Origin of the sequence: Microbacterium trichothecenolyticum, from assembly GCF_030818955.1 — a bacterium.
GTDB classification, from domain to species: Bacteria; Actinomycetota; Actinomycetes; order Actinomycetales; family Microbacteriaceae; genus Microbacterium; species Microbacterium trichothecenolyticum_B.
Map to the genome: position 1 here is coordinate 970726 of NZ_JAUTBF010000001.1, position 57206 is coordinate 1027931.

Annotated in this window: 55 protein-coding genes and 2 pseudogenes (2 of these 57 only partly in view); 28 read left to right on the forward strand and 29 right to left on the reverse strand. The window is 69.7% G+C overall.

Annotated elements, in window-relative coordinates; translation table 11 throughout:
* Positions 1 to 455, reverse strand: partial view of an EamA family transporter gene (locus tag QE412_RS04645; RefSeq protein ID WP_307480732.1) — the 5' portion only. 538 nt of this gene lie to the left of the window's left edge; only the first 455 of its 993 coding nucleotides appear in the window; it begins with the start codon at positions 453 to 455; its stop codon lies off the left edge, out of view.
* A gap of 71 nt (positions 456 to 526) precedes the next feature.
* Here QE412_RS04645 and QE412_RS04650 point away from each other — a divergent pair, with 71 nt between their 5' ends.
* Complete coding sequence (locus tag QE412_RS04650) at positions 527 to 1084, forward strand: CGNR zinc finger domain-containing protein (protein WP_307487022.1); 558 nt, start codon at positions 527 to 529, stop codon at positions 1082 to 1084.
* Between the two features lie 123 nt (positions 1085 to 1207).
* Here QE412_RS04650 and QE412_RS04655 read toward each other — a convergent pair whose 3' ends face one another.
* Complete coding sequence (locus QE412_RS04655) at positions 1208 to 2083, reverse strand: alpha/beta fold hydrolase (RefSeq protein WP_307480735.1); 876 nt, start codon at positions 2081 to 2083, stop codon at positions 1208 to 1210.
* 150 nt (positions 2084 to 2233) lie between these two features.
* Between QE412_RS04655 and QE412_RS04660 the strand changes: the two genes are divergently transcribed.
* Together QE412_RS04660 and QE412_RS04665 are read left to right on the forward strand one after the other, a co-directional pair.
* Positions 2234 to 2968 carry an exonuclease domain-containing protein gene (locus QE412_RS04660; RefSeq protein WP_307480738.1) on the forward strand — a complete coding sequence of 245 codons (735 nt, stop codon included), beginning with the start codon at positions 2234 to 2236 and terminating at the stop codon, positions 2966 to 2968.
* Positions 2969 to 3349: 381 nt separating this feature from the next.
* A pseudogene (locus QE412_RS04665) lies at positions 3350 to 3868 on the forward strand (DUF222 domain-containing protein); the annotation flags it as partial.
* 974 nt (positions 3869 to 4842) lie between these two features.
* Here the strand turns inward: QE412_RS04665 and QE412_RS04670 are convergent.
* Entirely contained in the window at positions 4843 to 5391 is a 549-nt protein-coding gene (locus QE412_RS04670) for an RBBP9/YdeN family alpha/beta hydrolase (protein ID WP_307480740.1), read from the reverse strand.
* A 123-nt stretch (positions 5392 to 5514) separates the two neighbouring features.
* Here QE412_RS04670 and QE412_RS04675 point away from each other — a divergent pair, with 123 nt between their 5' ends.
* The gene (locus tag QE412_RS04675) at positions 5515 to 5964 is read left to right on the forward strand and encodes an Lrp/AsnC family transcriptional regulator (RefSeq protein ID WP_307480742.1); all 450 of its coding nucleotides are present in this window, start codon (positions 5515 to 5517) and stop codon (positions 5962 to 5964) included.
* Positions 5961 to 6812, forward strand: coding sequence for a carbon-nitrogen hydrolase family protein (locus QE412_RS04680; protein WP_307480745.1), 852 nt, complete (start codon positions 5961 to 5963; stop codon positions 6810 to 6812). Before QE412_RS04675 ends, QE412_RS04680 begins: the two co-directional genes overlap by 4 nt.
* A gap of 103 nt (positions 6813 to 6915) precedes the next feature.
* Here the strand turns inward: QE412_RS04680 and QE412_RS04685 are convergent, their stop codons facing one another.
* From QE412_RS04685 to glgA, 3 genes are all read right to left on the reverse strand, one after another.
* Positions 6916 to 7167, reverse strand: coding sequence for a type B 50S ribosomal protein L31 (locus tag QE412_RS04685; protein WP_013586710.1), 252 nt, complete (start codon positions 7165 to 7167; stop codon positions 6916 to 6918).
* A 113-nt stretch (positions 7168 to 7280) separates the two neighbouring features.
* The gene (locus QE412_RS04690) at positions 7281 to 8063 is read right to left on the reverse strand and encodes an ABC transporter ATP-binding protein (protein ID WP_307480748.1); all 783 of its coding nucleotides are present in this window, start codon (positions 8061 to 8063) and stop codon (positions 7281 to 7283) included.
* Positions 8064 to 8155: 92 nt separating this feature from the next.
* Positions 8156 to 9346 carry a glycogen synthase gene (glgA, locus tag QE412_RS04695; protein WP_307480750.1) on the reverse strand — a complete coding sequence of 397 codons (1191 nt, stop codon included), beginning with the start codon at positions 9344 to 9346 and terminating at the stop codon, positions 8156 to 8158.
* A gap of 76 nt (positions 9347 to 9422) precedes the next feature.
* On the opposite strand from glgA, the gene glgC reads away from it, so the two are divergent.
* On the forward strand, positions 9423 to 10667 hold the full coding sequence (glgC, locus tag QE412_RS04700) for a glucose-1-phosphate adenylyltransferase (RefSeq protein ID WP_307480753.1): 1245 nt from the start codon (positions 9423 to 9425) through the stop codon (positions 10665 to 10667).
* Between the two features lie 58 nt (positions 10668 to 10725).
* Here glgC and QE412_RS04705 read toward each other — a convergent pair whose 3' ends face one another.
* On the reverse strand, positions 10726 to 11202 hold the full coding sequence (locus tag QE412_RS04705; RefSeq protein WP_307480755.1) for an S-ribosylhomocysteine lyase: 477 nt from the start codon (positions 11200 to 11202) through the stop codon (positions 10726 to 10728).
* Between the two features lie 124 nt (positions 11203 to 11326).
* On the opposite strand from QE412_RS04705, the gene serB reads away from it, so the two are divergent.
* Entirely contained in the window at positions 11327 to 11968 is a 642-nt protein-coding gene (gene serB, locus QE412_RS04710) for a phosphoserine phosphatase SerB (protein ID WP_307480756.1), read from the forward strand.
* Positions 11969 to 12025: 57 nt separating this feature from the next.
* Here the strand turns inward: serB and fabG are convergent, their stop codons facing one another.
* The gene (gene fabG / locus QE412_RS04715) at positions 12026 to 12736 is read right to left on the reverse strand and encodes a 3-oxoacyl-ACP reductase FabG (protein WP_307480757.1); all 711 of its coding nucleotides are present in this window, start codon (positions 12734 to 12736) and stop codon (positions 12026 to 12028) included.
* A 133-nt stretch (positions 12737 to 12869) separates the two neighbouring features.
* Here fabG and QE412_RS04720 point away from each other — a divergent pair, with 133 nt between their 5' ends.
* From QE412_RS04720 to QE412_RS04735, 4 genes are all read left to right on the forward strand, one after another.
* Positions 12870 to 13391 (forward strand): DUF4190 domain-containing protein, encoded by a 522-nt coding sequence (locus tag QE412_RS04720; RefSeq protein ID WP_307480759.1) that lies wholly within the window; start codon positions 12870 to 12872, stop codon positions 13389 to 13391.
* Between the two features lie 90 nt (positions 13392 to 13481).
* Positions 13482 to 13859: a DUF3099 domain-containing protein gene (locus tag QE412_RS04725; protein ID WP_307480762.1), complete on the forward strand. Its 378-nt coding sequence runs from the start codon at positions 13482 to 13484 to the stop codon at positions 13857 to 13859.
* On the forward strand, positions 13856 to 14062 hold the full coding sequence (locus tag QE412_RS04730) for a hypothetical protein (RefSeq protein WP_307480765.1): 207 nt from the start codon (positions 13856 to 13858) through the stop codon (positions 14060 to 14062). Before QE412_RS04725 ends, QE412_RS04730 begins: the two co-directional genes overlap by 4 nt.
* 121 nt (positions 14063 to 14183) lie before the next feature.
* Positions 14184 to 15092 carry an SURF1 family cytochrome oxidase biogenesis protein gene (locus tag QE412_RS04735; protein WP_307480768.1) on the forward strand — a complete coding sequence of 303 codons (909 nt, stop codon included), beginning with the start codon at positions 14184 to 14186 and terminating at the stop codon, positions 15090 to 15092.
* Between the two features lie 49 nt (positions 15093 to 15141).
* On the opposite strand, the gene QE412_RS04740 is transcribed toward QE412_RS04735, so the two are convergent.
* Positions 15142 to 16740, reverse strand: a complete 1599-nt coding sequence (locus QE412_RS04740) for a PucR family transcriptional regulator (protein WP_307480771.1) — start codon at positions 16738 to 16740, stop codon at positions 15142 to 15144.
* 52 nt (positions 16741 to 16792) lie between these two features.
* On the opposite strand from QE412_RS04740, the gene QE412_RS04745 reads away from it, so the two are divergent.
* Genes QE412_RS04745 through menC form a run of 5 tightly spaced genes read left to right on the forward strand, consistent with a single transcriptional unit; the run spans position 16793 to position 21578 of the window.
* Positions 16793 to 17734, forward strand: a complete 942-nt coding sequence (locus QE412_RS04745; protein ID WP_307480774.1) for an ABC transporter substrate-binding protein — start codon at positions 16793 to 16795, stop codon at positions 17732 to 17734.
* Entirely contained in the window at positions 17731 to 18822 is a 1092-nt protein-coding gene (locus QE412_RS04750) for an amino acid ABC transporter permease (protein WP_307480776.1), read from the forward strand. The genes QE412_RS04745 and QE412_RS04750 overlap by 4 nt, the downstream gene beginning before the upstream one ends.
* Positions 18819 to 19589, forward strand: coding sequence for an amino acid ABC transporter ATP-binding protein (locus QE412_RS04755; RefSeq protein ID WP_307480779.1), 771 nt, complete (start codon positions 18819 to 18821; stop codon positions 19587 to 19589). The genes QE412_RS04750 and QE412_RS04755 overlap by 4 nt, the downstream gene beginning before the upstream one ends.
* On the forward strand, positions 19586 to 20401 hold the full coding sequence (locus QE412_RS04760) for a hypothetical protein (protein ID WP_307480781.1): 816 nt from the start codon (positions 19586 to 19588) through the stop codon (positions 20399 to 20401). Before QE412_RS04755 ends, QE412_RS04760 begins: the two co-directional genes overlap by 4 nt.
* A gap of 43 nt (positions 20402 to 20444) precedes the next feature.
* Positions 20445 to 21578: an o-succinylbenzoate synthase gene (menC, locus tag QE412_RS04765; RefSeq protein WP_307480783.1), complete on the forward strand. Its 1134-nt coding sequence runs from the start codon at positions 20445 to 20447 to the stop codon at positions 21576 to 21578.
* Positions 21579 to 21590: 12 nt separating this feature from the next.
* Here the strand turns inward: menC and QE412_RS04770 are convergent, their stop codons facing one another.
* Entirely contained in the window at positions 21591 to 23189 is a 1599-nt protein-coding gene (locus tag QE412_RS04770; RefSeq protein WP_307480785.1) for an ABC-F family ATP-binding cassette domain-containing protein, read from the reverse strand.
* 224 nt (positions 23190 to 23413) lie between these two features.
* Between QE412_RS04770 and QE412_RS04775 the strand changes: the two genes are divergently transcribed.
* Genes QE412_RS04775 through QE412_RS04790 form a run of 4 tightly spaced genes read left to right on the forward strand, consistent with a single transcriptional unit; the run spans position 23414 to position 27411 of the window.
* Positions 23414 to 24451 (forward strand): iron-siderophore ABC transporter substrate-binding protein, encoded by a 1038-nt coding sequence (locus tag QE412_RS04775; RefSeq protein ID WP_307480788.1) that lies wholly within the window; start codon positions 23414 to 23416, stop codon positions 24449 to 24451.
* A gap of 25 nt (positions 24452 to 24476) precedes the next feature.
* Positions 24477 to 25526 carry a FecCD family ABC transporter permease gene (locus QE412_RS04780; RefSeq protein WP_307480791.1) on the forward strand — a complete coding sequence of 350 codons (1050 nt, stop codon included), beginning with the start codon at positions 24477 to 24479 and terminating at the stop codon, positions 25524 to 25526.
* Positions 25523 to 26581, forward strand: coding sequence for a FecCD family ABC transporter permease (locus tag QE412_RS04785; protein ID WP_307480794.1), 1059 nt, complete (start codon positions 25523 to 25525; stop codon positions 26579 to 26581). Before QE412_RS04780 ends, QE412_RS04785 begins: the two co-directional genes overlap by 4 nt.
* Entirely contained in the window at positions 26578 to 27411 is an 834-nt protein-coding gene (locus tag QE412_RS04790; RefSeq protein WP_307480797.1) for an ABC transporter ATP-binding protein, read from the forward strand. Before QE412_RS04785 ends, QE412_RS04790 begins: the two co-directional genes overlap by 4 nt.
* 46 nt (positions 27412 to 27457) lie before the next feature.
* Here QE412_RS04790 and QE412_RS04795 read toward each other — a convergent pair whose 3' ends face one another.
* The 7 genes from QE412_RS04795 to sufB form a co-directional block, all read right to left on the reverse strand.
* Positions 27458 to 28390: a siderophore-interacting protein gene (locus QE412_RS04795; RefSeq protein ID WP_307480800.1), complete on the reverse strand. Its 933-nt coding sequence runs from the start codon at positions 28388 to 28390 to the stop codon at positions 27458 to 27460.
* Between the two features lie 99 nt (positions 28391 to 28489).
* On the reverse strand, positions 28490 to 29653 hold the full coding sequence (locus QE412_RS04800) for a MalY/PatB family protein (protein WP_307480804.1): 1164 nt from the start codon (positions 29651 to 29653) through the stop codon (positions 28490 to 28492).
* Between the two features lie 159 nt (positions 29654 to 29812).
* The gene (locus QE412_RS04805) at positions 29813 to 30142 is read right to left on the reverse strand and encodes a metal-sulfur cluster assembly factor (protein WP_013586729.1); all 330 of its coding nucleotides are present in this window, start codon (positions 30140 to 30142) and stop codon (positions 29813 to 29815) included.
* A gap of 9 nt (positions 30143 to 30151) precedes the next feature.
* Positions 30152 to 30922, reverse strand: coding sequence for a Fe-S cluster assembly ATPase SufC (gene sufC / locus QE412_RS04810; RefSeq protein ID WP_307480807.1), 771 nt, complete (start codon positions 30920 to 30922; stop codon positions 30152 to 30154).
* Positions 30923 to 30963: 41 nt separating this feature from the next.
* On the reverse strand, positions 30964 to 31293 hold the full coding sequence (locus QE412_RS04815; RefSeq protein ID WP_307480809.1) for a non-heme iron oxygenase ferredoxin subunit: 330 nt from the start codon (positions 31291 to 31293) through the stop codon (positions 30964 to 30966).
* A complete protein-coding gene (gene sufD, locus QE412_RS04820; protein WP_307480811.1) occupies positions 31290 to 32483 on the reverse strand; it encodes a Fe-S cluster assembly protein SufD in 1194 nt (397 codons plus the stop codon). The genes QE412_RS04815 and sufD overlap by 4 nt, the downstream gene beginning before the upstream one ends.
* Positions 32484 to 33902 (reverse strand): Fe-S cluster assembly protein SufB, encoded by a 1419-nt coding sequence (gene sufB, locus QE412_RS04825; RefSeq protein WP_058233263.1) that lies wholly within the window; start codon positions 33900 to 33902, stop codon positions 32484 to 32486.
* Positions 33903 to 34150: 248 nt separating this feature from the next.
* Here sufB and QE412_RS04830 point away from each other — a divergent pair, with 248 nt between their 5' ends.
* The gene (locus QE412_RS04830; protein ID WP_307480814.1) at positions 34151 to 35140 is read left to right on the forward strand and encodes a COX15/CtaA family protein; all 990 of its coding nucleotides are present in this window, start codon (positions 34151 to 34153) and stop codon (positions 35138 to 35140) included.
* A 187-nt stretch (positions 35141 to 35327) separates the two neighbouring features.
* Entirely contained in the window at positions 35328 to 35810 is a 483-nt protein-coding gene (locus QE412_RS04835) for a dinucleotide-utilizing enzyme (RefSeq protein WP_307480817.1), read from the forward strand.
* 189 nt (positions 35811 to 35999) lie between these two features.
* Here QE412_RS04835 and QE412_RS04840 read toward each other — a convergent pair whose 3' ends face one another.
* Positions 36000 to 36926 (reverse strand): heme o synthase, encoded by a 927-nt coding sequence (locus QE412_RS04840; RefSeq protein ID WP_307480820.1) that lies wholly within the window; start codon positions 36924 to 36926, stop codon positions 36000 to 36002.
* A 227-nt stretch (positions 36927 to 37153) separates the two neighbouring features.
* Between QE412_RS04840 and tkt the strand changes: the two genes are divergently transcribed.
* The 6 genes and pseudogenes from tkt (at position 37154) to pgl (ending at position 45299) form a co-directional block, all read left to right on the forward strand.
* Positions 37154 to 39253 (forward strand): transketolase, encoded by a 2100-nt coding sequence (gene tkt / locus QE412_RS04845; protein WP_307487024.1) that lies wholly within the window; start codon positions 37154 to 37156, stop codon positions 39251 to 39253.
* An 18-nt stretch (positions 39254 to 39271) separates the two neighbouring features.
* Entirely contained in the window at positions 39272 to 40393 is a 1122-nt protein-coding gene (gene tal, locus QE412_RS04850) for a transaldolase (protein WP_307480824.1), read from the forward strand.
* Positions 40390 to 42017: pseudogene (locus tag QE412_RS04855) on the forward strand (glucose-6-phosphate isomerase). Before tal ends, QE412_RS04855 begins: the two are co-directional and overlap by 4 nt.
* 2 nt (positions 42018 to 42019) lie before the next feature.
* A complete protein-coding gene (zwf, locus tag QE412_RS04860; protein ID WP_307480826.1) occupies positions 42020 to 43570 on the forward strand; it encodes a glucose-6-phosphate dehydrogenase in 1551 nt (516 codons plus the stop codon).
* Positions 43567 to 44514, forward strand: coding sequence for a glucose-6-phosphate dehydrogenase assembly protein OpcA (locus QE412_RS04865; RefSeq protein ID WP_307480828.1), 948 nt, complete (start codon positions 43567 to 43569; stop codon positions 44512 to 44514). Before zwf ends, QE412_RS04865 begins: the two co-directional genes overlap by 4 nt.
* Entirely contained in the window at positions 44511 to 45299 is a 789-nt protein-coding gene (gene pgl, locus QE412_RS04870) for a 6-phosphogluconolactonase (RefSeq protein WP_307480830.1), read from the forward strand. The genes QE412_RS04865 and pgl overlap by 4 nt, the downstream gene beginning before the upstream one ends.
* A gap of 73 nt (positions 45300 to 45372) precedes the next feature.
* On the opposite strand, the gene QE412_RS04875 is transcribed toward pgl, so the two are convergent.
* From QE412_RS04875 to QE412_RS04925, 11 genes are all read right to left on the reverse strand, one after another.
* A complete protein-coding gene (locus QE412_RS04875) occupies positions 45373 to 45726 on the reverse strand; it encodes an RNA polymerase-binding protein RbpA (protein ID WP_307480831.1) in 354 nt (117 codons plus the stop codon).
* Between the two features lies 1 nt (position 45727).
* Positions 45728 to 45976, reverse strand: coding sequence for a preprotein translocase subunit SecG (gene secG / locus QE412_RS04880; protein WP_307480833.1), 249 nt, complete (start codon positions 45974 to 45976; stop codon positions 45728 to 45730).
* Between the two features lie 111 nt (positions 45977 to 46087).
* Positions 46088 to 46876, reverse strand: a complete 789-nt coding sequence (gene tpiA / locus QE412_RS04885; protein ID WP_307480835.1) for a triose-phosphate isomerase — start codon at positions 46874 to 46876, stop codon at positions 46088 to 46090.
* Positions 46867 to 48081 carry a phosphoglycerate kinase gene (locus QE412_RS04890; RefSeq protein ID WP_307480836.1) on the reverse strand — a complete coding sequence of 405 codons (1215 nt, stop codon included), beginning with the start codon at positions 48079 to 48081 and terminating at the stop codon, positions 46867 to 46869. The genes tpiA and QE412_RS04890 overlap by 10 nt, the downstream gene beginning before the upstream one ends.
* A 6-nt stretch (positions 48082 to 48087) precedes the next feature.
* Positions 48088 to 49098: a type I glyceraldehyde-3-phosphate dehydrogenase gene (gene gap, locus QE412_RS04895; protein WP_307480838.1), complete on the reverse strand. Its 1011-nt coding sequence runs from the start codon at positions 49096 to 49098 to the stop codon at positions 48088 to 48090.
* A 103-nt stretch (positions 49099 to 49201) separates the two neighbouring features.
* Positions 49202 to 49828: a superoxide dismutase gene (locus tag QE412_RS04900; protein WP_307480840.1), complete on the reverse strand. Its 627-nt coding sequence runs from the start codon at positions 49826 to 49828 to the stop codon at positions 49202 to 49204.
* Between the two features lie 279 nt (positions 49829 to 50107).
* Complete coding sequence (whiA, locus tag QE412_RS04905; protein WP_307480841.1) at positions 50108 to 51085, reverse strand: DNA-binding protein WhiA; 978 nt, start codon at positions 51083 to 51085, stop codon at positions 50108 to 50110.
* A 50-nt stretch (positions 51086 to 51135) separates the two neighbouring features.
* Complete coding sequence (gene rapZ, locus QE412_RS04910; protein WP_307480843.1) at positions 51136 to 52014, reverse strand: RNase adapter RapZ; 879 nt, start codon at positions 52012 to 52014, stop codon at positions 51136 to 51138.
* 29 nt (positions 52015 to 52043) lie between these two features.
* Entirely contained in the window at positions 52044 to 53969 is a 1926-nt protein-coding gene (gene uvrC / locus QE412_RS04915) for an excinuclease ABC subunit UvrC (protein WP_307480845.1), read from the reverse strand.
* A 21-nt stretch (positions 53970 to 53990) separates the two neighbouring features.
* Positions 53991 to 56960, reverse strand: coding sequence for an excinuclease ABC subunit UvrA (gene uvrA, locus QE412_RS04920; RefSeq protein ID WP_307480847.1), 2970 nt, complete (start codon positions 56958 to 56960; stop codon positions 53991 to 53993).
* Between the two features lie 113 nt (positions 56961 to 57073).
* Positions 57074 to 57206 carry the end of a MarR family winged helix-turn-helix transcriptional regulator gene (locus tag QE412_RS04925; protein ID WP_307480848.1) on the reverse strand. 293 nt of this gene lie beyond the right edge of the window, so only the last 133 of its 426 coding nucleotides appear in the window; its start codon lies off the right edge, out of view; the stop codon is at positions 57074 to 57076.

Here is a 57206-nt window from a genome sequence, read left to right on the forward strand (position 1 = left end):
ACGAGCCCGGTCATCGCCACGACCGAGCCGATGAGTACGGCTCGCGACGGCGCCGTGCGGGTGCGCGCCCACACGGCGATGACGATCAGCACCGGTGCGATGTACTGGATGAGCAGGGCGACGGCGACCGGCATGCGCTGCAGGGCGGAGAAGTAGAACAGCTGGCATCCGGCGACCGCGGTGAGGCCGAACGCCGCGATGAGAAGACCGTGTCGGCGGAGGAACCCTCGCTGACGGCGGATGGCGATCACCAACGCGGGCGAGAGCACGAGGGCGGCGGTGCCCATGCGCACGAGCAGGACCGCGCCGAGCGACCAGCCGCCGTCGAGCAGCGGCTTGACGAACGGTCCGCTGCTCGAGAACGCGAGGGCCGAGGCGACCGCGATGAGAAGGCCGGTGAGGGCGCTGGATCCGCGGCGGGTGGGCTGCGGAAGGATGACGGACGAGGTGGTCATGCGAGCCTGCTGTCAGGAGTGAAGTACGTTTACACTCGTGACAGTACGGCCTCGACATGTCAGGAGTCAACGTGGTCTTCATCCGTGACACCGAGTTGGTGCTCCGGGCCGCCGTCGAGCTGGTCAACTCCCTCCCGCAGACCGGCACGAGCGGCGCCGACACGCTGCTCGATGTCGCGGCGCTCGACGCGTTCACCTCCCGTCACGGCTACACCGGCTCCCACCGCCGCGACGCCCGGGAACTCGCGGAAGTACGCGGCATCCGCACCCGTTTGCTCGGGCTGTGGGGGGTCGATCGCGACGGTGCGGTGCCGCTGGTGAACGACATGCTCGCCGATGGCCGGGCCCTCCCCCAGCTCGTGCGGCATGACGACATGGACTGGCACATCCACGCGAGCGACCCCGAAGAGCCCCTGGCGATGCGCATCCTCGTCGAGACGGCGATGGCGTTCGTCGACGTCATCCGCGCCGACGAGTACGGCCGCGTGCGCGTGTGCGCTGCCGACGACTGCGCCGGCGTGTACGTCGACTTCTCGAAGAACGGCTCCAAGCGCTACTGCGATGCGGGCAATTGCGGCAACCGCATGAACGTCAACGCGTACCGCAAGCGCAAGGCACGCGCGGTCTGAAGCGGGTTGCCGGGCGCCGTGGGCCTGGGCCTGGGCCTGGGCCTGCGCCTGGGCCTGGGCCTGGGCCGGGGGACGATGCGGGGGCCGGGGCCGGGGCCGGGCGCCGAGGCCCGCGGCACCCGATCACGCTCCCAGGAACTCCCGGATCGCGGATGCCGCCGCCCGCGGCGTCTCGTAATGGATGAGGTGCCCGACGTCGGGGATCTCGACCAGCTCGGCATCCGGGAACAGCGTCGCGAGGTGCCGTTCGGCCTCGATGGGCGTGATGTCGTCTCTCTCGGCGGCGATGAGAAGGGTCGGCTGCGCGATGCGCGGGGCGAACTCGCGCACGTCGTGCGAGACGCTGGTGACGAACGCCTCGTGCAGTACGTCGCGGTCGGCGAAGCGCGAGAAATAGGTGTCGTGCTGTTCGTGCACGAAGCGGCGCAACTCGGGATCGCGGGTCTTCGCCATGGCGTTGCTCATGACCCGCACGATGAGGCCGTTGCGCAGCAGGGAGTCGCCGACGGCGCGCGGCAGTCTCGCCCCCGCGAGGTAGTAGAACACCGCGAGTCGGGTGAGGATGCCGCGCGGTCCTTCGAGGGCGGGGGCGCCGATCGGGTTGACGAGGATGAGCTTCGGCGTCGGCAGCCCGGAGGCGACTGCGGCCGACGCCACGATCGACCCGAACGAGTGCCCCAGTACCACGGCATCCGGAGCCACCGACTCGACGAACGCACGCAGCCATGCCGCGTAGCCCTCGAGATCGTGGGCGCGGCCGGCCAGCGTCGCGGTCTCGCCGAAACCGGGCAGGTCGGGCGAGACGACCCGGATGCCGGGCAGGTGCGCGACCACGGGTTCGAGGCCGTGGTGCTCGCCGCGGAACCCGTGCACAGCCACGATCGTCGTCACCGCGTCGTCGTCGCCGTACACCCAGTACGCCGTCGTCGCCCCGAGCACCTCGACCTCGCGGCGCTCGACGGGGATCGTCGCGAGCAGATCGGCGTAGGGGTTCGGCATGGGATCGAGTCTAGGAGGGGCTTGCGACATCGACGGCGTGCACGTCGGCGCGGGGCGTCGGGGCGACGCGGGACGCGCGGCGGCGGCGTCATCGCGACTCCTCCTGCGAGCCGCCGAGGCGATGTCGGAGCCCCGTTCTACGGTGACCCCATGACCCTGTGGCAGGCCGAGCCGCTCCCGCTCTTCCAGATTCCCGAATGGACGCGCCTCGTCGGCGTCTTCGACCTCGAGACGACCGGCGTCGACGTCGAGAACGACCGCATCGTGACCGCCCACGTGGGCGTGCTCGACGCCGACGGGCACGTGGTCGACGCCCGCGACTGGCTGGCCGATCCGGGTGTCGATATTCCCGCCGGCGCGGCGGCGATCCACGGCGTCACCACCGAGCGAGCGCGGGCCGAGGGCGCTCCGGCTCGCCGGGTCGTCGCCGAGGTGGTCGAGGCGCTCGCCGCGCTGTTCGACGCCGGCATCCCGGTCGTGGCCTACAACGCGCCATTCGATTTCTCGATGCTGAAGCACGAGGCCGTGCGGCACGGAATCACGCCGATCCACGCGCCCGCGCCGGTGATCGACCCCCTCGTGGTCGACAAGACGTACGACCGCTACCGTCGTGGAAAGCGCACGCTGTCGGTGGTGGCCGAGCACTATGCCGTTCCGCTCGAGTCGGCGCATGAAGCATGCGCAGACGCCGTCGCGGCCGGACGCCTCGCCCTGGCCCTCGCCGAGCGCTTCGGCCCCTGGATGCCGTCGACCCTCGACGAACTGCACACCCGCCAGATCTCCTGGGCGCGGGCGCAGGCCGCGAGCCTCACCGAGTACTTCGTCAAGGTGGGGCGCCTGGATGCCACGGCTCCTCCGCTCGACGGAGCCTGGCCGATCCGCTGAGGAAGCGGAAGCGCACTGGCAGGCACGCAGGCACGAAGTGGCGGGCACGCAGGCACGAAGACCGAGTGCCAAGTCCCGGCCCCTCACCCCGCCACCAAAGCCCCCCTCCCCGCCCCGAAGCGGAAGCCCCCGAACCCCGAGCCAGAACGTCACGTCGGTGACCCCACCCCGCCCCCGCGGCAATGTCGGAGGTCCCCGATAGCGTTTCGTCATGGACCTTCCCACCCCTTTCGCAGACCGGCTGTCGCCGACGCTGAGGGTGTGCGACGCAGTCCCGTGGCCGTCCGACGACGAGCTCGACGCCGAGGCCGCGTGGGCGCACGAGATGTCCTCCGGCGCGCCGCTTTCGACCGTGGCATCCGATCCCGACGCCCTGCTCGAATGTCTCGACATGATCGCCGCCGAGCGTCACCGACTGGCCGCCGAAGAGGGGCGCCTCATCGCTACGGTGCTGCACGATGCGGCGGTAGACCCGACGCCCTGGGTCGGCCCCGACCCCACCCTCGATCTGGCCTGGCACGATCCCCGCGCCCGCACGGTCGCCGCCGTGCGCCGCGACCGCATCGACCTGCCGCAGCCGAGATCGCCGTGCGCCTGCGCCTCTCCGAACAGACCGTCCGCACGCGTGCCGCCCGTGTCGAGGTGCTCCACGCCGGCGCGGCCGAAGCGGCCACCCGGCTCGTGCCCACGAAGTTCGCCGTCGCCGCTCGCGCCCTGCGCGAGCGCGTCGACGCCGAGTCGCTCGAGACGCGCCATCGGCGCGCGGCGCGTGACCGCGGGGTATGGATGACCGTCGAGCTCGACGGCATGGCGTCCCTCTCCGCACTGATGCCGGCGGATCGAGCGCGCGGCGTCATGACCTGCCTCGACCGAGCGGCCCGTCACCTGCACGCCGCATCCGGCGAGGACCGAACGCTCGCCCAGCTACGCGCCGACGTGCTCGCAGACCTCGTGACGACACCCCCACCGACCACCCGAACGGAGTCCGCTCCCGCGGCGGCCACGACACGCGCGGATGCGACGCCCGCGACCGCCCCGCTGTCAACCGAACCTCTGTCAACCGCCCCACTTCCGACCACCCGACCGACGATCGCTCCACCGACGATCGCGAGCACGCGCTCTTGGCGCATCGCCCCTCCGGCACTTCCCCCACAGGCAGAGGCGTCGTCAGCGTCCTCACCACCACCAACATCCGCACCCGCACCCGCACCCGCGGAACCGACGTCACCGCCACCATCAGCGTCTCCAGAGCCGGCACCACCACCGTCGCCGCCCTCCCCACGGCGCCGCCCACCGCTCGCACCCACCGGCACGACGGTCGTCGTCACCGTGCCCGCGTTGACGTTGCTCGGCGCCGATGACGCTCCGCCCACCCTGGACGGATACGGCCCCATCGACATCGACACCGCCCGACGCCTCGCCGGTGGCGCGCGTTCGTGGGTGCGCCTGCTCACCCACCCGGTCACGGGAGCGCCGCTCCTTCTCGACCGCCAGACCTACCGTGTTCCGGCGGCACTCCGCCGTTGGCTCGGCGTCACCTCGCCCACGTGCGTCTTCCCCGGCTGCAACCGCGCCGCGCGCGACTGCGACCTGGATCACCTCGCGGCCTGGGCCGACGGCGGCACGACCGATGCCGACAATCTCGAACCCGAGTGCCGGCACCACCATCGCCTTCGCCACGAGACGCGCTGGACCCCGACGCGCGACTCCGAAACCGGCGACCTGCGCTGGACGTCGCCTCTGGGCATCTCCTCCGACACGGATGATCCTCAGCCGCTCTCACGGCCGAAACAGCACGCCATCCCCCTCCTCCCCACCAGAGAACCCCGCTCCCCCTCCCCGAAGAACGCACCACCCCGACCACCCCACTCCCTTCACTCCCGCACGAGCCCCGCCAGCACCTCCCGACCCTCGGCCCATTCACCGAGCCCACTCGCACTGTTGAGGTGGCCTCGGGCGCCGACGACGCGCAGTGGACTCCCCCACCCGGCGGCGAGCCCCTGCGCCACGTCAACCCGGCAATGCGGATCGTCCGTACTGGCGACCACGACGCTCCGGCAGGAGAGCGTGCGGGGCTCGAGGTCGACGAACGAGGCGGCCGCGGTCGCGGGAAACCCCTCGTCCCTCAGATCCGGCGGCGCGACCAGCATCACGGCGGCGACGCGGTGCTCGGCGTCTCCGCGCACCCACACCGTCGTCGCCCAGCACCCGAGGCTGTGGGCGACGACGACGACCTGATCAGCGCGGCCACGGGCGTCGCGAACCGCTCGGTCCACGGCATCCACCCAGTCGTCCAGATCCGGCGCATCCCACGACGAGGGGGTGATCCGTACCGCGTCGGCGCCCCACCCGTGTTCCCATCGCGACTGCCAGTGCTGCCCGTCCGATCCCCCGATGCCGGGGACGACTACGTACGCGACCACTCTCGACCACCATTCCACTCGTATGCCGGGCCATCCCGCGGCTATCCTTGCTCCGAGCATGACGGACTCACTTGCATCATGCGACCGATGCAAGCGGTCCATAAACGAAAGAGGCGAACGACGTTGGAACCATTCGACAAGACCGACCGCCTCATCCTCGAGCTCCTTCAACACGACGGGCGCCTCACCGGAGCAGAGGTCGGACGCCGCGTCGGGCTCTCGCAACCCGCCGCGAGTGCGCGCATCCTGCGCCTCGAGAGATCCGGTGTCATCGCGGGCTATCGCGCCGTCGTCGATCCCGCCGCCGTGGGTCTCGCCATCCACGCGGTCATCCGGCTGCGCACCACGCACGCGCAGCTCGCGCCCGCCCGCGAACTCGCCGGCCGCTCACCCGAGATCACCTCGGTCCTGCGCGTCACCGGCGAAGACTGCCTGATCTTCGACGTGCACTGCGCCGATGCCGCGCGCCTCGAGAAGGTCGTCGACACCGTCGCACGCTTCGGCCCGGTGACGACGTCGCTCGTCCTGAGCAGCTACCCGCCCCGCCCCCTGCTGCCCGAGGCCGCCGAGTGAACAGGCAACAGACACCGGATGCCACGAGCTCACCCGCGTCGTTGCGCCTCGCCGTCGTCCAGACCGCGGCCGTTCCCGGCGATGTCGCCGGCAACGTCGCCCGTGCGACCCTCCTCGTCGAGCAGGCCGCCGCCGGCGGCGCCGACCTCGTCCTGTTTCCCGAGGCCGTCGTCACCGGATACGACAACGCCGTGTTCGCGGGGCCCCTCCCCGGGCTGGACGACACCGACTGGCTGGCACCCGTGCGCGAGGCCGTCGACCGCACCGGCGTCATCGCCATCGTCAACAGCGCCCTCCAGCGGGAGAGCCGCCGCACCCTGACCGATCTGCTCCTCGTCCCCGGCCGCGCTCCGCTGGCCGCGTACGACAAGCAGCACCTGTACGACAGCGAGCGGTCGGTGTTCACTCCCGGCACGCGGGGGTTCTCGTTCACGGTGAACGACCTCGAGGTCGCCGTCTCGGTCTGCTACGACGCGAACTTCCCCGAGCACGCGGCCGCAGCGGCCGCCGCCGGAGCGGACGTCTACCTGAACAGCGGCGCCTACTTCCCCGGCGGCGAACACCGCCGCGACCTGCACTACGCGGCGCGCGCCCTCGACAACGGCCTCTACGTCGCCTTCAGCGGTCTCATCGGCGCGCCGCACGACTTCATCGGCGGCTCGACCGTGTTCGACCCGCTCGGCCGGCGCATCACTGCCGTCCGCGACGGGGAGCAGGTCGCGTTCGCCGACATCGATCCCTCGGTGATCGCCGCCGCACGCGACGCACAGCGCATGTGGGCGCACCGCCGCGGCGACGTGGGCGCACACCATCACCTCGGCGACGTGGCGGTCCGCAACGGCGAGTGAGCCCGAGACCGACGAGCGAGCACCCCCACGACGAGCGACCTCCGAGAACCACGAAGCCCCCCGTCTCGAAAGACGAGGGGCTTGTCCGCGAAATCGCTGAGGATCAACGACCGCCGAAGTTCTTGAAGCGCTGGTTGAACTTCTCGACGCGACCGGCCGAGTCCATGATGCGCTGCTTGCCCGTGTAGAAGGGGTGCGAAGCCGACGAGATCTCCACGTCGATGACGGGGTACTCCACGCCGTCGAGCTCGATCGTCTTGTCGCTGGAGACGGTCGAACGGGTGAGGAACGTGTCGCCCGAGCCGAGGTCGCGGAACACGACGGCCTTGTACGTGGGGTGGATGTCAGTCTTCATGGGAGGTCCTTTGAGAAGTGGTGCCCTGGATTCTGCCAGGACGTCAAAGTCTGCGGCACCGGAGGCACCAACGAAGGAGTCTATCAGCCTTGCGCCAACATTCGCGCGCGTCGTCAGACAGCGCGTGCCGCGTAGCGGCCGGCGTCGCGGGTGAGCGCGATCTCGAGACCGAACGTCGCCGAGAGGTTCTCGGCGGTGAGGGCCTCGTCGAGAGGACCGGATGCCACGATCTCCCCGTCGCGCAACAGCAGGACGTGCGTGAAGCCCACGGGAATCTCCTCGACGTGGTGCGTGACCATGACCATCGCGGGCGTGGTGGGGGCCTGCGCGTATCCCGAGAGCAGGGCGAGCAGCTCTTCGCGCGCGCCCAGGTCGAGGCTGGCCGTGGGCTCGTCGAGCATCAGCAGCTCGGGGTCGGTCATGACCGCGCGAGCGATCTGCACGCGCTTCTGCTCGCCGTCGCTGAGGGTGCCGAACGTGCGATCGGCGAGGTGGTCGAGACGCCACTCCGCGAGCACGCGCAGCGCACGCCGCTCGTCGATGTCGTCGTAGTCCTCGCGCCAACGCCCCATCACCGAGAAAGCGGCGGTCAGCACGACGTCGAGCACGCTCTCCTCCGGGGGCATCCGGCGGGCCATCGCCGACGACGCGAAGCCGATGCGGGGGCGCAGCTCGAACACATCCGTCCGGCCGAGGCGCTCACCCAGGATCGTCACCGCACCCGAGGTGGGGTGCAGCAGCGTGTCGGCGAGCTGCAGCACGGTGGTCTTGCCGGCGCCGTTCGGGCCGAGCACGACCCACCGCTCGTCGTCCGAGACGGTCCAATCGAGGTGGGACACGATGTCCCGCCCGTTCCGGCGGACGACGACGTCGGAGAATTCGAGCACCTGGGGCATGCGACTAGCCTACTGATCCCGGCAGCGAGCTCCGGATGCCACGCGGCCGACGGCGGAGGGCTCGCACGCCCGCGCGAAGCCCGGCGAACCCCTTACTTCGCGGCCACCTCGGCGTACAGCGCGACGGTCTCCTTCGCGATCGCCGCCCAACTGAAATCGTCGACGGCACGCTGACGGCCGGCTTCTCCGTACGCGCGCGCCGTCTCGCCATCCGTCACCACCTCGGTGAGCACGCGGGCGAGATCGTCGACGAAGCGCTCCGGGTCGACCGGCGTCCCCGTCCCGTCCTGCACCTGCTCGATGGGCACGAGACGCCCCGTGACGCCGTCGACGACGACCTCGGGGATCCCGCCGGTCGCGGTTCCGACGACCGCTGCCCCGCACGCCATGGCCTCGAGATTGACGATGCCCAAGGGCTCGTACACCGACGGGCACACGAACGTCGTCGCGGCGGTGAGGATCGCGCACAGCTCACCCCGCGGCAGCAGCCGGTCGATCCACACGACGCCGTCGCGGGTGGCCTGGAGTCCGCGCACGAGCTCTTCGACCTCCGCCATGATCTGCGGGGTGTCGGGGGCTCCCGCGCACAGGATCAGCTGCACCTCGGGCGGCAGCTGCTCCGCCGCGCGCAACAGGTAGGGCAGGCCCTTCTGCCGGGTGATGCGCCCGACGAAGACCACCGACGGCCGCGAAGAGTCGATCCCCACGGATGCCAGGAACGCGTCGTCCGACACCGGATGCCACGCCTCGGTGTCGATGCCGTTGTAGATCACGCGCACCTTGGCGGGGTCCAGCGACGGGTAGCTGCGCAGGATGTCGTCGCGCATGCCCGAACTCACCGCGACGACGGCCGCCGCGCCCTCGTAGGCGGTCTTCTCGATGAAGCTCGACACCGCGTAGCCGCCGCCGAGCTGCTCGGCCTTCCAGGGCCGCAGCGGCTCGAGGCTGTGCGCGGTCACCACATGCGGGATGCCGTGCAGCAGCGACGCGAGGTGCCCGGCGAAGTTCGCGTACCAGGTGTGCGAGTGCACGACGTCGGCGCCGGCGACATCGGAGACGATCTCGAGGTCGGTGCCGAGGGTCTGGATCGCCCCGTTCGCCGACGACAGCTCGGCGGGCACACCGTACGAGGTGGTGTCGGCTTCATCGCGTTCGGCACCGAAGGCGCGGACCTGCACCTCGGTGCCTTCGGCACGCAGCGCCTTGACGAGTTCGGTGGCGTGGACCCCGGCTCCCCCGTAGATCTCCGGCGGGTACTCCTTGGTCACGATGTCGACGCGCATGAGACGAACCGTAGTACAGCGCGCGGCGCGCCGAGAACGTGTTTCCGCAACCCGGCGCGACCCCTAGTGTGGTGCCATGCCTGCAGCGCCGAAGGTCTTCGGAATCATCCTCGCCGGCGGCGAGGGAAAGCGTCTCATGCCCTTGACGGCCGATCGCGCGAAACCCGCCGTGCCGTTCGGCGGCCAGTACCGCCTGATCGACTTCGCCATCTCGAACCTCATCAATTCGGGCCTGCGTCAGCTCGTCGTGCTGACCCAGTACAAGTCGCACAGCCTCGACCGCCACATCTCCCAGACGTGGCGCATGTCGCCCATGCTCGGTGCGTACGTGGCATCCGTCCCCGCCCAGCAACGCCTCGGCAAGCGCTGGTTCTCGGGCTCGGCCGACGCGATCCTGCAGTCGATGAACCTCATCCGCGACGAGAAGCCCGACATCGTCGTCGTCATCGGGGCCGACCACGTGTACCGCATGGACTTCGGGCAGATGCTCGACGCGCACATCGCCTCCGACGCGCGCGCCACGGTCGCCGGCATCCGTCAGCCCATCGGCCTGGCCAACCAGTTCGGGGTCATCGACACCGACCCGTCCGACCCGACGAAGATCCGCGAGTTCCTCGAGAAGCCGCAGAACCCGACCGGGCTCGCCGACGCCCCACACGAGGTGCTCGCCTCGATGGGCAACTACATCTTCGACGCCGACGCTCTCGTCGAGGCCGTCACGCACGACGGCGAGCTGCCCACCTCGGCGCACGACATGGGGGGCGACATCGTGCCGTACTTCGTCAACCGGGGCGAAGCGGCCGTCTACGACTTCCAGCGCAACGACGTGCCCGGCTCGACGCCGCGCGATCAGTCGTACTGGCGCGACGTGGGCACGATCGAGTCGTTCTACGACGCCCACATGGACCTGATCTCGACCCTGCCGATCTTCAACCTCTACAACACCGACTGGCCGATCTACTCGCAGACGGTCAACGCCCCGCCGGCGAAGTTCGTGCGCGACTCGGTCGGCCGCATCGGCAACGCGATCGACTCGATCGTCTCGCTCGGGTCCGTCCTGTCGGGAACCCACCTCGAACGCAGTGTCGTGGGGCCCTGGGCCCTGGCCGGCGGCGGTTCGACGATCACCGACTCGGTGCTGTTCGACAGCGTGCAGGTGGGCGCGGGTGCCCGCATCCACCGCGCGATCCTCGACAAGAACGTCGTGCTCGAGCCCGGTGCCACCATCGGCGTCGATCGAGAGCGCGACCTCGCACGCGGCTTCACCGTCACCGAGACGGGCATCACCGTCGTCGGCAAAGACGTGCACGTCCACGCCTGAATGCGAACACGAAGGGGGCGGTGACCATCACGGTCACCGCCCCCTTCGTGTTCGTCGGTCAGACGCCGACGCGCTGGAAAGCGTCGCGCGAAGAGATGCCCTTCTCGAGCACGACCTTCGACCATTCGCGGGCGCTGTGCAGGCTGTGGTCGCGGTAGTTGCCGCAGCTGTAGGCGTCGGTGCCGGGGACATCCTCCCACTCCACGTCTTCCGCGATGGCGCGCAGAGAGTCGCTGATCGCGTCGACGAGGGCGGCGACATCCGGTTCGCCCCACATGATCACGTGGAAGCCCGTGCGGCATCCGAAAGGCGAGATGTCGATGAGACCGTCGATCCGATCGCGCACGAGGCTCGCGAGCAGGTGCTCGATGGTGTGCAGACCGGCCGTGGGGATCTCTCCCTCGTTGGGCTGCACGAGACGCAGGTCGAAATTGGAGATGACATCGCCGCGGGGGCCCGCCTCGGTGCCGATCAGGCGCACGTAGGGCGCGAGCACGGCGGTGTGGTCCAGGGTGAAGCTCTCGACGTCGGCCATGGCGGAAGTCCCTTCGAAAGAGGCGGGTGGATGCCACCAGCCTACGTGCGTCGACCGCCGCGCGGGCGGAGCGTGACGCTCGGCGACACCGGCTCGCCCCCGCTCACGCGCTAGGGTCGAGCGCGTGCCTGCGCCCGCCCGATTCCTGGTCGTCCTCGACGCCGACTCCACCCTGATCCGCAACGAGGTCATCGAGCTCCTCGCCGACGAGGCCGGCCGCGGTGCCGAGGTCGCCGCGGCGACCGAGGCGGCGATGCGTGGCGAAGTCGACTTCGCCACAAGCCTGCGCTCCCGGGTGGAAGCGCTCGCCGGCGTGCCCACCACCGCGTTCGCGCGGGCGGTCGCCCGCATCGAGCCCACGCCCGGCGTGCGCGAGCTGATCGCCGCCGTGCACGAGCGCGGAGGTGTCGTGGGCGTCGTCTCGGGCGGGTTCCACGAGGTCCTCGACACCGTGGCCCCCGAGCTCGGCGTCGATGTCTGGCGCGCGAACCGCCTCGCCGTCGCCGACGGCGCCCTCACCGGCGAGGTCGACGGCGAGATCGTGGATGCCACGGCAAAGGCCGAGACGCTTCGCTCCTGGGCCGCACAGCACGAGGTGCCCCTCGCCCTCACCTTCGCCATCGGCGACGGCGCGAACGACCTCGAGATGATGGCGACCGCGGGCCTGGGCCTGGCCTTCAACGCCAAGCCGGCGGTGCGTCAGCGAGCCGACCTCGTCATCGGCGAGGTCGATCTGGCCCAGGTCGTCGCCCTCTTGCCGCGCTGACGCGCTTCTCGCGCCGAGGGGCACAGGGGCAGCGCGACGTCCGCTCGGGAGCGGAGGTCAGTGCCCCATCCCGAGACCGCCGTCGACCGGGATCACCGCGCCCGAGATGTACGCCGCGTCGTCGCCCGCGAGCCAGGTGACGACACCGGCGACCTCGTCGGGCGATGCGAAGCGCCCCGCGGGGATGTTCTTCTTGTACTCCGCCTGCGTGTCGGCGGGAAGCTCCGCGGTCATGTCTGTCTCGATGAAGCCGGGGGCCACGACGTTCGCCGTGATGCCGCGTCCGCCGAGCTCGCGCGTGAGCGAGCGGGCGAAGCCCACGAGGGCGCTCTTGGACGCGGCGTAGTTGATCTGGCCCGCGGAGCCGTAGAGCCCGACCACGCTCGAGATCAGGATGACGCGCCCCCAGCGGGCCTTCAGCATCCCCTTCGAGGCGCGCTTGACGACGCGGAACGCTCCGCCGAGGTTCGTGTTCACGACGCTGTCGAAATCGTCCTCGCTCATGCGCAGCAGCAGGGTGTCCTTCGTGACACCGGCGTTCGCGACCACCACCGCGATCGGCCCCAGCTCGGCCTCGACCTGCGTGAAGGCGGCGTCGACGGCGGCGGCGTCCGTCACATCGGCGCGCACCGTGAGCGATCCCTCGGGTCCCTCACCGGAGCGAGCGGTGACCGCGACCTTCCACCCCTCGGCGACGAAGCGCTCGGCGATGGCGCGACCGATCCCCCGGTTTCCTCCGGTGACGACGACGACGCGGTCCTGGGACATGGTGAGACTCCTGAGCGTGCGGGGACGGAACCGGCCCAGCCTACCGACGACGCCGTGTCCACCCGTGCAACGGAGTTTGACACGGGCCGAGCGACGCTGGAACGCTGGACACAGCGCGACGAAAGGGACCACCGTGAGCGACGACCGCACGATCGAGCCGAGCCCGTCCGACGGCTCCACCCCGCACGCACCGGGTCCCGAAGCCGCGGCCACCGGCGCCGCACCCGAAGCGCCGGCGTACCCCGCACCTCCCGCACCTCCCGCCCCGCCGTCCGACACCGCAGGGGCCCCGGCCCCGGCCTACGGCGCCCCCTCGTACGCTGCTCCCGCGTACGCCGCACCGGCCTACGGATCGACTTACGGATCGGCCGACTACGTCGCCTCCGCGCGCACCAACACCCTCGCGATCCTGTCGCTCGTCGCCTCGCTCGTCGGGGTCTTCGTGCTGCCGTTCATCGGTCAGGTCGCGGGTGTCGTCCTCGGACACGTCTCGCTGTCGCAGCTCAAGGAGCGCGCCGAGAAGGGTCGCGGCCTGGCCATCGCCGGGCTGATCGTCGGCTACGCGACCCTGGCCATCGGCGTGCTGCTCATCTTCGCGTTCTTCATCCTCCTCCAGGCCGCCGTGGGCGAGTCGGGCTTGAGCTACGGCGCCTGACCCGGGATCCTCGACAGGGTGCCACGACGTCGAGGAGACCCGCGCGAGCGTCGCCCCGCCCGGCCCCGACGGGCGTACCCTGGTCTCACCGTGAAGACATCGTCCCGTGCCCAGTCCGCGACGTCGCTCCCGAAGGCACCCCGGGACGACGCCGATTCCCGTTTCACCAAATACATGGTGATGATGGGGATCCGCATCGCCTGCTTCATCGCGATGGCCGTCGTCACCCCCTACGGCTGGTACACCTTCGTGTTCGCCGCCGGGGCGATCTTCCTCCCGTATCTGGCCGTCATCGTCGCCAACGTCGGCCAAGATGCTCCGCCCACGACAGCCGTGGCGCCCGAGCGGGCGATCACCGCGCCGGCCGCCGCTTCGCCGACGCCCGCCGCCGAGGAGCCGCTCGTCATCCGCATCGCCGAGAGCCCGCGCCTCGCGCCGGGCGCGAAAGATCGCGACGCCCGGTCGTGAGCGACGACCGCGCCGAGTGTTCGAGGGCCGGATGCCACGATGCCGCCGCCTGGGCCATCCGCTGGCGCAACCCCCGGATCCACGCCGCCGACCGACGCAAGACCTGGGTCGCATGCGACGCGCACGTGGGATACCTGCGGGAGTTCCTGAGGGCCCGGGACTTCCCCGTCGAGGTGGCGACCCTCGAACGCGAAGCCGGCTGAGCACGTGCGCCGCCGTCGGGCGACGTACCCTGGATGACGTGGCCGCACGACGAGATCGACACCCGCTGCGCCCGGTGAACCTCGCGCGCGCCGAGCCGCGGCGCTTCGGCAGGAGACTTTCATGACTGCGCGCACGGCCCCTCCCGCGGTGCGATGGGCGATGTACGTCGGCGTCGCCGTGCTGTTCGCGATCGCCTGCGCGTTCCTGTCGAACTGGCAGTTCTCTCGTAACGCCGAGCGCAGCGAACAGCTGCAGCTCGTCGCCGACAACTACGACGCGCCGCCGGTCGCCCTCGGCGACCTGCTCGCACCCGGGGCCGAGCTCACGCCGTCCGATGAATGGCGCCCCGTCCGGCTGCGGGGGCAGTACCTCGCCGATGAACAGCTCCTGGTGCGCAACCGTGCGCACGGCGGGTCGGCGGCGTATGAGCAGCTCGTGCCGTTCCGTTCCGACGACGGCCGTACACTCCTGATCGATCGCGGCTGGCTCCCGCCCGGCAACAGCCAGTCGCTGCCCGACGACATCCCCGCGCCCCCGTCGGGCGAGGTGAGCATCGAGGTGCGCCTGCGTCCGGGCGAGGCGGCACCCACGTCGGGTCGCACCGCCGAAGCGGGCCAGGTGCCCACCATCAACCTGGGCCTGGTGGCCGAGCAGACCGGACCGCTCGAGCCCGGGGCCTACGGGCTGCTCATGTCGGAGGACCCGGCACCCGCGAACGTGCCGCAGAGCATCGACCCGCCCAGCAATGACCCCGGGCCGTATCTGTCGTACGCGATCCAGTGGATCCTGTTCGCCATCATGGGTTTCGGTTTCCTCGTGTACGTCATCGTCAACGAGCGCAAGCTCCGCCGAGAGGATGCCGAGCACGAGGACGACGGCGAGCACGACGCCGCACACGGCATCACCGCCCCTCCCGCGCGACCCGACGAGGGCCGCCGCCGGGTCGATCCCGTCGCCCTGCACCGCGCGCGCAAGCGCCCGAAGGATCGGGACGCCGACGACGAGGACGCGCTGCTCGACGCGCGGTGACACCGCCCGCCTCGGCGTGCGCGTCTCGGTGACAGCATCCTGTCGGCGCTCACTCGGCCGCGCGCAGCTGCATCCACAGGCCCAGACGAGACGGGCCGTGTTCGATCGCGAGGTCGAACTGCTCGGCCGCCCGCCGCACCCGGTACCGCAGGGTGTTGGGATGCACGCCGAGTCTCGCCGCGGCCGCCCGCACGTCGGCCTGTTCCTCGAACCAGGCCAGAAGCGACGCGCGGTACTCGGTACGCTGCTCCCGGTCGCTGCGCAGCAGAGCCGCCACCCCGCTCGAACGCAGTCTTTCTTCGCGCGAGAGTTCTTCGCTGACCCGCGCCACGAGCACGCGTTCGCGCACGTCGTCGAGGCGGCAGACGCGCGGCAGCGCCTCGTCGGCGAGCACCTCTCGCAGGATGTCGTCGACCTCCCGGCGGGCGGCGACGAGATCGTCGACGCCGAGGGCGCCCGCGACGGCCGCACGCGCCTGGTCGCGAAACCCGCGCGCGAGAGTCGCGATGCCCTGCTGCGCCACGCGGAGGGCGGCGTTCTCGCCACCCTCGGGAAGCAGCACGTAGACCGCCGAGGGCGTCTCGACGACACCGGCATCGGGACGGAACGTCGCGACGAACCGCGAGAGCGCGTGCGAGAGGTACGGCAGGATCGTCAACCACTCGGCACCCGCACCGAGCGTGGCGAACGCCACGAGCCCGAGGTGCGCGCCCGGCGCGAGCGCCAGACGCCGGTGGGTCTCGCGCGGTGACCAGCGTCCCTCGAGCGCTCCCCCCACGATCTCGGCACGCAGATGCAGGCGCACCTCGTCGCTCGTCCGACGGCGCAGCATGTGGATGGCGGCCAGACTCGCGGCCTCGTGCAGGGTCCGTTCCCCGGCCTCGCTCACGCCCTCGGGCGGATCGACCACCCAGATCGAGCCGAGCGCCCGCGTGCCCGCTCTGACGGCCAACGCCGTTCGTGGCAGCGCATCACCCACCGCCGGGAATCGCTCGATTCGCGTCGATGCGAAAACGGCCCGGTAGCGCTCGAGATTGTGCGCCACGTCGGGCACCCGCCGGCCGAGGATGCCCTCTTCGCGGAGCCGGTCCAGTCGCTGGCCCTCGACCGTCGAATACGCCACGACACTGCGGTCGAGGTCCTCGATCGAGACCGCGCCGCCGATGCTCGTGGCAGCAGCCTGCGCGAGAGCGAACAGCGTGTCGCCGCCTCGTTGGTCGTCTCCGGAGGTCGACGCTCCGAGGGCCGACTCCAGCACCGAGACGACGTGCTCCCACGCGGCGGCGTCGTCGACCGCCAGCAGCGCGATGCCGTGCTGGGTGGCTCGCGCCGCGAGCGGCTCGGGGTCGCCGCCGCGCAGCTTCACCCCGACCGCCGGGCACCCCCGAGACGCCGCGTGCGCGAGAAGGGGCTCGAGGTCGTCGTCGACGCTCACAGCGGGCACCAGCAGGATCGCGGCCGCCACCTCGGGCAAGGGGTCGTGCGGGTCGTGGAGAACGACCCGCACAGCCACGGCACCGTCGACGCTGCGCGGTCGGTCGGGACCGTCGGCTCCCACCCGGTGGAGCAGAGCGGGTCCCACGCGGCCCAGCAGCGCCGCGAGAGTCTGCGGGCCGGTGTCGGCGTTGAGACGATCAGACAACGGCATCCCGCAATCGTAGTGCGTACGGACAATACTGCGGGGGATCCCGCTCTCTAGCGTGGATGACGTCCCGCCCCACCCGAAGAACGAGAGCGAGAACCCCGTGTCCCTGAATCGCACCACCGCACTGACGACCGTCGTAGCCGCCGGCGGCGTCCTCCTGCTGAGCCTGTCGGGATGCAGTTCCCCGGCCCCCACGACGACCGCGACCACCAGCGCCGACGCCCCCTTGGCCTCGCTGGTCCCCGCCGCGTTCAAGGACGGCATCCACGTCGCCAGCGGCATCTACGCGCCCATGGTCATGCGCAGTGACAGCGGGGAGTGGAGCGGCTTCGACTACGACCTCGGTCAGGCCCTCTCCGCCGAGCTCGGCGTCCCGTTCACCTTCGAGGTGCAGGACTTCACCAGCATCATCCCGTCACTGCAGTCCAAGAAGCACGACATCATCATGTTCGGCATGAACGACACGGCCAAGCGCGAAGAGGTGCTCGACTTCACCGACTACTTCCAGGCGGGACTCGCGATCCTCGTCGAGAAGGGCAACCCCGCGGGCATCACGTCGATGAGCGACCTGTGCGGAAAGAGCGTCGCTGTCGCCAAGGGAACCACCCAGGCCGAGTTCGTGGCATCCGAATCGGCGAAGTGCGCGAGCGGCAGCATCACCTCGATCGAACTGCCGACCGAGAACGACGCCATCCTCGCGGTGAAGTCGGGTCAGGCCGTCGCCGACGTCTTCGACGCCGCGCCCGCCGCCTACACCGCCCAGACCAGCGGTGACGGCAAGGACTTCGAGGTCGTGCACGACCCGGCCAACCCCGCCGGCTACGGCGTCGCCTACACCGGTATCGGCGTGCTGAAGGAGAACGCCGACCTGACCAAGGCGTTGGAGGCGGCCCTGCAGGCCGTGATGGATGACGGGACCTACGCGGAACTGCTCGCCAAGTACGACCTGTCCGACTACGGCGTGCCCAGCGCCACCGTCAACGGCGCGACCAAGTGACCCCCTCGTCGACGACGACGGCGTCCGGCGCCGCGTCCGTCGACGACGTCGTCGCGACCCCGGTGCGGCATCCGCTGCGCTGGGTCGCGGCGGCGATCGTCGTCCTCATCTTCGGCGCGTTCGCCGCGGCCGTGTGGAACAACGACAACATCCAGCACGACGTCATCGAGAAGTACCTGCTGGCCCCGCCCATCCTGGAGGGCGTCGTCACCACCGTCGTCATCACCGCGGTCTCGATGTTCCTCGCGATCGTCCTGGCGGTGGTTCTCGCCGTCACCCGCCTGTCGACGAACCCGGTGCTGCGCACCTTCTCGTGGCTGTACACCTGGTTCTTCCGCGGCACGCCGCTGCTCGTGCAGATCGTGTTCTGGGGATACCTCGGCCTGCTGTTCGAGAACGTGATGATCGGCATCCCCTTCACCGACATCGTGCTCTTCTCCGCCCCGACGAGCACCGTCATCACCCCGTTCGTCGCCGGTGTCCTTGCGCTGGGGCTCAACGAGGCCGCCTACGCCTCCGAGATCGTGCGGGCAGGTCTCCTGTCCGTCGACAAGGGCAACCGCGAGGCGGCGCTGTCGCTCGGCATGAGCGAGGCGACCACCCTCCGGCGGATCGTGCTGCCGCAGGCGATGCGCGTGATCATCCCGCCGATGGGCAACGAGACCATCTCGATGCTGAAGAACAGCGCCCTGCTCGAACTCATCGCGGTGCAGGAGCTGTACACCCGCGCCACCGACATCTCGGCGCAGAACCTGCGTCAGGTCGAGCTGCTCGTCGTCGTCGCCGTCTGGTACCTCATCCTCACCTCGGTCCTGTCGATCCCGCAGTACTACCTCGAGCGCCGGTTCGGCCGCGGGATCGGCCGCACCCTCGCCCCGACGCCCCGGCAGAAGGCGTTCGCGCTCTTCGACCGCATCGTGGCGCGCGCACAGCGCGCACGGGGGACGGATGCCGATGACGCGGTGCCCCCGACGACGGGGCCGCTCACGGCGGCCGTCCGCTTGTCGCCCCCGTCGCCCGCCGACGCGTCGGCCGGCCAGCCGGCCGACCAGCCCTCCCCGCGCTCGACGAAGGAGAACACCCCATGACCGCCACCGTCCCCCTCGTCGACGCGCGCAACGTCCGCAAGAGCTTCGGCACGCATCACGTGCTGCGCGGCATCGACCTGCAGGTCGATCGCGGCAGCGTCGCGTGCCTTCTGGGCCCGTCGGGCTCGGGCAAGTCGACGTTCCTGCGCTGCATCAATCATCTGGAGTCGATCGACGGCGGGCGCATCCTCGTCGACGGCGACCTCATCGGCTACCGCGAGCACCGCGGCGGTCTGCGGGAGATGCGCCCGCGCGAGGTCGCCGCGCAGCGGCGCAACATCGGCATGGTCTTCCAGCGCTTCCATCTGTTCGCGCACATGACGGCCCTCGAGAACATCATCGAGGCGCCCCTGCGCGTCGCCGGAGCACGTCGAGCCGCTGCCGAGGCCGAGGCGCGCGAGCTCCTCGACCGGGTGGGGTTGGCCGATTACGCCGGGCACTATCCCGCGCAGCTGTCGGGCGGCCAGCAGCAGCGCGTCGCGATCGCGCGCGCACTGGCGATGCATCCGCAGCTGATGCTGTTCGACGAGCCGACCTCGGCACTGGACCCCGAACTCGTCGGAGACGTGCTCGCCGTCATGCGCGACCTGGCGAACGAGGGCATGACCATGATCGTCGTCACCCATGAGATCGGCTTCGCGCGAGAGGTCGCCGACACCGTGGTGTTCATGGACGGCGGAGTCGTGGTCGAGGCGGGTGCGCCCGCCCAGGTCATCGGCGCGCCGCAGCACGAGCGCACGCGCGCCTTCATCGAGAGCGTGCTGTGACCGCCCTGGTGTCCACCCCGGGGTCGGTGCCGTCGTCTGCCGCGGCGGCGGAACGCGCCGCCGTGCGGGTACGCCCGGTGACCGATGCCGCGGGGGCCCGCGCCGCGATGAATCTCGTCAACGACGTGTGGGGGCCCGACAATCGCATCGCCAGCGTCGGGCTCCTCGTCGCCCTCGCCCACACGGGCAACCACGTCGCGATCGCCGAAGACGCCGACGGCATCGCGGGAGTCTGCGCCGGCTTCCTCCACGCCGACGATCCGACACGCCTGCACTCGCACGTGGCCGCCACCCGCCCCGGCACCTCCGGCCGTGGCATCGGATACGCGCTGAAGCTGCAGCAGCGCGACTGGGCACGGGAGCGCGAAGTCAGCGCCATCACCTGGACGTTCGACCCGCTGGTACGCCGCAACGCCCACTTCAACCTCACGCGGCTGGGCGCGCAGGGCGTCGCGTACCTGCCCGATCTCTACGGTCCGATGCAGGATGCCGTGAACCTCGGCGAACCGAGCGACCGACTCGGAGTGAAGTGGGAGCTGACCGCGGCACCGGCTGCCGTCCCCGCCACCGTCGCCGCCGCACCCGCCGCCCTCGACGACGTCGACGGCCTGCCCGTCGTGACGCCTCTCCCCCGTCGTGGCGAGCGGGTCGTCCATGTCCCGGCCGACATCGAGGCACTCCGCCTCGTCGACCCGCGCCGCGCGCACCGGTGGCGCCTCGCCCTACGCGAGGTGCTCACCACGGCACTCGCTCACGGGTGGCGCATAGACGGCTTCCTGCGCAGCGCCGGTTACATCCTGCGCAAAGACTGACCGCGCGAGCGCGCCCCATCGACCACCTCCCGAGGACAACTCCATGCACCTTCTCTCTCTCGACCTGCTCACCCTGCGCCTGCCGCTGGTGAGTCCCTTCCGCACGTCCTTCGGCGTGCAGACCGAACGCACTCCCCTGCTCGTCCGCGTCGAAGCCGCTGTCGGCGACCGCACCGTCGTCGGGTGGGGCGAATGCGTTGCGCTGCCCCGACCGGTCTACTCGTCCGAGTTCCTCGAGGGCGCCCGCCATGTCATCGCCACGGAACTCGCCCCGGCCATCGTGACCGCGCAGACCGAAGGGCACGAGGTCACCGCCGAGAACGTCGCGGGGCTCTTCGAGCACGTCCGCGGCAACCGCATGGCCAAGGCCGCGGTCGAGATGGCGGTGATCGACGCCCAGCTCCGCGCGAGCGGCCGCTCGTTCGCGTCATGGCTGGGAGTGGATGCCGTGCGCGTGCCGTCGGGGGTGAGTGTCGGCATCCACGAGTCGATCCCCGCGCTGCTCGACGCGGTCGGCGGGTACCTCGACCAGGGGTATCGCCGCGTGAAGCTGAAGATCGAGCCGGGGTGGGACGTCGAGCCCGTCCGCGCCGTCCGCGAACGCTTCGGCGACATTCCGCTCCAGGTCGACGCCAACACCGCCTACCGATTGGGCGACGCCGCGCATCTGCGCCGGCTCGACCCCTTCGAGCTGCTCCTCATCGAGCAGCCGCTCGGCGATGAGGATCTGCGCCAGCACGCCGTGCTGGCCCGCGAACTGCGCACCCCTGTGTGCCTGGACGAGTCGATCGTGTCGGCCGAGTCGGCGGCGGATGCCATCGCGCTCGGCGCCACCTCGGTCGTCAACGTCAAACCCGGCCGCGTCGGCGGTTACGTCGAGGCACGCCGCGTGCACGATGTGGCCCGTGCGCACGGGATTCCCGTCTGGTGCGGCGGCATGCTCGAGACGGGCATCGGGAGAGCGGCCAACGCCGCCCTGGCGGGCCTGCCCGGCTTCACGCTCACGGGCGACATCTCGGCATCCGACCGCTTCTACCGCGAAGACATCACCGAGCCGATCACTCTCGACGAGGACGGGTACATCGCGATCCCGACCGCTCCCGGCTTCGGCGTGGAGCCCGACGAGGATCGCATTCGAGCCTTCACCGAACACCGGAAGCGGGTGGCGTTGGGCTGAGGTCGCCGGCCCCTACGCCAGGGTGATCAGGTCCGCGTAGTCGCGGCCCCAGATGTCTTCCACGCCGTCGGGGAGGATGAGCACACGCTCGGGGTTCAGCGCCTCGACGGCGCCCTCGTCGTGCGAGACGAGCACGACGGCGCCCTCGTAGTGCGCGAGCGCGCCGAGGATCTCCTCGCGGGAGGCGGGGTCGAGGTTGTTCGTCGGCTCGTCGAGCAGCAGCATGTTGGCCGACGACACCACGAGCGTCGCGAGCGACAGACGCGTCTTCTCGCCGCCCGAGAGCACACCCGCGGGCTTGAGCACGTCGTCCCCGACGAAGAGGAACGACCCCAGCACCTTGCGCGCCTCGGTCGCCGTGATGTGCGGCGCCGACGACATCATGTTCTCCAGCACCGAGCGGTTGACGTCGAGGTTCTCGTGCTCCTGCGCGTAGTAGCCGATCTTCAGGCCGTGACCGGGCTCGAGCTGCCCGGTGTCGGGCTTGTCGACGCCGGCGAGGATGCGCAGCAGCGTCGTCTTGCCCGCACCGTTCAGGCCCAGGATGACGACGCGCGAGCCGCGGTCGATCGCGAGGTCGACGTCGGTGAAGATCTCCAGCGACCCGTACGACTTCGACAGACCGGATGCCATGAGCGGGGTCTTGCCGCACGGTGCGGGCTTGGGGAAGCGGAGCTTGGCGACCCGCTCGTCCTGACGCACGTCGTCCAGGCCCGACAGCATCTTCTCGGCGCGGGCGACCATCTGGTGCGCGGCGGCGGCCTTCGACGCCTTCGCGCCGAAGCGCGCGGCCTGCAGTTGCAGGGCCGTGGCCTTCTTCTCGACGTTGACGCGCTCCTTCTTGCGGCGCTCCTCGTCGGCCACGCGCTGGCGCAGGTAGTTCTTCCAGTTCATGTTGTAGACGTCGATGACCTGGCGGTTGGCATCCAGGTAGAAGACGCGGTTGACCGTCTCGCCGACGAGCTCCACGTCGTGCGAGATCACGATGAGCCCGCCCTTGTACCCCTTGAGGAACTCGCGCAGCCATACGACACTGTCGGCGTCGAGGTGGTTGGTCGGCTCGTCGAGGATCATCGTCTGCGCGTCCGAGAACAGGATGCGCGCGAGCTCGATGCGCCGGCGCTGACCGCCCGAGAGGGTCTTCAGCGGCTGGTCGAGGATACGGTCGGGCAGCGACAGGTTGTGGGCGATGGATGCCGCCTCGGCCTCCGCCGCATAGCCGCCCGCCGCCTCGAAGCGCTCGGTGAGATTGCCGTACTTCTTCATCGCCTTCGCGGCGACCGCCGGGTCGTCGTCCGCCATGGCCATCGACGCCTCGTGCATGCCGAGAGCGAGCGAACCGAGACCGCGGGCGTCGAGGATGCGCGTACGCGCGAGCATCTCGGGGTCCCCCGAGCGGGGGTCCTGCGGCAGGTAGCCGAGCTCGCCCGAGCGGTCGACGCCGCCGTTCGCGGGCAGCAGGTCGCCGGCGAGCACCTTGGTCAGCGTGGTCTTGCCCGCACCGTTTCGCCCGACGAGGCCGATCTTGTCGCCGTCGGAGACGCGAAACGACACGTCGGACATGAGCACGCGGGCACCCACGCGGATCTCGAGGTCGTGCACGGCGAGCACAGCGAACGTCCGTTCAGTCGGGGATGGAGAGCGGCCGACATGGCCAGCCACCCAGTATAAGAGGCGCCCCTGCATGCCCGCCGACAGCGAGGGCGCGAACACCCGGGATGCCGTTACCTCGACGCCGAGACGATCACCCGGGTTCTCGGGGTCCCTGTTTGCGCTCTCACCCGAGTGCTGACCTAAACTAAGCCAATCCTTACCTAACACGCAGGAGGCTCTTCGTGTCCCGATTCCGCGCTCTGGCGGCCCTCGCCGTCGGTTCCGCCCTTGTCCTCACCGGCTGCGCCGGCAGCTCGACCACCGAATCCGGCGCGTCGGAGGGATCCACCGGGGCCGACGGCGCTTTCCCCGTGACCCTGACAAACGTCTTCGGCGAGACGACCATCTCCGCCAAACCTGAGCGCGTCGTCACGGTCGACTGGGGCAACCAAGACGTCGCTCTCGCACTCGGCGTCGTCCCGGTCGCCATGCCCAAGGTGATCTACGGCGACGAAGACGGCGACGGCCTGCTCCCCTGGACGAAGGACAAGCTCGCCGAGCTCGGCGCCGAGACCCCCGTGCTCATGGACGAGAGCAACGGCTACGACTACGAGGCGATCGCCGACGCGCAGCCCGATGTCATCCTCGCCGCGTACTCCGGCATGACGCAGGAGCAGTACGACACGCTCAGCAAGATCGCGCCGGTCGTGACGTTCCAGAACGTCGCCTGGGGCACCACCTGGCAGGACATGACCGTCCTCGACGGCACCGCGCTCGGCCTCAAGGACGAGGCAGAGGCGCTCGTCGCCGACAAGGAGAAGCACATCACGGACGAGGCGGCGAAGTACCCCGCCATCGCCGGCAAGAAGTCGCTCCTCACCTACTACGACCCGACCAACCTGTCGACGCTCGGCTTCTACAACACGCTCGACCCGCGCATGGGCTACCTCGAGGAGCTCGGGCTCGCCCCGTCGTCCTACGTCGCCTCGCAGTCGGCCGCGTCGGACACCTTCTGGTTCACCCCCTCCACCGAGCAGATCGAGAACTTCACCGACGTCCAGGTGATGGTGGCCTACGGCGCCGACGGCATGATCGCCGCGATGCAGGCCGACCCGCTCCTGTCGAAGGTCCCCGCCGTGGCGAACGGCGCGATCGCCGTGATCGAGAGCGGATCGACGCTGTCCTCGGCCATCACCCCGACGCCGCTGAACATCGGCACGACCTACGGCGACGAGTACATCGGCCTCGTCGGTGCCGCGGCGGAGAAGGCCGCGTCCTGATGCGGACCCCTCGCGCGTCGGCGCGATGAGCACCCTCGCTCCAGCCCCCACCGCCCCCGGCGACGCCCGCCCGCGTCGCTGGGGGCGGCGCCGCGCCGTCGGTGTCACGGCGCTCGTCGTCGTCCTCGTCGTCGCCGCGATCCTGTCGGTCACGTTCGGGGCCCGCGATGTCACGCCGGCCGACGTCTGGGCCGGGCTCACCGGTTCCACCGACACCGCCTCGGCGGCCGCGGTCGCCAAGCGCGTTCCGCGCACTCTGCTCGCCATCTTCGTCGGCGGCGCCCTCGCGGTCTCGGGCGCGGTCCTGCTGCAGGGGGCCACGCGCAACCCCCTCGCCGACCCGCAGATCCTCGGCATCAACGGCGGCGCAGGACTCGCCATCGTCGTGGGCATCGCGTTCTTCGGGCTCGGTTCGGCGACGTCCTACATCTGGGTCGGCATGATCGGCGCCGCGGCGGCTGCGGTCCTCGTCTACGCGATCGGCTCGCTCGGCCGCGGCGGCGCGACACCTCTGCGTCTCGCGCTCGCCGGCGCTGTGAGCGCCGTGGCCTTCAGCTCGCTCACCAGCGCCATCCTTCTTCCGCGCATCAACGTCATGAACGATTTCCGTTTCTGGCAGATCGGCGGTGTGGGCGGCGCGACCTTCGAAACCATCCTTCAGGTGCTGCCCTTCCTCCTCGCCGGCCTGGTGATCTGCCTCGCGTGCGCCTCGACGCTGAACACCCTCGCCCTCGGCGACGAGCTCGCCGCGGGTCTGGGCGCGCGCGTCCGCACCGCACGGCTCGTCTCCACCGGCGGCGCCGTCGTCTTGTGCGGCGCCGCCACCGCGGTCGCCGGGCCCATCGGTTTCGTCGGTCTCGTCATCCCGCACATGATCCGCCTCGTGGTCGGCGTCGACCACCGCTGGCTGCTCCCGGTCTCTGCGCTCGGCGGGGCCGCCCTGCTCACTCTCGGCGACATCGTCGGCCGCGTCGTCGCGCGCCCCGATGAGATCGAAGTCGGCATCGTCACTGCGTTGGTCGGAGCTCCGTTCTTCATCGCCCTCGTGCGCCGCCAGAGGATGAGAGCGCTATGACCGGCGTCCTGCTCTCCCCCTCGCCTGCCGCCCTGACCTCCGTCGTGGCCGGGCGACAGCGCCGACGCCGACGATGGGCGCTGATCACCGGCATCCTGGCCCTGCTCGTGATCGTCGCCTTCTCCCTCTCGCTCATGCTCGGCCAGACCGCCTACTCCCCTGGTCAGGTGTGGGGGGTCCTCACCGGCCAGCGCGTGTCCGGAGCCTCGTTCACGGTGGGAGAGCTGCGCCTTCCTCGGGCGATGACCGGACTGTTCACAGGCCTGTGCTTCGGAATGGGAGGCGTGGTCTTCCAGTCGATGCTGCGCAACGCCCTCGCAAGTCCCGACGTCATCGGCATCAACACCGGCGCGAGTGCGGCGGCCGTCATCGGCATCGTCGTCCTCGGACTCGGTGAGACGACGGTGTCGTTCCTCGCCATGGCCGCCGCCCTCGCCGCGGCCCTCGCGATATACCTTCTCGCGTACCGGAACGGCGGCTCGGGGGCCCGGCTCATCCTGGTGGGCATCGGCGTCGCCGCGATGTGCCAAGCCGTGGTGTCGTACGTCATCGCCCGCGCCGCGGAGTACGACCTCCCCGCCGCCATGCGCTGGATCACCGGCAACCTCAACGACGCGACGTGGGATCGCGCCCTCCCTGTCGTCTTCGCGGTGATCGTCCTGGGCCCGGTGCTGCTCGCTCTGGCCGGGCGGCTGGAGATCCTGCGGATGGGCGACGAGACCGCCGCCGCCGTCGGGCTGCCCGTCGAGCGCAGCCGCCTGCTGCTCATCGTCGCGGCCGTGGGGCTGCTCGCCTTCGGCACCGCCGCGGCGGGTCCCATCGCGTTCGTGTCGTTCCTGGCCGGTCCCATCGCCGTGCGCCTGCTCGGCCCCGTCGGCTCCCCCATCCTTCCCGCCGGCCTCGTCGGCGCGCTGCTCGTCCTCGTCGCGGACTTCTGCGCGCAATACGCGTTCGGCACCCGCTTGCCCGTGGGCGTCATCACCGGCGTTCTCGGAGCGCCCTATCTCGTTTACCTGCTCGTCCGCAGCAGCCGATCCGGAGGAACCGCACTATGACCGTCGAGCGCTCACTGATCGCCGAGGAATTGACCCTCGGTTACGGCGATCGCACGATCGTGGAATCCCTCGATCTGCAGATCCCGGCGGGTCGGGTGACGACCATCGTCGGGGCCAACGCCTGCGGCAAGTCCACCCTGCTCAAAGCCATGGCGCGACTGCTCTCTCCGAGCGCGGGACAGGTGCTGCTCGACGGGAAGTCGATCCACCGTCTGCCGACCAAGCAGGTCGCCCGCATCCTCGGCTTGCTGCCGCAGTCGCCGCTGGCGCCCGACGGCATCGCCGTCTCCGACCTGGTGAGCCGGGGACGCCATCCCCACCAGGGTGCGCTGTCGCGTTGGACCAGCGCCGACGACGCGGCCGTGGCGCGCGCGCTCGAGGCCACCGACACCGCCCACCTCGCCGATCGGTCCGTCGACGAGCTCAGCGGCGGGCAGCGCCAGCGCGTGTGGATCGCGATGGCGCTCGCGCAGGAGACCGACGTGCTGCTGCTGGACGAGCCCACGACATTCCTCGACATCAGCCACCAGATCGACGTGCTCGACCTGCTGACCGACCTCAACCGCGACCGCGGCACGACGGTCGCGATGGTCCTGCACGACCTCAACCTCGCCGCGCGCTATGCCGACCACCTCGTGGCCATGGCGGGCGGACGCATCATCGCTGCCGGGGATCCCGGCGAGGTCCTCACGGAGGAGACCGTGCGAGAAGTCTTCGGACTCGACAGCCGCGTCGTGCCCGACCCCCTGACGGGTCGCCCCCTGATCATCCCGATCGGCCGGCACCACACGCTCGTCGAGCCCGAGCGGGCCGAGACGCGGCTCGGTTGAGGCGGGCGCAGACGAGAGGAGCCCCGCTTCCGCGGGGCTCCTCTGCTCACGCGCTGCGCTCGGCCATCCCCGCTCGCCAATAGCCCATGAAGGCCACGCGTTTGCGGTCGACCCCGTGGCCCTGGACGAGCATCCGGCGCAGGACCTTCACGGCCGACGATTCACCGGCGATCCAGGCGTAGAACTCCCCGTCGCCGTCGTCGGGGCTGTCCCAGAGCAGTTCCTTGTCGAGGTCGATGTCTTCGACGACCTGCGGGCGCGGAGCCGCCGCCCGGACGAGGAGGTCGCTCGACGCGTTCGCCCACCCCTCGACCGCGTCGATGAGAGCCTCGCCGTGCGGACGCTCGTCGCGAGGGAGCCAGGTCGTACGGGCTGCTCCCGCGGCGACCGGGAGCATGTCGTCGACCGTCGGCACCTCGATGAACGCGTCGACGTCCATCCCCGCGGGGAGGCCTTCGAGAATCGCACAGATCGCGGGGGCGGCCGTCTCGTCACCCGCGAGCAGCAGCCGACGGGCCGTCCCGGGGTGGAAATCGATCCCCTGGGCGGACTCGGGGCTTCGCGCATCGGGCCCCACCACCAGAATGCTGTCACCAGGGGCGGCCGTCTCGGCCCAGGCCCCGGCGGGGCCCGCGTCGTGGTGCAGTACGAAGTCGATGTCGAGCTCGCGGGCAGCGGGGTCGATCCTCCGTACCGTGTACGTGCGGAAGGGGGTCCGCTGGTCGTCGGGCAGGTCGCGCCAGCGCGTGTACCACTCGCCGTTGTCGATCGCGGCGGGGTCGTCCTGTCCGATGTCGCAGAGGCGTCCGTCGCTGAGAGGCAGCACGATTTTGATGCGCTGGTCGCGGCGGTCGGTGCCGAACACGTCGAAGTCCGGTGAGGTGAACGTGAGACGCGCGAAGTGGGGCGAGAGTCGGCGCACCTCCTTCACCACGGCGACGTACGGACGGTAAGCGGGTCGTATGGCGGTGATGGTCACCCGATAAGGATATCCTTACCTATCTCCCGGATGCCAGGCGTCCGGCACCGGCGTCCTCCACGACCGAACAAACCGGCGGGCGCCCGCCCGCTCGTGCGGTCAGCTGCGCGACGCGAGCTCCCCGATCCGCTGGATCGCCTCGCGCAGCACGTCCGGCGCGCAGCCGACATTGATGCGCACGTGCCCGACCCCCTCCGTTCCGAACAGCGGCCCGTGGTGCAGCGCGACCTTCGCCTCACGCCGGATGTGCGGCGCAGGATTGTCGCCCCAGCCGTAGGCCGAGACATCCACCCAGGCCAGGAAGCCGGCGTCGGGTACGCGGTACCGCGCGCGCGGCAGGTGCTCGGCGAGCAGGTCGGCGAGAAGGCGTCGGTTGTCATCGAGCGCGACGAGCAGGCTGTCGAGCCAGGCGTCGCTCTCGGCGGCGAACGCCGCACGGTTGGCGATCACGCCGAACAGTCCCGCGCGCCACTCCACCTCCCACGGAAGCGCCTGCACCACGGCAGCCGTCTCGTCCGCCCCGGTCACGATCACCGCGCACTTCAGACCCGCGAGGTTGTAGGTCTTGCTCGCGCTCGTCACGGCGAAGCCGACCGCGGCGGCCTCGGCTCCGGCATCCAGGAAGGGCGTGAAGACCGAGGGCGCGTGGGTGAGCGGTGCGTGGATCTCGTCGCTGACGACCGTCGCGCCGTACCGGTGCGCGAGCCGTGCGAGCGATGTGAGGGACTCCCGCGTGTGCACGGTTCCCGTCGGGTTGTGCGGGTTGCACAGCAGCACGGAGCGCGCGCCGGCCGCGAGTGCCCGCTCGATGCCGGCCAGATCGAGTGACCAGCGCTGTCCGTCGTCGACGAGAGGCACGCGCTCCACGACCGCGCCGGCCTCTTCCACGGTGTCGTAGAACGGCGGGTAGACCGGCGGTGTGACGATCACGCGGTCGCCCGGCGAGGTCACGGCGCGCAGCACCTCGACGACGCCCATCATGACGTCGCCCGTCCAGCGGATCCGCGTCGGGTCAGGGCGCCACCCCCACCGGCGTTCGGCGTAGGCGGCGAAGTCGGTGTCGATCCCCGGCCGCGGCGGCGTGTATCCGGTGTCGCCGATCTCGACGGCGCGCATGAGCGCCGAGGTGATCGCGGGCGCCAGCGCGAAGTCGGTCTCGGCGACGAACATCGGGATGACATCGTCGTCGTACGAGCGCCACTTGGTGCTGCTGCGTTGGCGGAGGATCTCGAGCGGCAGGGCCTGGAGAGGAAGAACGCTCATCCCGGAAGCCTAACGACGGCGCCGGATGCCGATGACGCAGCGCGTCAGAGAGGGAAACACGAACGCCCACCCCGGCGAGGGTGGGCGTTCGACGGAAGAGCTTCTGGATCGCGATACCGAGAGCACCGAGCCACCGGGTACGAGACGGAGAACCCGCTCTCAGATCGCGAAGCCGAGGGCGCGCATCATGTCGCGGCCGTCGTCGGTGATCCGCTCGGGGCCCCACGGCGGCATCCACACCCAGTTGATCCGGAAGCGGTCCACCACGTTGTCGAGGGCCTGAGCGGTCTGCTCCTCGAGCACGTCGGTCAGCGGGCAGCCGGCCGACGTCAGGGTCATGTGGATGACGAGCGCGTCGTTCTCGTCATCCCACGCGAGGTCGTAGATGAGCCCCAGATCGACGACGTTGATCCCCAGCTCGGGGTCCATGACGTCTTTCAGGGCCTCGGTGACCTCGTCGTACTTCTCGGGCGCGAGGGTTGCGGTCATGTAACGATCTTACGCGTCGATCGGGGTACCGGCCTCGAGGAAACGGTCGTAACCCTCTTCCTCGAGACGATCGGCGAGCTCGGGGCCGCCCTCTTCGACGATCCGGCCCTTCACGACCACGTGCACGAAGTCGGGGCGGATGTACCGCAGGATGCGGGTGTAGTGCGTGATCAGCAGCACGCCGAGGTCGGTCTGCTCCTTGGCGCGGTTCACGCCCTCGGACACGATCTTCAGCGCGTCGACGTCGAGGCCCGAGTCGGTCTCGTCGAGCACCGCGATCTTGGGCTTGAGCAGCTCGAGCTGGAGGATCTCGTGGCGCTTCTTCTCGCCGCCCGAGAAGCCCTCGTTGACGTTGCGGGCCGCGAACTTCGGGTCCATGCGGAGGTTCTCCATGGCGCCCTTGACGTCCTTGGTCCAGGCGCGGATGGCCGGAGCCTCGCCGTCGATGGCCGTCTTGGCGGTGCGCAGGAAGTTGGTGACGGTGACGCCGGGGATCTCGACCGGGTACTGCATGGCGAGGAAGAGGCCCGCACGGGCACGCTCGTCGACGCTCATCTCGAGAACGTCCTCACCGTCGAGGGTGATGGAGCCGCTCGTGACGGTGTACTTGGGGTGGCCGGCGATCGTGTACGCCAGGGTCGACTTGCCGGAGCCGTTGGGCCCCATGATCGCGTGGGTCTCACCGGTGCGCATGGTCAGCGTCACACCGTTGAGGATCGGGGTCGTACCGTTCTCCGTCTCGACCGTCACGTGGAGGTCGCGGATCTCGAGGACAGACATGGTGTTCCTTACTCGGTTGTCTTGGGGGTCGTGGGCGAGGCTCAGGCCGTCGCCTTGGTGACGGAAGGATCGATGAGCACGTCGTCTCCGTCGATCACGACCTCGTACACGGGGACCGGCTCGAAGGCCGGCAGGTTCAGGGGGCGTCCGGTCCTGAGCGAGAAGGCCGAGCCGTGTGCCCAGCACTCCAGCGTCTCGCCCTCGACGAAACCGTCCGACAGCGAGATGTCGCCGTGGGTGCAGACGTCGCCGATCGCGTGGACCTCACCGTTGCCGTCGAGGACGACGGCGATCGCGACGCCGTCGATCTCGACGCGGTGCGCTTCGTCTTGCGTCAGGTCGCTCAGGCCGCAGGCGCGCGTGGCGCTCACGCCGCAGCTCCCTCGGCCAGCTCGCGCTCGATCGCCGCAATGAGCTCGGACTCGAGCTCCGGGATGCCGATGCGCTGGACGATCTCGCTGAGGAAGCCGAGCACGACCAGGCGTCGTGCCTCGTCCTCGGCGATGCCGCGGGCCTGCAGGTAGAACAGCTGCTCGTCGTCGAAGCGACCGGTGGCGCTGGCGTGGCCGGCGCCCTGGATGTCGCCCGTCTCGATCTCGAGGTTGGGGATCGAATCGGCGCGGGCGCCGTCGGTGAGCACGAGGTTGCGGTTGGCCTCATACGAGTCGGTGCCCGTGGCATCCGGTCCGATGAGCACGTCGCCGATCCACACGCTGCGGGCGCTCTCGCCCTGCAGGGCGCCCTTGTAGAGCACGTCGCCGACGGTGTGCGGACCCTTGTGGTGCAGGTACACCTGCGACTCGAGGTGCTGCCCCGCATCGGAGAACGACAGGCCGTACAGACGCCCCTCGCTGCCGGCGCCCGAGAGCTCGACCGACGGGTTCACGCGCACGACGCCGCCACCGAAGCTCACCACGACGTGGGTGAGCTTGGCGTCGCGGTCGACGCGCGCCTGGTGCGACGACGCGTGGATCGCGTCGTCGGCCCAGTTCTGCACGGACACGACCGTGAGGTCGGCGCCGTCGCGCACGAGGATCTCGACGTTCTGGGCGTGCTGCGCCGTGCCCTCGTGCCGGAGCACGACGGTGCCGCGCGAGTGCGGCTGCGCCTCGATCACGACGTGGGCGTGCGCGAGGCCGCCCGTGCCGGTCAGCCGCACGACGATGGGCTCGTCGAGCTCGACGTTCGCGGGAATGCGCAGCAGCGGCGCCTCGGCCTCGTGCGTCCACGCGAGGGCAGCGGTCAGGTCTTCCGGTCGGAAGTGCTCGCCGCGCGGGGCGTCGCCCGCCGCGAGACGGAGCTGCTCGACCTCCGCCGGCGCCTGGACGTCGACCTGGATGACGCCCGAAGGGCCGGCCTCGTCGGCGAACAGCGGTGCGATCCGGTCGACCGGGGTGAGCTTCCAGTTCACCTCACGGCCGGTCGGAACGCCGAAGTCCGCAGGATCGAACGACGTGGGCCGCTCCGAGCGCGTCTGCACCGGAACGACGGATGCCACGAGCGCGGCAGGGTCGATGTGACCCTCCGCAGCGGCTGCGGGGGTCTGCGTCGCGGTCGTCACTTAACCAACACTGCCTTCCATGCCCATCTCGATGAGCTTGTTCAACTCGAGCGCGTACTCCATGGGCAGCTCCCGCGCGATGGGCTCGATGAACCCGCGCACGATCATGGCCATGGCCTCGTCTTCGGGGAGACCGCGCGACTGCAGGTAGAACAGCTGCTCCTCGCTGACCTTCGACACCGTCGCCTCGTGACCGAGCTGCACGTCGTCGACACGGATGTCGATCGCGGGGTACGTGTCGGAGCGCGAGATGGTGTCGACCAGCAGCGCGTCGCAGCGCACGGTGTTCGCCGAGTGGTGCGCATTGGCGTCCACCCGCACCTCACCGCGGTAGCCGGCCCGGCCGCCGCCGCGCGCGATCGACTTCGAGACGATCGACGACTGCGTGTATGGCGCCATGTGGATCATCTTGGCGCCGGCGTCCTGGTGCTGACCGGGACCGGCGAAGGCGACCGACAGGGTCTCGCCCTTGGCGTGCTCGCCCATCAGGTAGATGGAGGGGTACTTCATCGTCACCTTGGAGCCGATGTTGCCGTCGACCCATTCCATGGTCGCGCCCTCGTGGGCGACGGCACGCTTGGTGACGAGGTTGTAGACGTTGTTCGACCAGTTCTGGATCGTCGTGTAGCGAACGCGCGCGTTCTTCTTCACGATGATCTCGACCACGGCCGAGTGCAGCGAGTCGCTCTTGTAGATGGGAGCGGTGCAGCCCTCGATGTAGTGGACGTAGCTGTCTTCGTCGGCGATGATCAGGGTCCGCTCGAACTGGCCCATGTTCTCGGTGTTGATGCGGAAATACGCCTGCAGCGGGATCTCGACGTGCACGCCCTTGGGGACGTAGACGAACGATCCGCCCGACCACACCGCGGTGTTGAGGGCCGCGAACTTGTTGTCGCCGGCGGGGATGACGGTGCCGAAGTACTCCTCGAAGAACTCGGGGTGCTCGCGCAGCGCCGTGTCGGTGTCCATGAAGATGACACCCTGCTGCTCGAGGTCCTCGCGGATCTGGTGGTAGACCACCTCGGACTCGTACTGGGCGGCGACGCCGGCGACGAGGCGCTGACGCTCGGCCTCGGGGATGCCGAGCTTCTCGTAGGTGTTGCGGATCTCCTCGGGGAGGTCCTCCCAGGTCTGCGCCTGCTTCTCGGTCGAGCGCACGAAGTACTTGATGTTGTCGAAGTCGATCTCCGACAGGTCGGCGCCCCACGTGGGCATGGGCTTACGGCCGAAGAGCTGGTAGCCCTTGAGACGCGTCTTCAGCATCCACTCGGGCTCCGACTTGAGAGAGGAGATGCCGCGCACCACGTCCTCGTTGATTCCGCGCTGCGCGATCGCGCCGGCGGCGTCGGTGTCGTGCCAGCCGAATTCGTATTGCCCCAGACTTTCGAGTTCTGGGCGGTCGATGAGCACATCGGACATGGTGATCACTCTCCTTCTCGGGCCTCAACGGTGTCATCCGCCCCGACATTCCGGACTCCGGTCGAAGTCCCAGCAATGTCGCTGGTGGGCCCGCTCGAAGGCGCTGGCTGCGCGCCTAGACTGTCTCTGGTGCCGGTCGCGTAAGCGCTGCACCCGGACCCTTTGATTCTACAGGCAACACCCGCTCTCGGCACGGCAGGCCCCCTGTTCCCGCAGCCCGAACGGAAGAATGCCAGGAAGCCAGACGCATGTCCTCCGCCCCGTCCCCCGCCGCGCGCTCACCCCGGAGCGGCCTGCTCCCCCGCCTGCGCGGCCTGCTGCCCACCCGCGTGAGCAGGCGCACCCGAGTCCTCGCCTGGCTCGTCCTCGTCAGCAACGTCGTGATCGTCGGCACCGGCGGGCTCGTCCGGCTGACGGGCTCGGGCATGGGGTGCGAGACCTGGCCTTACTGCACGAGCGAGTCCCTCGTTCCGACACGAGAGCTCGGCATCCACGGTCTCATCGAATTCGGCAACCGCACCCTGACCGGTGTGCTCGTGATCATCGCGCTGCTGGCCTTCCTCGCTGTGGTGCGGACGGGCCGTCGCGATCTGCGCGCCCTGACACTCGCCAACGGCATCGGGATCATCCTGCAGGCGGTCATCGGCGGCATCGTCGTCTGGCTGCACCTGCCCCCCACGCTCGTCGGCATCCACTTCGTCATCTCCGCAGCCCTCGTCGCCAATGGCGCCGCCCTCGTGGCCCGGGCCTTCGCGCCCGCCGGCCCCCGGCGCCTCGCCGTGAGTCGCCCGTTCGCGAGCCTCGCCCACCTCACGAGCGGTTTCGTCGCCGTCACGGTGCTCGTCGGCATCCTGCTCACCGGCTCCGGCCCCCACGCCGGCGACGACCTGGCCGCCCGCAACGGTCTCGACCCCGTGCTGTGGCAGCACATCCACTCCTGGCCCGCGTACATCACCTTCGCGCTGACGCTCGTGATGATCTTCGCGTCGTGGCGCACGCCGCCCGCCCAGCGCCTGAACCTCTGGGTCGGTCTGCTGCTCGCCATCGAGGTCACGCAGATCGCGGTCGGCCTCTGGCAGGCACGCACCGGGCTGCCCATCGTGCTCGTGAACATCCACATGGTGCTCGCGGTCTCACTCGTCGCGGCGATGACCGCCGTCGTCATGCACCTCAAGACGTCCGTGCCTGCGGAGAACCCGACGCCGCTCACCGTCGCGACGGCCGGCGCGCAGCCCTGATCGCACGAGAAACCCGCCGGGAGCCCCTATACGCTCATAGGGAAATCATCGGCGACCCCTAGCCGCCGCCATGCCGCGTGCGCGAGCCTGAATCGTCCGGTGCGCCCCTGCGCCCGGATCCCCCGGTGCTCGGCCCCGGAACCGCCCCCGCGCCTGACCCGGCACGGAACGACAAGGAGTACATCACATGCAGACCCGTCCCCGCCTGGTGACCAGCATCCCGTTCTGGGTGCTCGTGGTCGCGTCGCTCGCCGCAGTGATCGGCGGACTCGTCATCGTCCTGCGCCAGGTCGACGCCATCGAAGCCCTGGTCAACGACCCCAACGCCACCGTCGTCACCGTCTACGTCGCGCAGTCCTGGGTGTCGGTCGGCGCCGCGGTGCTCGCCGCCGGCGCCATCGGCGTCGCGTCGGCCCTCGCCGTCGCCGCCGTCGTCACCACGCGCACGCGTCCCGACGTCGCCATCGAGACCATCGACTGGAGCAGCGACGACGAGACCGCTCTCGAGCCGGCTGCCGAAACGGCAGTGCCCGCAGCCGCCGCACCGGCGACCGTCGCCGCGCCCATCGCGGTCGAGGATGCCGACGTCGAGACGCCGTCGACCGCCACGGCCCCGGCACAGGCCGCCGCCGCGCAGCAGGACCGCGACGAGGACCGCTCCTCGCGCTGATCTCCCGTCAGACGAGAGCGGCCGCCCCGATCGTCGGGGCGGCCGCTTTCGTCATGCCCGAGAAACCACGACATCGGGAGGACTGCCGATCCCGCAGGCGGTCACCGGGGCATCGGCGCCCGGCTCCGCCCCGCTCGAGCACCGAGAAAAGCCCGCTGCTCACGGGGCAGGCGTTCTGATCGATGCGGGTCAGAAGGGAAGCAGCGGGTCGACCGCGATCGCGACGAACAGCAGCGTGAGGTAGGTGATCGAGGCGTGGAACACGCGCATCGGCCGCGGCTCCCCGCCGCGAACCGCGCGGGAGTACAGGCGGTGCGACTCGTAGACGAACCATCCGCCGAACACCAGCGCCGACACGGAATAGACCAGGCCCATGGATGCCACGGGGATCAGCAGCAGCGAGCACGCGACGGTGGCCCACGCGTACAGGATCACCTGCAGGCCGACCTGCGAGCCGCTGCGCGTGGCACCGAGCATGGGAACGTCGACCTCGTCGTACTGGTCGGCGTACTTCATCGACAGCGGCCAGTAGTGCGGCGGCGTCCACAGGAACACCAGCAGGAACAGGATGAACGGCGCCCACGACAGCGAACCGGCGACGGCCGACCATCCGATGAGCACGGGGAAGCATCCGGCGATACCGCCCCACACGATGTTCTGCTCGGTGCGCCGCTTGAGGATCATCGTGTAGATCACGACGTAGAAGAAGATGGCCGCAGCCGAGAGCCCCGCGGCGAGCGGGTTGGTGAACGCCCACAGCCACGCGGTCGACACGGCCGCGAGCGTCCACGCGAACACGAGGGCGCCGCGCGGCGAGACCTCACCCGTCACCAGCGGACGGTTTTCGGTGCGCTGCATGTGCGCGTCGATGTCGCGGTCGAGGTACATGTTGAACGCCGCAGCCGATCCGGCGCTCAGCGAGCCGCCGATGACCGTGGCGAAGATCAACCACAGGTTGGGCAGTCCCCCCTGCGCCAGGATCATCACCGGCACGGTGGTGACCAGCAGGAGTTCCAGCACGCGAGGCTTGGTCAGGGCGACGTAGGCCCGGATGGTGCGTCCGACGGAGCGGCGATCGGTCGTCGCAATGACGTGCGACGTCGTCGAGATGTCCATCGTCCCCCGGGGTAGCGCGTATAGAACTCCCACGATTCTATGTCATCCCCACCACACGACCGGCCGAGTGTCGACCCCCGTCACGTGCGGCAACGAAAGCGGGTGATCTCGCTATGCTGGCGAGGAACGCGCGCCCCGCGCCGACACCCCACCCCCCTCCCACTCCTACGGTGGCGAGCGCGGACGTCGGACCGTGAACCGGGCGCAGAATCGAGAAAGGCACCGTGTTGTCGGACTTCGAATGGGACGAGATCGATCGGCGCGCGGTGGACACCGCTCGCATTCTCGCGGCTGACGCCGTCGAGAAGGTGGGCAACGGCCACCCCGGGACGGCGATGTCGCTGGCTCCCGCCGCGTACCTGCTCTACCAGCGTGTGCTGCGTCACGACCCGGCGGACACCCACTGGCCCGGCCGCGACCGCTTCATCCTGTCTGCGGGACACTCCTCCCTCACCCAGTACGTCCAGCTGTACCTCGGCGGCTTCGGCCTCGAGCTGAGAGACCTCCAGGCGCTGCGCACCTGGGGCTCGCTGACCCCCGGCCACCCCGAGTACGGGCACACCGACGGTGTCGAGATCACCACCGGCCCGCTCGGCCAGGGTCTGGCCTCCTCGGTCGGCTTCGCCTACGCCGCGCGCTATGAGCGGGGTCTGTTCGACCCCGAGACCCCCGCCGGCGAGAGCCCGTTCGACCACTTCGTCTACGTGATCGCCGGTGACGGCGACCTCCAGGAGGGCGTCACGAGCGAGGCATCCTCGCTCGCCGGCCACCAGGAGCTCGGCAACCTCATCGCGATCTACGACTCGAACCAGATCTCGATCGAAGACGACACCAACGTCGCCTTCACCGAGGACGTGCACAAGCGCTACGAGTCCTACGGCTGGCACGTGCAGACGGTGGACTGGAAGAAGACCGGTCAGTACGTCGAAGACGTCGCCGAACTCTACGCCGCGATCGAGGCCGCGAAGGGCGAGACGAGCAAGCCCTCGCTCATCATCCTCAAGACCATCATCGGTTGGCCCTCGCCCGGCAAGCAGAACTCCGGCAAGATCCACGGCTCCGCCCTCGGTGCCGACGAACTGCGCGCCACGAAGGAGGTGCTCGGCTTCGACCCCGAGCAGCACTTCGCCGTCTCCGACGACGTCATCGCCCACACCCGCGAGCTCGTGCAGCGCGGCGAGGCCGAGAAGGCCGCCTGGCAGCAGAAGTTCGACGCGTGGGCCGCGGCGCACCCCGAGCGCAAGCAGCTGTGGGACCGCCTCCAGGCCCGCGAGCTCCCCGCCGACATCGCCGACGCACTCCCCGCCTTCGAAGCCGGCAAGGACGTCTCGACCCGCGCCGCCTCCGGCACGGTCATCAACGCCCTGGCCGCCGAGCTTCCCGAGCTCTGGGGCGGCTCGGCCGACCTCGCCGAGTCCAACCTGACGACCATCAAGGATGCCAAGTCCTTCATCCCCGCCGAGTGGTCGACGCACGAATGGACGGGAAGCCCCTACGGCCGTGTGCTGCACTTCGGCATCCGCGAGCACGCGATGGGCGCGATCCTCAACGGCATCGTCCTGCACGGTCCGACGCGCCCCTTCGGCGGCACGTTCCTCATCTTCAGCGACTACATGCGCCCGCCGGTGCGTCTGGCCGCGCTGATGAACATCCCGACGCTGTTCGTCTGGACGCACGACTCCGTCGCCCTCGGCGAAGACGGACCGACCCACCAGCCGATCGAGCAGCTGGCGACCCTGCGCGCCATCCCGAACTTCGCTCTCGTGCGTCCCGCCGACGCCAACGAGACGAGCGTCGTCTGGCTGGAGCTGCTGCGTCGTACGGCCGGCCCCGCGGGCCTCGCGCTGACCCGCCAGAACATCCCGGTCTTCGCCCGCGGCGACGGTGAGGCATCCGGTGACGAGTTCGCCTCGGCCGCAGGTGCGGTCAAGGGCGCGTACGTCCTGGCGGAGGCGGCGAACGGCGAGCCCGACGTCATTCTCATCGCCACCGGTTCCGAGGTGCAGCTGGCCGTCGAGGCCCGCGAGACGCTCGCCGCCGAGGGCGTGCACGCCCGCGTGGTGTCGGCCCCGTCGCTGGAGTGGTTCGCCGAGCAGGACGAGGAGTACCGCGAGTCGGTGCTGCCCTCGTCGGTGAAGGCGCGCGTGTCGGTCGAGGCCGGCTCCGCTCTCAGCTGGCACGGCATCGTCGGCGACGCCGGCCGCTCGGTCGCGATCGACCACTTCGGTGCGTCGGCCGACTACAAGACCCTTTTCCAGAAGTTCGGCATCACGGCCGAGGCCGTCGTCGAGGCCGCGCGCGACTCGATCGCGGCGGCGAAGAAGTAATCCGAGGAGATTAACGACATGAGCACTCCCACCGAACAGCTCTCCGCCGCCGGCGTCAGCATCTGGCTCGACGACCTGTCGCGCCAGCGCATCCAGTCGGGCAATCTCGCCGAGCTCATCGAGGCGCGCAACGTCTCGGGCGTCACGACGAACCCGACCATCTTCGCCGGCGCCCTCTCGAAGGGCGAGGCGTACGAGGGTCAGGTGCAGGAGCTGGCCGCCGCCGGCGCCGATGTCGACGAGGCGATCTTCTCGATCACCACCGACGACGTCCGCGACGCGTGCGACATCTTCTTGCCCGTGTTCGAGGCCACCGACGGTGTCGACGGCCGCGTGTCGATCGAGGTCTCCCCCGACCTCGCCCACGACACCGAGGGCACCGTGGCGCAGGCGAAAGATCTGTCGGCGCGCGTCGACCGCAAGAACGTGCTGATCAAGATCCCCGCGACCAAGGCGGGCCTTCCGGCCATCACCGAGGTCATCGGTGCGGGTATCTCCGTCAACGTCACGCTCATCTTCAGCCTCGAGCGCTACGAAGAGGTCATCGACGCCTACCTCGCCGGTGTCGAGAAGGCGCAGGCCGCCGGGCACGACATCTCGACCCTGCAGTCGGTCGCATCGTTCTTCGTCTCGCGCGTCGACACCGAGATCGACAAGCGCCTCGCAGCTCTCGGCACCGACGAGGCCGCCGCGCTCAAGGGCAAGGCCGGCATCGCCAACGCGCGCCTCGCGTACGAGCTGTTCGAGAAGAAGTTCGCCGAAGACCGCGCGAAGAAGCTCCTGGATGCCGGTGCGACGGTCCAGCGTCCGCTGTGGGCCTCGACGGGTGTGAAAGACCCCGCCCTGCCCGACACGCTGTACGTGACTGAGCTCGTCGCCCCGGGCACCGTGAACACCATGCCCGAGAAGACCCTCGAGGCGACCTTCGACCACGGTGTCATCACGGGTGACACCGTGACCGGTGCCTACGCCGAGGCCCACGAGGTGTTCGACCGTCTCGCCGCGGCCGGCGTCGACGTCGCCGACGCGACGCAGACGCTCGAGGACGAGGGTGTCGAGAAGTTCATCGCCTCGTGGCACGAGCTGCAGGACACCGTCAAGACCGCCCTCGAAGCCGGAAGCGCCCAGGCCGCGCAGTGAGCTTCACGGTCAAGGTCACCGGCCACGTCAAGTCGGTGGTCGACGCGGAGCTCCCGGGCCTGACCGGCTCGCTCATCGCGTCGGGCATCACGGCGGGCGACCCCTCCCTGTGGGGTCCGGCCGCCGAAGAAGAAGCCGCTCGTCGGCTCGGGTGGGTGCGAGCGGTCTCCGTCTCGCGCCCCCTCGTGGCCGAGATCACCGCCCTGCGCGACCAGCTGGTCGCGCAGGGCGTGACCCGCGTGGTGCTCGCGGGCATGGGCGGGTCCTCGCTCGCGCCCGAGGTCATCGCCCAGTCCTCGGGTGTTCCCCTCGTGATCCTCGACTCCACCGCACCGGCGCAGGTGCTCGCCGCCATCGACGGCGACGCCGAGTCCGGCGGTCTCGACAAGACGGCGCTCGTCGTCTCGAGCAAGTCGGGTTCCACGATCGAGACCGACTCGGCCAAGCGCGCGTTCGAGGCCGCGTTCCGCGATCTCGGCATCGATCCCGCCGAGCGCATCGTCGTCGTCACCGACCCCGGCTCCCCGCTCGAGGAGTCCGCGCGCGCCGACGGCTACCGCGTCTTCACCGCCGACCCCACGGTCGGCGGCCGCTACTCCGCGTTGACCGCGTTCGGACTGGTGCCGTCCGGCCTGGCGGGCGTCGACATCGGCGACCTCCTCGACGAGGCGGATGCCACGCTTCTCGAGGTCGCGATCGACTCACCCGAGAACCCGGCTCTGGTCCTGGCGGCGGCGATCGCGGGTGGCGGCGACGCTCGCCGCGACAAGCTCGCCCTCGTCACCGATGACAGCCACATCCTCGGACTGCCCGACTGGATCGAGCAGCTGATCGCCGAGTCCACGGGCAAGGACGGCACCGGAATCCTCTCCCGGTCGTCATGCTTCCGGTCTCCCCCGAGCTCGAGGCGAAACCCGCCGACCTCCAGGTCGTGCGTTTCGTCGACGACGCTCACAAACTGCACCTCTTCGAGCACCACCACGGCGAGGTCCTCGTCAGCGGATCGCTCGGGGCGCAGTTCGTCGTGTGGGAGTACGCCACCGCCATCGCGGGACGCCTGCTCGGCATCGACCCGTTCGATCAGCCCGACGTCGAGTCCGCGAAGCAGGCCACCCGCGGTCTGCTCGACGCGCGACCCGAACCCACGGCCCCGGCGTTCGTCGCCGGCGGCGTCGAAGTACGCGTCTCCGACCCGGCCCTGGCCTCCAGTGGCACGATCGCCAGCGTGCTCGACGCGCTGTGGCGCACCGTGCCGGCCGACGGCTACGTCAGCATCCAGGCGTACGTGAACCGCCTCGACCTCCCCCAGCTGGCGGGTCTACGCGAGCTCGTGGCCGCCGATTCCGCACGACCGACCACGTTCGGCTGGGGTCCGCGCTTCCTGCACTCCACCGGTCAATACCACAAGGGCGGACCCGCCAACGGTGTCTTCCTGCAGATCCTCGAACGCACGGACGTCGACCTCGAGATCCCCGGTCGACCGTTCACGTTCGGACAACTCATCCAGGCACAGGCCGCGGGCGATGCGAGCGTTCTGGCGGAGGGCCACGGCCGTCCCGTCGTGACGCTGACGCTGACCGACCCGCAGGTCGAGGTGCTCTCACTCTTCGAGGCGGCACAGTAAGCATGGTCGTAGAGATCACACCGGGTCACAATCCGCTGCGCGATCCCGAGGATCGCCGACTCAGCCGGATCGCGGGGCCGAGCGCCCTCGTCATCTTCGGCGTCACCGGCGACCTCTCCCGAAAGAAGCTCATGCCGGCGGTCTACGACCTCGCCAACCGCGGCCTGCTCCCGCCCGGGTTCGCGCTCGTCGGCTTCGCGCGCCGTGACTGGGAGGACCAGGACTTCGCCCAGGTCGTCTACGAGTCGGTGAAGAAGTTCGCGCGCACCGAGTTCCGCGAGGAGACTTGGAAGGAGCTCCTCGAGGGCATCCGGTTCGTGCAGGGCGAGTTCGACGACCCCGAGGCGTTCCGACGCCTGCGCGCCACGGTCGACAAACTCGACGTCGAGCGCGGCACGATGGGAAACCACGCCTACTACCTGTCGATCCCGCCCAAGGCGTTCCCGCTCGTCACGACGCAGCTCAAAGCGTCGGGCCTGGTGGGCGAAACCGCCGACGACACGGCGGGATGGCGCCGCGTCGTCATCGAGAAGCCTTTCGGGCACGACCTCGCCTCGGCGCGGGCCCTGAACGAGGTCGTCGAGAGCGCGTTCCCGGCCGACTCGATCTTCCGCATCGACCACTACCTCGGCAAAGAGACGGTCCAGAACATCCTGGCGCTGCGCTTCGCCAACGAGTTGTACGAGCCGATCTGGAACCGTAACTACGTCGACCACGTGCAGATCACCATGGCCGAAGACATCGGCGTGGGCGGCCGTGCCGGCTACTACGACGGAATCGGCGCGGCTCGCGACGTCATCCAGAACCACCTCCTGCAGCTGCTCGCGCTGACGGCGATGGAGGAGCCCATCAGCTTCAACGCCGCAGACCTGCGCGCCGAGAAAGAGAAGGTCCTGGCGGCAGTACGGCTGCCCGAGAACCTGGCCGAGGCGACCGCACGCGGGCAGTACGCCGGCGGCTGGCAGGGCGGCGAGGAAGTACTCGGCTTCCTCGAAGAAGACGGGATGGACCCCGAGTCCGTCACCGAGACCTACGCGGCCATCAAGCTCGAGATCAACACCCGCCGATGGTCGGGGGTGCCGTTCTACGTGCGCAGCGGAAAGCGTCTGGGCCGCCGGGTCACCGAGGTGGCCGTGGTGTTCAAGCGCGCGCCGCAGCAGCTGTTCTCGCGCAGTCAGACGCAGGAGCTCGGGCAGAACGCGCTGGTCATCCGCGTGCAGCCCGACGAGGGCGTGACGATCCGCTTCGGCTCGAAGGTCCCCGGTGACGGCACGCAGGTGCGCGACGTGACCATGGACTTCGGCTACGGACACGCCTTCACCGAGGCGAGCCCCGAGGCCTACGAGCGCCTCATCCTCGACGTGCTTCTGGGCGACCCGCCGCTGTTCCCTCGGCACGAAGAGGTCGAGCTCAGCTGGAAGATCCTCGACCCGATCGAGGAGTTCTGGGCCGCGCAGGGCGGCCCGCTCGAACAGTACTCGCCCGGGTCATGGGGGCCGGCATCCGCCGATGAACTCCTCGCCCGCGACGGCCGCACCTGGAGGCGCCCGTGATCATCGACCTGCCCGACACCACCGTCAGCGCGATCTCGAAGAAGCTCGTCAGCGTTCGTGAAGAAGGCGGCGCCGTCGCCCTCGGACGCGTGCTGACGCTCATCATCGTCACGCACCACGGCGCCGAAGAAGAGGTCATCGAGGCCGCCAACGACGCCTCGCGAGAGCACCCGATGCGTGTGATCGCGGTGCTGTTCGGCGACGAAGACGAAGCTCCCCGGCTCGACGCGCAGATCCGCGTCGGCGGCGACGCCGGCGCGAGCGAGGTCGTAGTGCTGCGCGCCCACGGTGCCGCCGGTTCCAACGCCGAGAGTCTGGTCACCGGCCTGCTGCTGCCCGACGCCCCCGTCGTGGCGTGGTGGCCGGGCGAGGCTCCCGCCGATCCCTCGCGCTCCGCCATCGGTCGCATCGCGCAGCGCCGCATCACCGACGCGTCGTCGCAGACCGACCCCGCGGCATGGGTGGCCGAGCTCGGCGAACACTACGCTCCCGGCGACACCGACTTCGCCTGGACGCGGGTCACCCGCTGGCGCGAGCAGCTCGCCGCGGTGCTGGACCAGCCGCCGTACGAGCCCGTCACCGCCATCAGGGTCCGCGGCGCCGCCGACTCCCCCTCGACCTCGCTGCTCGCCGCCTGGCTGGGCATGAAACTCGAGGCGCCGGTCGACTACGCCTACCTTCCGTCCGAGGAGTGGGCCAGCGGCATCAAGTCGGTGCGCCTCACGCGCGCGAGCGGCGACACCCTGCTCGAGCGACCCGAGCCGAACGTCGCCGTGCTGACCCAACCCGGACAGCCGACGCACGATCTCGCCTTCCCCCGCCGCACTTTGCGCGAATGCCTCGCGGAAGAACTGCGTCGCCTCGACCCCGACCTGCTGTACGGTCGGGTCATCACCGAGGGGCACGATCTCCTCATCGCCGCCAGCGAACGGGGCACGTCGTGACCGACGGGTCCCTGAAGCAGGTGATCATCCAGCGCGACGCCGATACGCTCGCCGAGTACGTCGCCACGCGCTTCGTGAACCGCATCGTCAAGCGGGTGGCCGAGGGCAAGCGCATGCACGTGTGTCTCACCGGGGGCACGATGGGCGGTGCGGTGCTGCGCACCGCGGCTCGCGACCCGCGCCTGGTCGACATCGACTGGTCGCTGGTGCACTTCTGGTTCGGCGACGAGCGATTCGTCCCGCGCGACTCGGACGACCGCAACGAGAAGCAGGCGCGAGAGGCATTGCTCGACGAGCTCGACATCCCGGCCGAGAACATCCACGCGGTGGCCTCGACCGACGACGGGCTCGACCTCGACGCCGCGGCGATCGCCTACGCCGACGAACTCGCGCAGTTCGCCCCGTCCGACCGCAGCGAGAACGGGCCGTGGCCGTCGTTCGACATCTGCTTCCTCGGGGTCGGACCCGACGCGCACATCGCTTCGCTCTTCCCTGACCGTCCTGAGATCTCGGTCACCGACCGTGCAACGGTCCCGGTGCGCGAGTCGCCGAAGCCGCCGAGCGACCGCGTCTCGCTGACTCGTCCAGTCATCAACTCGTCCAAACGCGTCTGGATGGTCATCGCGGGTGCCGACAAGGCCGCGGCGCTCGGGCTCGCCCTCGCGGGTGCGAGCTACCAGAGTGTTCCCGCGGCCGGGGCGAAGGGTCGCCGACGCACGGCGTTCTTCGTCGACGAGGCCGCCGCCGATCAAGTGCCCCCGCAGCTCATCGACCGCGAGTACTGAGCGCTCGACGACGAAGAGACCGGATGCCACGGCATCCGGTCTCTTTCCGGTTTATGCGAGCGCGAGCTCGACGTTACTGACCGCGGCGCTCGCGTAGCTGCTGCAGCGCGTCGTCGAGGAGCGATGCCGCCTCTTCGTCGGTGCGGCGCTCTTTCACGTACGCGAGGTGCGTCTTGTAGGGCTCGGCCTTCGCGAGGGCGGGCGGGTTGCTCTTGTCACGGCCGGCGGGCAGACCGGAGTGCGGGGAGTCGATCGTCTCGGGGATCTCGGCGTCGGGGATGCCCGCCGCGAAGTAGCGCACGGTCTCGTTGCCGAGGGCGTCCCAGTACGACACGGCCACACGGTCGGCGTGGAAGCCGTGGTCCTGCTCGCCCATGGGGCCGGCACCCACGCGGGAGCCGCGGATGGCGTTTCCACCAGTAGCCATGTCAGATCTCCGCGAACTTGGTCAGCAGACCGAGGCCCACGATGGTGACGAACCACACCAGCGCGAGCACGATCGTGAATCGGTTGAGGTTGCGCTCGGCAAGACCCGACGAACCGAGCGCGGAGCTCATGCCGCCGCCGAACATGTCGGACAGACCGCCGCCGCGCCCTTTGTGGAGCAGGATGAGCAGGGTCAGCAGGAGGCTGGTGACACCAAGGACCACCTGCAGGACGAACTCGAGAATCTGCACTGTCGAAAGCCTTTCACAGCGATCGGGTCGACCGCACAAGGGTCAAGTATACGGGGACGCGGGGCGCGCACACGGATGCCCGCGGCGAGGCGCCGCGGGCATCCGGAGGGATCAGACCCCGACGTGCTTCTGGTAGCGGATGATCGCGGCGAACTCGTCGACGACGAGGCTCGCGCCACCCACCAGTGCGCCGTCGACGTCGGGCTCGCGCATGAAGCCGGCGATGTTGCCCGACTTCACCGAACCGCCGTAGAGCACGCGCGTGCGCGCGGCTGCATCGGCGCCGAGCTTGTCGGCGACGACGGCGCGCAGCTTCGCGCAGACCTCCTGCGCCTGGTCGGGCGTCGCCGCCTGGCCCGAGCCGATGGCCCAGACCGGCTCGTACGCCACGACGATGTCGGCATCGGATGCCACGCCCTCGAGCGCGACCTCGAGCTGACCCACGGGCACGGCGCTGGCGCCGAACTTCTCGAGGTCTTCCGAGGTCTCACCGACGCAGATCACCGGAGCCAGACCATGACGCAGGGCCGCCTGCGTCTTGGCCGCGACGACCTCATCGGTCTCGTTGTGGAACTGCCGACGCTCGGAATGACCGATGATCACGTACCGCGCGTTCAGCTTGGCGAGGAACTGCCCCGAGATCTCCCCCGTGTAAGCGCCGGAGTCGTGCGACGACAGGTCCTGCGCGCCGAGGGCGAACGGGATCTTGTCGGCGTCGAGCAGCGTCTGCACGGTGCGCAGGTCGGTGAACGGCGGGAAGACGGCCACCTCGACGCTCCGGTCGTCGTGCTGGGCCTCTTTCAGCGTCCAGTGCAGCTTCTGAACGAACGCGACCGCCTGCAGGTGGTCGAGGTTCATCTTCCAGTTGCCGGCGATGAGGGGGGTTCTGGTCACGCCCATCCGAGGACCTCCAGTCCGGGGAGCTTCTTGCCTTCGAGGAACTCCAGGCTGGCGCCGCCGCCGGTGGAGATGTGGCCGAACTCGTCGTCGGCGAAGCCGAGCTGGCGCACGGCCGCCGCCGAGTCGCCGCCGCCGACGACGCTCAGGCCGTCGACCTCGGTGAGCGCCTTCGCGACCGTCTTGGTACCGGCCTCGAACGCCTTCATCTCGAACACGCCCATGGGACCGTTCCAGAAGACGGTGCGCGACGAGCGGATCGCCTCGGCGAAGATCTCCGCCGTGCGGGGTCCGATGTCGAGACCGAGGCCCGACGTGCCGAATGCGGTGTCTTCGAGCGCATCGGCGTCGGCGACCACGTGCTCGGCGTCGGCCGAGAACGACGCCGCGACGACGGCATCCACCGGGAGGACGATCTCGACGCCGCGCTCCTTCGCGGTGGCGAGGTAGCCCTTCACCGTGTCGATCTGATCCTGCTCGAGCAGGCTCGAGCCCACCTTGTACCCCTCGGCGACGAGGAAGGTGAACATCATGCCGCCACCCACCAGGAGCTTGTCCACGCGGGGAAGGAGGTGCTCGATGACGCCCAGCTTGTCGCTGACCTTCGAGCCGCCGAGCACGACCGTATAGGGCCGCTCGGGGTTCTCGGTCAGGCGGTCGAGGACCTCGAGCTCTTTCTGGATGAGCAGGCCCGCCGCAGAAGGAACGATCTGCGCGAGGTCGTAGACGCTCGCCTGCTTGCGATGCACCACGCCGAAGCCGTCCGACACGAGCGCGTCGCCGAGGGCGGCGAGCTCGCGCGCGAACGCCTGGCGCTCGGACTCGTCCTTCGAGGTCTCCCCCGGGTTGAAACGGAGGTTCTCGATGACGGCGACTTCACCGTTCTCGAGCGAGGCCACGGCATCCTGAGCCGACTCGCCGACCGTGTCGCGCGCGAACGCGACGGGCTGACCGAGCAGCTCGGACAGGCGCTGCGCGACCGGCTCGAGAGAGTACTTCGGGTCGGGCGCGCCGTCGGGGCGGCCCAGGTGCGAACACACGACCACACGCGCGCCGGCGTTGATCAATGCGTTGAGGGTCGGCAGCGACGCGCGCACGCGGCCATCGTCCGTGATGACGCCGTCCTTGAGCGGGACGTTCAGGTCACAACGGACGATGACGCGCGTGCCGGCGAGCGACCCCAGCGATTCGAGGGTGCGCAGAGCCATGAAGGGTTACAGGCGCTCGGCGACGTACTCGGTGAGGTCGACGAGGCGGTTCGAGTAGCCCCACTCGTTGTCGTACCACGACGACACCTTCACGAGGTTGCCGCTGACGTTGGTCAGCTCGGCGTCGAAGATCGACGAATGCGGGTTGCCCTGGATGTCGCTCGAGACGATCGGGTCCTCGGTGTACTGCAGGATGCCGTTGAGGCGACCCTCGGCAGCGGCCTGCTTGTACACGGCGTTGATCTGGTCGGCGGTCAGGCCCTCGGTGGGCGTGACGATCGTCAGGTCGACGATGGAGCCGGTGGGAACCGGAACGCGGTACGACGAGCCGCTCAGCTTGCCGTTGAGCTCGGGCAGCACGAGGCCGATGGCCTTGGCGGCACCGGTCGAGGCGGGCACGATGTTGATCGCGGCGCCGCGGGCACGGCGGAGGTCGCTGTGCGGGCCGTCCTGCAGGTTCTGGTCGGCGGTGTAGGCGTGCGCGGTCATCATGAAGCCGCGCTCGATGCCGAAGGCGTCGTTGAACACCTTCGCCAGCGGGGCGAGGCAGTTGGTGGTGCACGACGCGTTCGAGATGATGACGTCGGTCTCGGGGTTGTAGGTCTCTTCGTTGACGCCCATGACGATGGTGGCGTCGTCGCCCGAGGCCGGAGCCGAGATGAGGACCTTCTTGGCGCCGCCGGCGACGTGCTTCTTGGCGTCTTCGGCCTTGGTGAAGCGACCGGTGGACTCGATGACGATGTCGACGCCCAGCTCACCCCAGGGGAGGTTGGCGGGGTCGCGCTCTTCGAAGACCTTGATGGTCTTGTCGCCGACGGTGATGGAGTCTTCGGTGTACGAGACCTCTTCGGCCAGAACGCCTCCGACGGAGTCGTACTTGAGGAGGTGAGCCAGAGTCTTGTTGTCGGTGAGGTCGTTCACCGCCACGATTTCGAGGTCGGCACCCTGCGCGAGAGCCGCGCGGAGGTAGTTGCGTCCGATACGGCCGAAGCCGTTGATTCCGATCTTGACGGTCACGGAATATCTCCTGAATCAGTTGTGCGCGAGGTGCGCGAGATTGCGGTATTCGCTGGCGGACAACGGCGTCCCGGTGAGGTGCCCCACCGGGACGCCGCACCACTTACGACAGTACCAGCAGACCCGCGGTCTTCTCGCGGGCAGCGGCGAAGCGCTCCTGGGCGTCGGCCCAGTTCGCGATGTTCCAGAACGCCTTCACGTAGTCGGCGCGCACGTTCTTGTAGTCGAGGTAGTACGCGTGCTCCCAGACGTCCAGCAGCAGCAGCGGGACCGTGCCCGCGACGATCTGGCCCTGCTGGTCGAAGAACTGCTGGATGAGCAGGTTCTGGCCGATCGAGTCCCAGAACAGACCCGCCCAGCCCGAGCCCTGCACGCCGAGAGCGGCGGCGGTGAACTGCGCACGGAACGCGTCGAACGAACCGAACTGGTCGTCGATGGCCGCCTCGAGGTCGCCGGTGGGCTTGTCGCCACCGTTGGGCGAGAGGTTCGTCCAGAAGATGGAGTGGTTGGTGTGACCGCCGAGGTTGAACGCGAGGTCCTTCTGCAGGCGGTTGATGTTCGCGAAGTCGCCCTTCTCACGCGCTTCGGCGAGCAGGTCGAGAGTCGTGTTCGCGCCGTTGACGTACGTCTGGTGGTGCTTGCTGTGGTGCAGCTCCATGATGGTCGCGCTGATGTGCGGCTCCAGCGCCGAGTAGTCGTAGGGCAGTTCGGGCAGCGTGTACTTCGCCATGTTCTCAACTTCCGAATCGGGCGCCGCCGAGACCTCTTCACCAGAACGACGTTTCCGAGGACCGTGCAGCGAGGGTGACGTGTTCATCCTAGTGACGGACACCGTGCGGTCCACGGGGTTGCTTCCCCGAATGACGGAGGTTACGACGCCCGGGCACGTCGCGCGGGCGGGAGAACGGGATGCCGGGGCGATGCAATCCGCCATTGTCCGGCGACGCGGCAACGGCGAACGGATGCCGGGGTCACGGCATCCGGAATCGCGCTGCGCGCGGTGCGGGGCTCAGTCCTCCGCGCCCACCGGGACCGCCGCCTCGGTGCCGGGGATGCCCTCGGCCTCGGCCTTCTTGTCGGCCATCGCCAGCAGACGGCGGATGCGCCCGGCCACGGCGTCCTTCGTGAGCGGCGGGTCGGCGTGGTGGCCGAGCTCGTCGAGGCTCGCGTCGCGGTGGGCGAGGCGCAGCGCGCCCGCCTGCTGGAGGTGATCGGGCACCTCATCACCGAGGATCTCGAGCGCGCGCTCCACGCGTGCGCACGCGGCGACCGCGGCCTGCGCCGAGCGGCGCAGGTTGGCGTCGTCGAAGTTGACCAGGCGGTTCACGCCCGCGCGCACCTCGCGGCGCTGGCGCATCTGGTCCCACTCCCCCGCCGTGCGGCGGGCGCCCATCTCGTACAGAGCGCCGCGGATGGCCTCGCCGTCGCGGACGACGACGCGGGGCACTCCGCGCACCTCGCGGGCCTTGGCGGGAATGCCGATGCGGTGACCCGCGCCGACGAGGGCCATCGCGGCCTCCGACGAGGGGCACGAGATCTCGAGCGCTGCCGAGCGACCCGGATCGCTCAGTGAGCCGCTGGCCAGGAAGGCGCCGCGCCAGATGGCGCTGAGGTCGGGACGGGATCCGGTGGTGAGCTTGTTGGGGAGCCCGCGGACGGGACGGCGGCGCTGGTCGAGCAGCCCCGTCTGGCGCGCCAGGGTCTCGCCCGCCTCGATGACACGGACCGCGTAGTGACCGCCCGTTCGGCCACCGGAGCCCTGCACGTGGTGCAGCTCGGGCCGCACGCCGTAGAGCTCCATCAGATCGCGCGCGACGCGTCGGGCGAGGATGTCCGAATCGAGCTCGGCCTCGACGGCGACGCGGTTGGCGATCGAGTGCAGACCACCGGAGAAGCGCAGGAGGGCGGTGAGCTCGGCGACGCGCGCTGTCGGGCGCGGGTCGCGGACGGTGATGAGCTCGGCCTTCACGTCGGCGGTCAGGGGCACGATTCTCCTCGCTTCGGGGGGGGGTGGCTCGTCGGGGGCGACGGTACAGCCTACTCTCGACCGAGGTCCCGATGAGCCACCCGTACCGCGACGCCCGCCACATCGGACAGACGTGCAGCCAGTTCCCGTGTCATCACGACCGAGCGGTGCTTGCCGCCGGTGCACCCGATCGCGATGACCGAATGCCGCTTGTTCTCACGCTGATAGCCCTCGAGCACCGGGCGCAGGGCCGTGGCGTACGCGTCGAGGAACTGCGTCGCACCCTCCTGCCCGAGAACATACTCCCGTACGCGCGGATCTTCACCGGTCAGCGGACGCAGATCCTCGCTCCAGAACGGATTCGGCAGAAACCGCATGTCGGCGACGAGGTCGACATCGGGCGGAAGACCGTACTTGAACCCGAAGCTCATCAGGGTGACCGTGTGGCGGGCCGCGCCCTCGTCACCGAACAGGGCGACCGTGCGCAACGACAACTGGTGCACGTTCAGCGACGAGGTGTCGATCACGACATCGGCGGCCTCGCGGACCGGCGCCAGCCTGTCGCGTTCGCGGCGGATGCCGTCGAGGATGGTTCCGTCGCCCTGCAGCGGATGCGGACGTCTGACGGCCTCGAAACGTCGCACGAGCACCGCGTCGCTGGCATCGAGGAACACCACGCGCACTTGGCGCCCCGCTTGCAGACTGCGCATCGCCTCGGGCAGATCGCTGAACAGCGAACGACCCCGCACATCGACGACGACCGCCACGCGCGGCACCGCCCCACCGGCGAGCTCGGTCAGCTCCAGCAGCGGGCGCAGCATCTGCGGCGGCAGGTTGTCGACGACGTACCAGTCGAGGTCTTCGAGCGCGTTCGCCACGGTCGATCGCCCGGCGCCCGACATGCCCGTGACGATGAGCACGTCCCCTGGTTCGTCGCGGCCCGGATCCATGGCGGTCGCCTCCCGTCGTCCGGTCAAGCCTACCGAGACAGATGCGTGTGGATGGCCTCGGCGAGGGTCGGTCCGATGCCGGGGAGCGCGGTGATCTCCTCGGGCGTGGCGTTCTTCAGCGCGGTCACCGACCCGAAGTGCCGCAGCAGCGCCTTGATGCGGGTGTCGCCGAGGCCCGGAACCTCCGCGAGCACGCTCGTGATGTCGCGTTTGCGACGTTTGCGCTGGTGCACGATCGCGAACCGGTGCGCCTCGTCACGCAGCCGCTGCAGCAGGTACAACGCCTCGGAGGTCCGCGGCAGGATCACGGGGTACTCCTCCCCCGGCAGCCACACCTCTTCGAGACGCTTGGCGATCCCGCACAGGGCGATCTCCTCGTGCCCGGCATCGGCGAGGGCCCGGGCGGCCGCGGCGACCTGGGGCTGACCGCCGTCGACGACGAGCAGCTGCGGGCGGTACGCGAAACGCGGACGCTTGCGCGCGGTCACGACCTCCCCGTCGGCGGTGGCCTCGGCCGAGTCGGGGGCCGCGATGATCGCCCCGCCGATCGTCTCGGGCTCGTCGTCGTCCGGTCGATCGAGGTAGGCGAGGCGCCGGGTGAGCACCTGATACATCGAGTCGGTGTCATCCGTCGTCTCGGCGACCCCGAACGAGCGGTACTGGTCCTTGCGCGGCAGGCCGTCTTCGAACACGACCATGGATGCCACGACGTTCGTGCCCGAGAGGTGCGAGATGTCGAAGCACTCGATGCGCAGCGGCGCCTCGGTCAGCCCGATCGCCTCCTGCAGGTCGGTGAGGGCCTGCGACCGCGCGACGTAGTCGCTCGTGCGCCGGGTCTTGTGCAGCAGGAGCGCTTGCTGCGCGTTGAGCGTCGCGGTCTTGAGCAGGTCGGCCTTGCGTCCGCGCTGCGCCACCTGGAGGGTGACCGGTCGCCCGCGGCGCTCGCGCAACCAGTCTTCGAGCTGGGGAGCGTCGTCGGGGAGCTCGGGAACGAGCACCTGACGCGGGATGTCGGCGGCATCCGCGTCGCCATAGGTGCGCTGCAGCACCTGGTCGACGAGGTCGGCGCCGGAGATGTCGATCTCTTTCTCGATCGTCGTGGCGCGCACACCGCGCACGCGCCCGCCACGCACGACGAAGTGCTGCACGGTCGCGGCCAGCTCGTCCTCCGCGATGCCGAACAGGTCGGCATCCGTGTCCGAGGCGAGCACCAGAGCACTCTTTCCGAGGACGGCGTCGATGGCCTGCAGACGGTCGCGGTAGAGCGCGGCCGACTCGTAGTCCATCGCCGCCGACGCCTCGTTCATCCGTGCGGTGAGCTGCTTCGCGAAGCGCTGGTCGCCGCCCGACATGAAGGCGATGAAGTCATCGACCATCGCGCGGTGCTCTTCGATCGTCACCTTCATCGAGCACGGCCCCCCGCAGCGTCCGATCTGCCCGGGGAAGCAGGGCCGGCCCGACTGCATGGCCTTCTTGTACGACGAGTCGCTACAGGTGCGGATGGGGAAGACCTTGATCATCAGGTCGATCGTGTCGTGCACCGCCCACACCTTCGGGTACGGCCCGAAGTACTTCGCCCCGCGGATCTTGTGGTTGCGCGTGACGATGACGCGAGGCGCCTCGTCGGCCAGCGTGATCGCCATGTACGGGTACGACTTGTCGTCGCGGTAGCGCACGTTGAAGGGCGGATCGAACTCCTTGATCCACATGTACTCCAGCTGCAGCGAGTCGACGTCGCTGGGCACGACCGTCCACTCCACGCTCGCCGCGGTCGTCACCATGCGCCGCGTGCGCTCGTGCAGAGAGTGCAGCGGGGCGAAGTAGTTCGACAGGCGCGCGCGGAGGTTCTTGGCCTTTCCGACGTACAGCACCCGCCCCTCGGCATCCCGGAAGCGGTACACCCCGGGGTTGGTGGGGATCTCGCCGGCCTTCGGGCGGTAGGGCAGATGCGACATCCGTTCTCGGGATGCCACGGCTCAGCCCGCCGCGCTCACGAGCTCCGGCTCGGCGCTGCGGGCGTCGAGCGCGGCGGCGTTGCGCTGCGTCCCTGTGCGGCCGGTCTCGAGCAACTCCGCGAGGAACGCGCCGGTGTGGCTCTCCTCGACCTTCGCGACCTGTTCGGGCGTCCCGGTGGCCACGATCGTGCCGCCGCCGGCGCCGCCCTCGGGCCCCAGGTCGATGACCCAGTCGCTGCTCTTGATGACGTCGAGGTTGTGCTCGATGACGATGACGGTGTTCCCCTTGTCGACGAGACCGTTCAGCACCTTCAGCAGCAGCGAGACGTCCTCGAAGTGCAGACCCGTGGTGGGCTCGTCGAGCACGTAGATCGAGCGGCCGTTGCTCCGGCGCTGCAGCTCGGTCGCGAGCTTGACGCGCTGCGCCTCGCCGCCCGAGAGCGTGGTCGCCGACTGTCCCAGGCGCACGTAGCCGAGGCCGACGTCGACGAGGGTCTTGAGGTAGCGGTGGATCGCCTGGATCGGCTCGAAGAAGTCCGCGGCCTCCGAGATCGGCATCTCGAGCACCTCGGCGATGTTCTTGCCCTTGTAATGCACCGAGAGGGTGTCGCGGTTGTACCGCTTGCCGTGGCAGACCTCGCAGTCGACGTACACGTCGGGCAGGAAGTTCATCTCGATCTTCAGCGTGCCGTCGCCCGAGCACGCCTCGCAGCGGCCACCCTTGACGTTGAAGCTGAAGCGCCCGGCCTGGTAGCCGCGCACCTTCGCCTCGGGGGTCTCCGCGAACAGGCTGCGGATGCGATCGAACACGCCGGTGTAGGTCGCCGGGTTCGAGCGCGGCGTGCGGCCGATCGGCGCCTGGTCGACGTGCACCACCTTGTCGAGGTTGTCGAGGCCTGTGACGCGCGTGTGCTTGCCCGGCACGCGGCGCGCGCCGTTGAGCTTCGAGGCCAGGACTTCGTACAGGATGCCGTTGACCAGCGTCGACTTGCCCGAACCGCTGACGCCGGTCACCGACGTCAGCACGCCGAGCGGGAAGTCCACCGTGACGTTCTGCAGGTTGTTCTCGCGTGCGCCCACGACCGTGACCTGACGCTTCTTGTCGATCTTTCGGCGCTTCTTCGGCGCCTCGATCGCGCGGCGGCCCGAGAGGTAGGCGCCCGTGAGCGAGCGCTCGTCCTCCAGGAGCTCGGCCAGCGGGCCGGAGTGTACGACGTTGCCGCCGTCGACGCCGGCACGAGGGCCGATGTCGACCACCCAGTCGGCCGCGTGGATGGTCTCTTCGTCGTGCTCGACGACGATGAGCGTGTTGCCGAGGTCGCGCAGCGTCTCGAGCGTCTGGATGAGACGGCGATTGTCGCGCTGGTGCAGACCGATCGAGGGCTCGTCCAGGACGTACAGCACGCCCGTGAGTCCCGAGCCGATCTGTGTCGCCAGGCGGATGCGCTGTGCCTCGCCGCCCGAGAGGGTGCCGGCCGCGCGGCCGAGGCTGAGGTAGTTCAAGCCGACCTGCAGCAGGAAGTCCAGGCGCGCGCGGATCTCGCGCAGCACGGCCGCGGCGATCGTCGCCTCACGCTCGGTCAAGGTGAGCTTCGAGAAGAACTCGCGCGCGTCGGCGAGGCTCATCCGCGAGGCCGCGGCGATGGAGGTGTTGTCGACGAGGACCGCGAGCACCTCGGGCTTGAGACGGTCGCCATCGCACACGGCGCACGGCACCTCGCGCAGGTACTCCGACCAGCGTTGACGCTGCGCGTCGGACTCGGCCTGCAGGTACTGGCGTTCGATGTACGGAACGACACCCTCGAAGCCCGACGAGTACCGCATCTCGCGCCCGTAGCGGTTCTTCCACTTGACCGTGACCTTGTAGTTCTCGCCGCGCAGCACCGCCTGCTGCACGTCGTGCGACAGGTCTTTCCACGGGGTGTCGAGCGAGAAGTCGAGGTCGCGCGCGAGGCCTTCGAGCAGGCGCTCGTAGTACTGGAACAGCCCCTTGCCCTGGGTCGTCCAGGGCAGGATCGCGCCGTCGCGAATCGACAGCTCCTCGTCGCCGAGCATGAGGTCGACGTCGACCGACATGCGCGTGCCGAGACCGGAGCACACCGGGCACGCACCGAACGGCGCGTTGAACGAGAAGGTGCGCGGCTCGATCTCGGTGAGTTGCAGCGGGTGCCCGTTGGGACAGGCGAGCTTCTCCGAGAACGACTGCCACGCGTCGTCGCCCTCTTCGTCGACGAAGTTGACCTGCATGATGCCGCCGGCCAGGCCCATCGCCGTCTCGACCGAGTCGGTCACACGACTGAGGTTGTCACCGGATGCCACGAGCCGGTCGACCACCACGGCGATGTCGTGCTTGTAGCTCTTCTTCAGTGTCGGCGGCTCGGCCAGCTGAACGAGTTCGCCATCGACGACGGCGCGCGCGTAGCCCTTGGCGCTCAGTTCCTTGAAGAGGTCGACGAACTCGCCCTTCTTCTGCGTGACGACCGGCGCGACGATCTGGTACCGCGTGCGCTCGGGCAGCTCCATGAGCTGGTCGGCGATCTGCTGCACCGTCTGACGCTGGATGCGGGCGCCGCAGTCGGGACAGTGGGGCACACCGATGCGAGCCCACAGCAGACGCATGTAGTCGTGGATCTCGGTGATCGTGCCCACCGTCGAGCGAGGGTTGCGGTTCGTCGACTTCTGGTCGATCGACACGGCGGGACTCAGGCCCTCGATGAAGTCGACATCGGGCCGATCCACCTGTCCGAGGAACTGGCGCGCGTACGCACTGAGCGATTCGACGTATCGACGCTGTCCCTCGGCGAAGATGGTGTCGAACGCGAGGCTCGACTTGCCCGAGCCCGAGAGACCCGTGAACACGACGAGCGCGTCGCGCGGGATGTCGAGGTCGACGTCCTTCAAGTTGTGGACGCGAGCGCCCCGGACACTCAGCTTGCCGCTGGAGCCGGACGGGGCCGAAGAAGGGGCGGGTACGACGGGAACGATGGGCACCTGTTAAGTCTAGGTCGGGCCTCCGACATCGGTCCCGGGTTCGCCCGAGGCGCACGAATGTGCGAGAGTGCGCCCGCCTCGGAACGCTCTCGGTGAGGCCCCGAGTGATCAGATCACTCGCGTGTTCCGACGAACGGGGCCAGGCCGTCCCGAAGGGCGATGAGCGCTCTCTCGTCGATCCCCACGCGCGCCATGATCTTCGCCGGCACCTCGAGCGCCGCGGTCCGCAGGGCTGCCCCCTCTTCC

Excerpts from the sequence above, each read along its gene's own strand:
- zwf (WP_307480826.1), top strand. The coding sequence starts at position 42,020 with ATGGTCGTAGAGATCACACCGGGTCACAATCCGCTGCGCGATCCCGAG.
- QE412_RS04790 (WP_307480797.1), top strand. The coding sequence starts at position 26,578 with ATGACCGTCGAGCGCTCACTGATCGCCGAGGAATTGACCCTCGGTTAC.
- QE412_RS04800 (WP_307480804.1), bottom strand. The coding sequence starts at position 29,653 with ATGAGCGTTCTTCCTCTCCAGGCCCTGCCGCTCGAGATCCTCCGCCAA.
- QE412_RS04830 (WP_307480814.1), top strand. The coding sequence starts at position 34,151 with ATGTCCTCCGCCCCGTCCCCCGCCGCGCGCTCACCCCGGAGCGGCCTG.
- QE412_RS04900 (WP_307480840.1), bottom strand. The coding sequence starts at position 49,828 with ATGGCGAAGTACACGCTGCCCGAACTGCCCTACGACTACTCGGCGCTG.
- glgC (WP_307480753.1), top strand. The coding sequence starts at position 9,423 with ATGCCTGCAGCGCCGAAGGTCTTCGGAATCATCCTCGCCGGCGGCGAG.
- QE412_RS04890 (WP_307480836.1), bottom strand. The coding sequence starts at position 48,081 with ATGGCTCTGCGCACCCTCGAATCGCTGGGGTCGCTCGCCGGCACGCGC.
- QE412_RS04805 (WP_013586729.1), bottom strand. The coding sequence starts at position 30,142 with ATGACCGCAACCCTCGCGCCCGAGAAGTACGACGAGGTCACCGAGGCC.
- rapZ (WP_307480843.1), bottom strand. The coding sequence starts at position 52,014 with ATGGATCCGGGCCGCGACGAACCAGGGGACGTGCTCATCGTCACGGGC.
- QE412_RS04690 (WP_307480748.1), bottom strand. The coding sequence starts at position 8,063 with ATGCCCCAGGTGCTCGAATTCTCCGACGTCGTCGTCCGCCGGAACGGG.
- QE412_RS04685 (WP_013586710.1), bottom strand. The coding sequence starts at position 7,167 with ATGAAGACTGACATCCACCCCACGTACAAGGCCGTCGTGTTCCGCGAC.
- QE412_RS04660 (WP_307480738.1), top strand. The coding sequence starts at position 2,234 with ATGACCCTGTGGCAGGCCGAGCCGCTCCCGCTCTTCCAGATTCCCGAA.
- tal (WP_307480824.1), top strand. The coding sequence starts at position 39,272 with ATGAGCACTCCCACCGAACAGCTCTCCGCCGCCGGCGTCAGCATCTGG.
- QE412_RS04835 (WP_307480817.1), top strand. The coding sequence starts at position 35,328 with ATGCAGACCCGTCCCCGCCTGGTGACCAGCATCCCGTTCTGGGTGCTC.
- tpiA (WP_307480835.1), bottom strand. The coding sequence starts at position 46,876 with ATGGGCGTGACCAGAACCCCCCTCATCGCCGGCAACTGGAAGATGAAC.
- QE412_RS04735 (WP_307480768.1), top strand. The coding sequence starts at position 14,184 with ATGACTGCGCGCACGGCCCCTCCCGCGGTGCGATGGGCGATGTACGTC.
- uvrC (WP_307480845.1), bottom strand. The coding sequence starts at position 53,969 with ATGTCGCATCTGCCCTACCGCCCGAAGGCCGGCGAGATCCCCACCAAC.
- QE412_RS04875 (WP_307480831.1), bottom strand. The coding sequence starts at position 45,726 with ATGGCTACTGGTGGAAACGCCATCCGCGGCTCCCGCGTGGGTGCCGGC.
- QE412_RS04755 (WP_307480779.1), top strand. The coding sequence starts at position 18,819 with ATGACCGCCACCGTCCCCCTCGTCGACGCGCGCAACGTCCGCAAGAGC.
- QE412_RS04840 (WP_307480820.1), bottom strand. The coding sequence starts at position 36,926 with ATGGACATCTCGACGACGTCGCACGTCATTGCGACGACCGATCGCCGC.
- QE412_RS04655 (WP_307480735.1), bottom strand. The coding sequence starts at position 2,083 with ATGCCGAACCCCTACGCCGATCTGCTCGCGACGATCCCCGTCGAGCGC.
- menC (WP_307480783.1), top strand. The coding sequence starts at position 20,445 with ATGCACCTTCTCTCTCTCGACCTGCTCACCCTGCGCCTGCCGCTGGTG.
- glgA (WP_307480750.1), bottom strand. The coding sequence starts at position 9,346 with ATGCGCGTCGACATCGTGACCAAGGAGTACCCGCCGGAGATCTACGGG.
- fabG (WP_307480757.1), bottom strand. The coding sequence starts at position 12,736 with ATGTCCCAGGACCGCGTCGTCGTCGTCACCGGAGGAAACCGGGGGATC.
- QE412_RS04785 (WP_307480794.1), top strand. The coding sequence starts at position 25,523 with ATGACCGGCGTCCTGCTCTCCCCCTCGCCTGCCGCCCTGACCTCCGTC.
- QE412_RS04705 (WP_307480755.1), bottom strand. The coding sequence starts at position 11,202 with ATGGCCGACGTCGAGAGCTTCACCCTGGACCACACCGCCGTGCTCGCG.
- sufC (WP_307480807.1), bottom strand. The coding sequence starts at position 30,922 with ATGTCTGTCCTCGAGATCCGCGACCTCCACGTGACGGTCGAGACGGAG.
- QE412_RS04780 (WP_307480791.1), top strand. The coding sequence starts at position 24,477 with ATGAGCACCCTCGCTCCAGCCCCCACCGCCCCCGGCGACGCCCGCCCG.
- sufB (WP_058233263.1), bottom strand. The coding sequence starts at position 33,902 with ATGTCCGATGTGCTCATCGACCGCCCAGAACTCGAAAGTCTGGGGCAA.
- QE412_RS04740 (WP_307480771.1), bottom strand. The coding sequence starts at position 16,740 with ATGCCGTTGTCTGATCGTCTCAACGCCGACACCGGCCCGCAGACTCTC.